Source organism: Pseudomonas sp. LBUM1656 (assembly GCF_059716065.1).
This window is the reverse complement of sequence record NZ_CP166800.1, coordinates 1,893,323-1,950,348: the sequence shown is the minus strand read 5'-3', so window position 1 is coordinate 1,950,348 and position 57,026 is coordinate 1,893,323. Positions and strand designations below refer to the sequence as shown.

Annotated in this window: 57 protein-coding genes and 4 tRNA genes (2 of these 61 running past the window's edge); 39 read left to right on the top strand and 22 right to left on the bottom strand. The window is 59.2% G+C overall.

What is annotated here, in order from left to right:
* Positions 1–615: the 5' portion of an MFS transporter gene (locus ACA072_RS08735; protein ID WP_497623990.1), read on the bottom strand. The gene continues 531 nt to the left of window position 1, outside the view; the window shows 615 of its 1,146 coding nt (coding positions 1–615); it begins with the start codon at positions 613–615; its stop codon lies off the left edge, out of view.
* 34 nt (positions 616–649) lie between these two features.
* Positions 650–1,741 (bottom strand): chorismate synthase, encoded by a 1,092-nt coding sequence (gene aroC / locus ACA072_RS08730; protein ID WP_497623989.1) that lies wholly within the window; start codon positions 1,739–1,741, stop codon positions 650–652.
* A 129-nt stretch (positions 1,742–1,870) separates the two neighbouring features.
* Here aroC and ACA072_RS08725 point away from each other — a divergent pair, with 129 nt between their 5' ends.
* On the top strand, positions 1,871–2,824 hold the full coding sequence (locus tag ACA072_RS08725) for an alpha/beta hydrolase (RefSeq protein ID WP_497623988.1): 954 nt from the start codon (positions 1,871–1,873) through the stop codon (positions 2,822–2,824).
* Between the two features lie 99 nt (positions 2,825–2,923).
* The gene (locus ACA072_RS08720) at positions 2,924–3,715 is read left to right on the top strand and encodes a hypothetical protein (protein ID WP_497623987.1); all 792 of its coding nucleotides are present in this window, start codon (positions 2,924–2,926) and stop codon (positions 3,713–3,715) included.
* A 140-nt stretch (positions 3,716–3,855) separates the two neighbouring features.
* Here ACA072_RS08720 and prmB read toward each other — a convergent pair whose 3' ends face one another.
* Positions 3,856–4,764 (bottom strand): 50S ribosomal protein L3 N(5)-glutamine methyltransferase, encoded by a 909-nt coding sequence (gene prmB, locus ACA072_RS08715; RefSeq protein WP_497623986.1) that lies wholly within the window; start codon positions 4,762–4,764, stop codon positions 3,856–3,858.
* Positions 4,765–5,002: 238 nt separating this feature from the next.
* Between prmB and ACA072_RS08710 the strand changes: the two genes are divergently transcribed.
* The 7 genes from ACA072_RS08710 (at position 5,003) to ACA072_RS08680 (ending at position 10,193) form a co-directional block, all read left to right on the top strand.
* The gene (locus ACA072_RS08710) at positions 5,003–5,593 is read left to right on the top strand and encodes a cysteine hydrolase family protein (RefSeq protein ID WP_497334793.1); all 591 of its coding nucleotides are present in this window, start codon (positions 5,003–5,005) and stop codon (positions 5,591–5,593) included.
* Between the two features lie 130 nt (positions 5,594–5,723).
* On the top strand, positions 5,724–6,044 hold the full coding sequence (locus tag ACA072_RS08705; protein ID WP_010456650.1) for a hypothetical protein: 321 nt from the start codon (positions 5,724–5,726) through the stop codon (positions 6,042–6,044).
* An 87-nt stretch (positions 6,045–6,131) separates the two neighbouring features.
* Positions 6,132–6,689 (top strand): Smr/MutS family protein, encoded by a 558-nt coding sequence (locus ACA072_RS08700; RefSeq protein WP_497623985.1) that lies wholly within the window; start codon positions 6,132–6,134, stop codon positions 6,687–6,689.
* A gap of 77 nt (positions 6,690–6,766) precedes the next feature.
* On the top strand, positions 6,767–7,312 hold the full coding sequence (folE, locus tag ACA072_RS08695; protein ID WP_003204506.1) for a GTP cyclohydrolase I FolE: 546 nt from the start codon (positions 6,767–6,769) through the stop codon (positions 7,310–7,312).
* Between the two features lie 101 nt (positions 7,313–7,413).
* On the top strand, positions 7,414–7,785 hold the full coding sequence (locus tag ACA072_RS08690; protein ID WP_497623984.1) for a glutathione S-transferase N-terminal domain-containing protein: 372 nt from the start codon (positions 7,414–7,416) through the stop codon (positions 7,783–7,785).
* 352 nt (positions 7,786–8,137) lie between these two features.
* On the top strand, positions 8,138–9,487 hold the full coding sequence (locus ACA072_RS08685; RefSeq protein ID WP_042932677.1) for an NCS2 family permease: 1,350 nt from the start codon (positions 8,138–8,140) through the stop codon (positions 9,485–9,487).
* Between the two features lie 79 nt (positions 9,488–9,566).
* Positions 9,567–10,193 carry a LysE family translocator gene (locus ACA072_RS08680; protein ID WP_497623983.1) on the top strand — a complete coding sequence of 209 codons (627 nt, stop codon included), beginning with the start codon at positions 9,567–9,569 and terminating at the stop codon, positions 10,191–10,193.
* A 190-nt stretch (positions 10,194–10,383) separates the two neighbouring features.
* On the opposite strand, the gene uraH is transcribed toward ACA072_RS08680, so the two are convergent.
* Complete coding sequence (gene uraH, locus ACA072_RS08675; RefSeq protein ID WP_010456673.1) at positions 10,384–10,737, bottom strand: hydroxyisourate hydrolase; 354 nt, start codon at positions 10,735–10,737, stop codon at positions 10,384–10,386.
* Positions 10,738–11,155: 418 nt separating this feature from the next.
* On the opposite strand from uraH, the gene puuE reads away from it, so the two are divergent.
* The 8 genes from puuE to ACA072_RS08635 all read left to right on the top strand — a co-directional run bounded on the left by puuE (position 11,156) and on the right by ACA072_RS08635 (position 19,316).
* Complete coding sequence (gene puuE, locus ACA072_RS08670; protein ID WP_497623982.1) at positions 11,156–12,082, top strand: allantoinase PuuE; 927 nt, start codon at positions 11,156–11,158, stop codon at positions 12,080–12,082.
* Positions 12,079–12,594 (top strand): 2-oxo-4-hydroxy-4-carboxy-5-ureidoimidazoline decarboxylase, encoded by a 516-nt coding sequence (gene uraD, locus ACA072_RS08665; RefSeq protein WP_497623981.1) that lies wholly within the window; start codon positions 12,079–12,081, stop codon positions 12,592–12,594. The genes puuE and uraD overlap by 4 nt, the downstream gene beginning before the upstream one ends.
* 89 nt (positions 12,595–12,683) lie before the next feature.
* Positions 12,684–13,679, top strand: a complete 996-nt coding sequence (alc, locus tag ACA072_RS08660; RefSeq protein ID WP_392890317.1) for an allantoicase — start codon at positions 12,684–12,686, stop codon at positions 13,677–13,679.
* A gap of 121 nt (positions 13,680–13,800) precedes the next feature.
* On the top strand, positions 13,801–14,304 hold the full coding sequence (locus ACA072_RS08655; protein ID WP_010456681.1) for an ureidoglycolate lyase: 504 nt from the start codon (positions 13,801–13,803) through the stop codon (positions 14,302–14,304).
* Positions 14,305–14,354: 50 nt separating this feature from the next.
* On the top strand, positions 14,355–15,659 hold the full coding sequence (locus tag ACA072_RS08650) for a urate hydroxylase PuuD (protein ID WP_497623980.1): 1,305 nt from the start codon (positions 14,355–14,357) through the stop codon (positions 15,657–15,659).
* A gap of 192 nt (positions 15,660–15,851) precedes the next feature.
* On the top strand, positions 15,852–17,210 hold the full coding sequence (locus ACA072_RS08645; RefSeq protein WP_497623979.1) for a nucleobase:cation symporter-2 family protein: 1,359 nt from the start codon (positions 15,852–15,854) through the stop codon (positions 17,208–17,210).
* A 159-nt stretch (positions 17,211–17,369) separates the two neighbouring features.
* Entirely contained in the window at positions 17,370–18,155 is a 786-nt protein-coding gene (locus ACA072_RS08640) for an outer membrane protein OmpK (protein ID WP_497623978.1), read from the top strand.
* Positions 18,156–18,530: 375 nt separating this feature from the next.
* Positions 18,531–19,316, top strand: coding sequence for an outer membrane protein OmpK (locus tag ACA072_RS08635; RefSeq protein ID WP_497623977.1), 786 nt, complete (start codon positions 18,531–18,533; stop codon positions 19,314–19,316).
* A 116-nt stretch (positions 19,317–19,432) separates the two neighbouring features.
* On the opposite strand, the gene ACA072_RS08630 is transcribed toward ACA072_RS08635, so the two are convergent.
* Both ACA072_RS08630 and ACA072_RS08625 read right to left on the bottom strand, forming a co-directional pair.
* A complete protein-coding gene (locus ACA072_RS08630; protein ID WP_497623976.1) occupies positions 19,433–20,605 on the bottom strand; it encodes a patatin-like phospholipase family protein in 1,173 nt (390 codons plus the stop codon).
* A gap of 35 nt (positions 20,606–20,640) precedes the next feature.
* Positions 20,641–21,573, bottom strand: coding sequence for a lipid A biosynthesis lauroyl acyltransferase (locus ACA072_RS08625; protein ID WP_497623975.1), 933 nt, complete (start codon positions 21,571–21,573; stop codon positions 20,641–20,643).
* A gap of 118 nt (positions 21,574–21,691) precedes the next feature.
* On the opposite strand from ACA072_RS08625, the gene minC reads away from it, so the two are divergent.
* From minC to ACA072_RS08585, 8 genes are all read left to right on the top strand, one after another.
* Positions 21,692–22,429, top strand: coding sequence for a septum site-determining protein MinC (minC, locus tag ACA072_RS08620; RefSeq protein WP_438660726.1), 738 nt, complete (start codon positions 21,692–21,694; stop codon positions 22,427–22,429).
* 191 nt (positions 22,430–22,620) lie between these two features.
* Positions 22,621–23,433, top strand: a complete 813-nt coding sequence (minD, locus tag ACA072_RS08615) for a septum site-determining protein MinD (RefSeq protein WP_219095579.1) — start codon at positions 22,621–22,623, stop codon at positions 23,431–23,433.
* Positions 23,433–23,687 carry a cell division topological specificity factor MinE gene (minE, locus tag ACA072_RS08610; protein ID WP_007898843.1) on the top strand — a complete coding sequence of 85 codons (255 nt, stop codon included), beginning with the start codon at positions 23,433–23,435 and terminating at the stop codon, positions 23,685–23,687. The genes minD and minE overlap by 1 nt, the downstream gene beginning before the upstream one ends.
* Positions 23,688–23,777: 90 nt before the next feature.
* Positions 23,778–24,413 (top strand): RluA family pseudouridine synthase, encoded by a 636-nt coding sequence (locus tag ACA072_RS08605; protein ID WP_028941050.1) that lies wholly within the window; start codon positions 23,778–23,780, stop codon positions 24,411–24,413.
* 50 nt (positions 24,414–24,463) lie between these two features.
* Complete coding sequence (locus ACA072_RS08600) at positions 24,464–25,570, top strand: hypothetical protein (protein WP_497623974.1); 1,107 nt, start codon at positions 24,464–24,466, stop codon at positions 25,568–25,570.
* A 76-nt stretch (positions 25,571–25,646) separates the two neighbouring features.
* Entirely contained in the window at positions 25,647–26,936 is a 1,290-nt protein-coding gene (locus ACA072_RS08595) for a M18 family aminopeptidase (protein WP_497316603.1), read from the top strand.
* Positions 26,937–27,133: 197 nt separating this feature from the next.
* Positions 27,134–27,310: a hypothetical protein gene (locus ACA072_RS08590; RefSeq protein ID WP_165557498.1), complete on the top strand. Its 177-nt coding sequence runs from the start codon at positions 27,134–27,136 to the stop codon at positions 27,308–27,310.
* Between the two features lie 78 nt (positions 27,311–27,388).
* Positions 27,389–29,557 carry a mechanosensitive ion channel family protein gene (locus ACA072_RS08585; protein WP_497623973.1) on the top strand — a complete coding sequence of 723 codons (2,169 nt, stop codon included), beginning with the start codon at positions 27,389–27,391 and terminating at the stop codon, positions 29,555–29,557.
* A gap of 53 nt (positions 29,558–29,610) precedes the next feature.
* Here the strand turns inward: ACA072_RS08585 and ACA072_RS08580 are convergent, their stop codons facing one another.
* On the bottom strand, positions 29,611–30,324 hold the full coding sequence (locus ACA072_RS08580; protein WP_010456716.1) for a UTRA domain-containing protein: 714 nt from the start codon (positions 30,322–30,324) through the stop codon (positions 29,611–29,613).
* 350 nt (positions 30,325–30,674) lie between these two features.
* Here ACA072_RS08580 and ACA072_RS08575 point away from each other — a divergent pair, with 350 nt between their 5' ends.
* From ACA072_RS08575 to ACA072_RS08550, 6 genes are all read left to right on the top strand, one after another.
* On the top strand, positions 30,675–31,739 hold the full coding sequence (locus ACA072_RS08575; protein ID WP_497623971.1) for an ABC transporter substrate-binding protein: 1,065 nt from the start codon (positions 30,675–30,677) through the stop codon (positions 31,737–31,739).
* A gap of 180 nt (positions 31,740–31,919) precedes the next feature.
* Positions 31,920–32,726 (top strand): alkaline phosphatase family protein, encoded by an 807-nt coding sequence (locus tag ACA072_RS08570; protein WP_497623970.1) that lies wholly within the window; start codon positions 31,920–31,922, stop codon positions 32,724–32,726.
* 5 nt (positions 32,727–32,731) lie between these two features.
* Complete coding sequence (locus tag ACA072_RS08565; protein ID WP_497624958.1) at positions 32,732–33,568, top strand: ABC transporter permease; 837 nt, start codon at positions 32,732–32,734, stop codon at positions 33,566–33,568.
* Positions 33,555–34,355 (top strand): ABC transporter permease, encoded by an 801-nt coding sequence (locus tag ACA072_RS08560; protein WP_497623969.1) that lies wholly within the window; start codon positions 33,555–33,557, stop codon positions 34,353–34,355. The genes ACA072_RS08565 and ACA072_RS08560 overlap by 14 nt, the downstream gene beginning before the upstream one ends.
* Positions 34,352–35,341: an ABC transporter ATP-binding protein gene (locus ACA072_RS08555; protein ID WP_497623968.1), complete on the top strand. Its 990-nt coding sequence runs from the start codon at positions 34,352–34,354 to the stop codon at positions 35,339–35,341. The genes ACA072_RS08560 and ACA072_RS08555 overlap by 4 nt, the downstream gene beginning before the upstream one ends.
* 34 nt (positions 35,342–35,375) lie before the next feature.
* Positions 35,376–36,029 carry an HAD family hydrolase gene (locus ACA072_RS08550; RefSeq protein ID WP_497623967.1) on the top strand — a complete coding sequence of 218 codons (654 nt, stop codon included), beginning with the start codon at positions 35,376–35,378 and terminating at the stop codon, positions 36,027–36,029.
* A 122-nt stretch (positions 36,030–36,151) separates the two neighbouring features.
* Here ACA072_RS08550 and ACA072_RS08545 read toward each other — a convergent pair whose 3' ends face one another.
* Complete coding sequence (locus ACA072_RS08545) at positions 36,152–37,114, bottom strand: zinc-binding dehydrogenase (protein WP_497623966.1); 963 nt, start codon at positions 37,112–37,114, stop codon at positions 36,152–36,154.
* A gap of 139 nt (positions 37,115–37,253) precedes the next feature.
* Between ACA072_RS08545 and ACA072_RS08540 the strand changes: the two genes are divergently transcribed.
* The 3 genes from ACA072_RS08540 (at position 37,254) to ACA072_RS08530 (ending at position 42,601) form a co-directional block, all read left to right on the top strand.
* Positions 37,254–39,335, top strand: coding sequence for a carboxy terminal-processing peptidase (locus ACA072_RS08540; RefSeq protein WP_497623965.1), 2,082 nt, complete (start codon positions 37,254–37,256; stop codon positions 39,333–39,335).
* A gap of 134 nt (positions 39,336–39,469) precedes the next feature.
* Complete coding sequence (locus tag ACA072_RS08535) at positions 39,470–41,260, top strand: bifunctional diguanylate cyclase/phosphodiesterase (RefSeq protein ID WP_497623964.1); 1,791 nt, start codon at positions 39,470–39,472, stop codon at positions 41,258–41,260.
* Positions 41,261–41,422: 162 nt separating this feature from the next.
* Positions 41,423–42,601, top strand: coding sequence for an integrase core domain-containing protein (locus tag ACA072_RS08530; protein ID WP_497623963.1), 1,179 nt, complete (start codon positions 41,423–41,425; stop codon positions 42,599–42,601).
* 59 nt (positions 42,602–42,660) lie between these two features.
* On the opposite strand, the gene ACA072_RS08525 is transcribed toward ACA072_RS08530, so the two are convergent.
* The 6 genes from ACA072_RS08525 to bamJ form a co-directional block, all read right to left on the bottom strand.
* Positions 42,661–42,996 (bottom strand): hypothetical protein, encoded by a 336-nt coding sequence (locus tag ACA072_RS08525; RefSeq protein WP_497623962.1) that lies wholly within the window; start codon positions 42,994–42,996, stop codon positions 42,661–42,663.
* A gap of 486 nt (positions 42,997–43,482) precedes the next feature.
* Positions 43,483–43,890, bottom strand: coding sequence for an SEL1-like repeat protein (locus tag ACA072_RS08520; RefSeq protein ID WP_497623961.1), 408 nt, complete (start codon positions 43,888–43,890; stop codon positions 43,483–43,485).
* Entirely contained in the window at positions 43,891–44,262 is a 372-nt protein-coding gene (locus tag ACA072_RS08515; protein WP_003223109.1) for a hypothetical protein, read from the bottom strand.
* A complete protein-coding gene (locus ACA072_RS08510) occupies positions 44,259–44,600 on the bottom strand; it encodes a helix-turn-helix domain-containing protein (RefSeq protein ID WP_497623960.1) in 342 nt (113 codons plus the stop codon). The genes ACA072_RS08515 and ACA072_RS08510 overlap by 4 nt, the downstream gene beginning before the upstream one ends.
* Positions 44,601–44,714: 114 nt before the next feature.
* Positions 44,715–45,170 (bottom strand): YkvA family protein, encoded by a 456-nt coding sequence (locus ACA072_RS08505; protein ID WP_497623959.1) that lies wholly within the window; start codon positions 45,168–45,170, stop codon positions 44,715–44,717.
* Positions 45,171–45,463: 293 nt separating this feature from the next.
* A complete protein-coding gene (bamJ, locus tag ACA072_RS08500; protein WP_497623958.1) occupies positions 45,464–46,177 on the bottom strand; it encodes a BamJ family beta-barrel-assembly machinery protein in 714 nt (237 codons plus the stop codon).
* A 268-nt stretch (positions 46,178–46,445) separates the two neighbouring features.
* Between bamJ and ACA072_RS08495 the strand changes: the two genes are divergently transcribed.
* Both ACA072_RS08495 and ACA072_RS08490 read left to right on the top strand, forming a co-directional pair.
* Positions 46,446–48,257 carry a di-heme-cytochrome C peroxidase gene (locus ACA072_RS08495; protein WP_497623957.1) on the top strand — a complete coding sequence of 604 codons (1,812 nt, stop codon included), beginning with the start codon at positions 46,446–46,448 and terminating at the stop codon, positions 48,255–48,257.
* A complete protein-coding gene (locus ACA072_RS08490) occupies positions 48,254–49,387 on the top strand; it encodes a catalase family protein (RefSeq protein ID WP_497623956.1) in 1,134 nt (377 codons plus the stop codon). The genes ACA072_RS08495 and ACA072_RS08490 overlap by 4 nt, the downstream gene beginning before the upstream one ends.
* A gap of 292 nt (positions 49,388–49,679) precedes the next feature.
* On the opposite strand, the gene ACA072_RS08485 is transcribed toward ACA072_RS08490, so the two are convergent.
* The 4 genes from ACA072_RS08485 to ACA072_RS08470 all read right to left on the bottom strand — a co-directional run bounded on the left by ACA072_RS08485 (position 49,680) and on the right by ACA072_RS08470 (position 50,221).
* Positions 49,680–49,756: transfer RNA gene (locus tag ACA072_RS08485), tRNA-Asp, on the bottom strand.
* A 19-nt stretch (positions 49,757–49,775) separates the two neighbouring features.
* Positions 49,776–49,851, bottom strand: a tRNA-Val gene (locus ACA072_RS08480).
* Positions 49,852–50,050: 199 nt separating this feature from the next.
* A tRNA-Asp gene (locus ACA072_RS08475) sits at positions 50,051–50,127 on the bottom strand.
* 18 nt (positions 50,128–50,145) lie between these two features.
* Positions 50,146–50,221: transfer RNA gene (locus ACA072_RS08470), tRNA-Val, on the bottom strand.
* Positions 50,222–50,381: 160 nt separating this feature from the next.
* Here ACA072_RS08470 and rdgC point away from each other — a divergent pair.
* The 3 genes from rdgC (at position 50,382) to sugE (ending at position 52,879) form a co-directional block, all read left to right on the top strand.
* Positions 50,382–51,302 (top strand): recombination-associated protein RdgC, encoded by a 921-nt coding sequence (gene rdgC / locus ACA072_RS08465; protein ID WP_497623955.1) that lies wholly within the window; start codon positions 50,382–50,384, stop codon positions 51,300–51,302.
* Between the two features lie 177 nt (positions 51,303–51,479).
* Complete coding sequence (locus ACA072_RS08460) at positions 51,480–52,445, top strand: bile acid:sodium symporter family protein (protein ID WP_497623954.1); 966 nt, start codon at positions 51,480–51,482, stop codon at positions 52,443–52,445.
* A 119-nt stretch (positions 52,446–52,564) separates the two neighbouring features.
* Positions 52,565–52,879, top strand: a complete 315-nt coding sequence (gene sugE, locus ACA072_RS08455; RefSeq protein WP_027922462.1) for a quaternary ammonium compound efflux SMR transporter SugE — start codon at positions 52,565–52,567, stop codon at positions 52,877–52,879.
* Between the two features lie 115 nt (positions 52,880–52,994).
* Here the strand turns inward: sugE and ACA072_RS08450 are convergent, their stop codons facing one another.
* From ACA072_RS08450 to ACA072_RS08435, 4 genes are all read right to left on the bottom strand, one after another.
* Positions 52,995–54,869, bottom strand: a complete 1,875-nt coding sequence (locus ACA072_RS08450; RefSeq protein ID WP_497623953.1) for an MFS transporter — start codon at positions 54,867–54,869, stop codon at positions 52,995–52,997.
* A gap of 99 nt (positions 54,870–54,968) precedes the next feature.
* Positions 54,969–56,120 carry a TDT family transporter gene (locus ACA072_RS08445; protein ID WP_497623952.1) on the bottom strand — a complete coding sequence of 384 codons (1,152 nt, stop codon included), beginning with the start codon at positions 56,118–56,120 and terminating at the stop codon, positions 54,969–54,971.
* A 106-nt stretch (positions 56,121–56,226) separates the two neighbouring features.
* Positions 56,227–56,538 (bottom strand): cupin domain-containing protein, encoded by a 312-nt coding sequence (locus ACA072_RS08440; RefSeq protein WP_497623951.1) that lies wholly within the window; start codon positions 56,536–56,538, stop codon positions 56,227–56,229.
* A gap of 42 nt (positions 56,539–56,580) precedes the next feature.
* Positions 56,581–57,026: the 3' end of an MFS transporter gene (locus ACA072_RS08435; RefSeq protein WP_497623950.1), read on the bottom strand. 748 nt of this gene lie beyond the right edge of the window; 446 of the gene's 1,194 nt are visible here — the last part of the coding sequence; its start codon lies beyond the right edge, outside the window — the gene reads right to left on this strand; its stop codon occupies positions 56,581–56,583.

Sequence of the window (57,026 nt, the reverse complement as noted above, 5' to 3'; positions counted from 1 at the left end):
AAACGCCAACACACCGGGATTGCGCAATTGCCTGAGAAACCCGTCTCCGGCAATTCGCTCGCCCTGGACCGGTTGCGCATTGGGCACCCACAGGCTGCTGACGACAATGCCGGCCATGATCAGCACCAGCGCCACCGGATAGATGTCGAGGCTCAGCCATTCGAACATCCGGCCAAGCGCGACCACGGTGATGATGAATCCAATAGAGCCCCAGAGGCGGATTTGGCTGTAACGCGACGTCTGCCCTTTCAAATGCGCCAGGGTAATGACTTCGAACTGCGGCAACACCGCGTGCCAGAAGAACGCGTGCAAAGCCATGACCATCGCCAGCCAGGCGTAGGTCTTGCTGACGAAAATCAGCGAGAACGTCAGCAGCGTGCAGACGGCGCCGAAGCGCACGATGGCCAGGCGGCGGCCGGTATAGTCACCGAGCCAGCCCCAGATGTTCGGCGCCACGCAGCGCATCAGCATCGGGATCGCCACCAGCTCGCCGATGCGCGCGCTGGAAAAGCCCAGGTGATCGAAGTACAGCGCCAGAAACGGCGCTGTCGAACCGAGCAAGGCGAAATAGAACAGATAGAAACTGGAAAGCCGCCAGTACGGGAGCGCCGCCAACGTCCTCAGACCTTGGCGGCTGTGTGATCAGCCATTAAAGCTGACCCAGCACCGGCGTGCTCACGCGCACGTCGGCATTTTGCCCACGATGACGCAGCAGGTGATCCATCAGCACGATGGCCATCATCGCTTCAGCGATCGGCGTGGCGCGAATGCCGACGCACGGGTCATGACGGCCCTTGGTGACGACGTCCACCGGGTTGCCGTGGATGTCGATGGAGCGGCCCGGCGTGGTGATGCTCGACGTCGGCTTCAACGCCAGATGCGCAACGATCGGCTGACCGGACGAAATCCCGCCGAGAATGCCGCCGGCGTTGTTGCTGAGGAAGCCTTCCGGGGTCATTTCGTCGCGGTGTTCGGTGCCGCGCTGGGCGACGCTGGCGAAACCGGAGCCGATTTCCACGCCCTTGACCGCGTTGATGCTCATCAGCGCATGGGCCAGTTCAGCGTCGAGGCGGTCGAAGATCGGCTCGCCGAGGCCGGGCATCACGCCTTCGGCGACGACGGTGATCTTCGCGCCGACCGAATCCTGATCACGGCGCAACTGGTCCATATAGGCTTCCAGCTCCGGCACCTTGTCCGGGTCAGGGCTGAAGAACGCATTCTCTTCCACCGAATCCCAGGTCTTGAACGGGATTTCGATCGGGCCGAGCTGGCTCATGTAGCCGCGAATGACAATGCCCTGGGTCGCCAGGTATTTCTTGGCAATCGCGCCCGCCGCCACGCGCATGGCGGTTTCACGAGCGGAGCTGCGTCCGCCACCGCGGTAATCGCGCTCGCCGTATTTATGGTGGTAGGTGTAGTCGGCGTGGGCCGGGCGGAACAGATCCTTGATCGCCGAGTAGTCCTTGGACTTCTGGTCGGTGTTGCGGATCAACAGGCCAATGGAGCAACCGGTGGTGCGACCTTCGAACACGCCGCTGAGGATTTCGACTTCATCGGCTTCCTGGCGCTGCGTGGTGTGGCGGCTGGTGCCGGGTTTGCGCCGGTCCAGGTCACGCTGCAAATCCTCAAGGGAGATCTCCAGCCCAGGCGGGCAGCCGTCGACAATGGCGACCAACGCCGGACCATGGCTCTCGCCCGCGGTGGTGACAGTGAACAGCTTGCCGTAGGTATTGCCGGACATGCAGGACGCTCCGTGAAATGAACCTGAATACGTAATGCGCGCCAGTATACGCAGGCTACCCAAGTAGTTCATCCTCGAACCTTATGGGTGCCCGCGAGTCCAACCGGCACCTTTGTGAATGATGGCGTGATGATGCTGCGAGTTCTAGCCTTGAGCCTTACCCTGTTTACCGGCTTTGCCCAGGCCACTGTCCTGCAACGCCCGATCACTTTAGACACCGGCACCGGCGAGCTTTTCGGCTCGCTGTTGCTGCCGAAATCAGAGACCCCTGTGCCGGTTGTCCTGATCATTTCCGGCTCCGGCCCTACGGATCGTGACGGAAACAACCCCGACGGCGGACGTAACGACAGCCTCAAGCGCCTGGCCTGGGTGCTGGCCAAACACAACATCGCCAGCGTGCGTTATGACAAGCGCGGCGTGGCGGCAAGCCTCGCGGCGACGCCGGACGAGCGCAATCTGTCGGTAGAAGCCTATGTGTCCGACGCGGAGGCCTGGGGCCGCAAGCTCAAAACCGATCCACGCTTCGGCCAGTTGATTCTGCTGGGCCACAGCGAAGGCGCCTTGATCGCCAGCCTCGCGGCGCCCAGCGTCGATGCCGCCGCGGTCATCTCCATGTCCGGCAGCGCCCGGCCGATCGATGAGGTGTTGCGTCAACAATTGAGCAATCGCCTGCCACCGCCGCTGATGCTGCGCAGCAATGAATTAATCGACAGCCTCAAGGCCGGCCACACCGACGACAACGTGCCACCGCAATTGCAGGTGATTTTCCGCCCTAGCGTGCAGCCATATTTGATCTCGCTGTTCCGCCAGGATCCGGCAGCGGCGTTCGCCAAATTGAAGATGCCGGCGCTGATCATCCAGGGCAGCAACGATATCCAGGTCGGTGTCGGTGACGCCCGGATGCTCAAGGCCGCCAAACCGGACGCCGAACTGGCGCTGATCGAAGGCATGAACCACGTCATGCGCATCGTCCCCAACGACGTAAAACGGCAAATGGCCTCTTACAAGGATCCGCAATTGCCGCTGGCCGCCGAACTTGGCGCGCGAATCCTCGGGTTTATTGACGGACTTCGCGCCAGTTAAGAGGGTTTTACCCTCCAGTCCTGAAAAAAACGGCCGATAAGCCTTTGTCGCCAGCGCTATGACTGGCGACAAGCAGAGCTTGGACAGGATCTCGCCGTTATGACTGATACCCAGACTTCACCCGACACGACTGCTGAAAAAGACGCACCGCCAGCGGTCGAGCTGCCGTGGGCGGATGTCCACGTCGAGCACCACAAGATGCTCCGTCTGGCGCCGCTGCAAACCGATCGCAATACCGGTGGGCGGCCACTGCGCTTTGTCGAATTCGGTTACGCCGACCGCAACAGCAAGGAACACAGCCTGATGCGCATGAGCATCAAGTTGCCTGGCCAGCGCGTGCGCAAAGAGCAGAACCACCTGGACGTGTGGGTCAATCACACCACCAAACGGGTGCATTTCGAGCCCGAAAGCGGTTTGCAAATTGAACCGATGAACCGGGGCATCGGCCGGTTCATGGCCGCCCAAGGCATCACTTGGGCGAAAAAGCGCTGGCCCGGTTACACCGTCGACGGCACCGATCTGAACAATAAAGATGCGTTAAACGAAGACACCCGCCTGCGCCGCGATCACTTTCTGAAGGTGCATGGTTTTGAGGTGGTCTACGCCGACGCCCAGCATTTGAAAGGCAGCGTCAAAGAAGTAAAGGTCGAAGACCTGGTGGGTGACTGGAACACCGAAAAGCTGCAACTGGTGGAAATCCTTGAAGCCGCGCAGATGCTTCAGCAGGCCGAGCAGAATCTGGCCGAGCAGGAAGTGAAGCTGAAGAAGCATGAAGAAAAGGTCAGCAAGTACAAGCGTGAAGACGCCGGGCTGCGCTTCACCATTACGTGCCTGGTGGCGTTTGCGGTGTTTCAGGCGGGGTTGTTGATCTGGATTGCTACGCACCGTTGATGGCTGATCGTTCCCACGTCGAGGCGTCGAACCGTCTGCGTGGGAATGCAGCCCGGGACGCTCCGCGTCCCCAAGAGCGGACGCAGAGCGTCCATTGAGGCATTCCCACGCAGAGCGTGGGAACGATCAAGCTAATTCAGTCAGACGCGGGAAGCGAACAGTGCCTGATGATCGCGGCACTGCTCCGCGCTCAGCATGAACACACCATGCCCGCCGCGCTCGAAATCGAGCCAGGCGAAGTCGACTTCCGGGTACAGCGCCTCGACGTGAACCTGGCTGTTACCCACCTCAACAATCAGCAAGCCCTTCTCGGTCAAATGATCCGCCGCTTCGGCGAGCATCCGTCGCACCAGGTTCAAACCATCATCACCGCAGGCCAGGCCCAGTTCAGGTTCGTGCTGATATTCGTCCGGCATGTCGGCGAAATCTTCCGCATCGACGTAAGGCGGGTTCGACACGATCAGGTCGAAACGCTGGCCCGGCAAGCCATCAAATCCATCACCCTGCACGGTGTAGACCCGTTCATCGACGCCATGGCGTTCGATGTTCTGGTTGGCCACTTCCAGCGCTTCGAACGACAGGTCCGCCAGTACCACTTCGGCGTTCTGGAACTCGTAGGCACAGGCGATACCGATGCAACCGGACCCGGTGCACAGGTCGAGAATCCGCGCAGGTTCGGCGCCCAGCCATGGCTCGAAACGTTTTTCGATCAACTCGCCAATCGGTGAACGCGGGATCAGCACGCGCTCGTCAACGATGAACGACATGCCGCAAAACCACGCTTCGCCCAACAGGTAAGCGGTTGGAATGCGTTCTTCGATACGACGCTTGAGCAGGCGCTGCAGGTTGACCAACTCGTCCTCTTCCAGATTGCAGTCGAGGTAGCTGTCGGCAATTTCCCATGGCAAGTGCAAGGCACCCAACACCAACTGACGGGCTTCGTCCCAGGCGTTGTCGGTCCCATGGCCGAAAAACAGATCCTCCCCATGGAAGCGGCTGACGGCCCAACGGATATGGTCACGCAGGGTACGAAGGCGGGAAGTGATCACGGGGGCAAACTCCAGAAAAAACGACTGGCGATTCTAACAGCCAAAACGCGCCACGACGACGCGGGAAAACAGCGGATCAGATGTAGGACACATCCATTTTTGCTGTTGGCTATTGAACAAAACCTGCATCTTGACAAGGCTGCACGCCAGCAACGACGGCGCCTACGATAGTAGCGATTCACAGAACCGCTCAGCCAGAGGACAATGTCGCAAAAGCCCCACTCCAAGGAGCCCCAGAATGTCCGTTCCAAAAACGATGTTTCAACTCAGCGGCCGCGGTTACGCAGCAGCCAATCTGGGTCATGCGACCCTTGTCATCATCGATGCCCAGAAAGAATACCTCAGCGGCCCGCTGGCCCTGAGCGGCATGGATGCTGCCGTCGCGAACATCAAGCAACTGGTGGCCGCTGCCCGTGCAGCCGGTCGTCCGATCGTGCATGTGCGTCATCTCGGCACCGTCGGCGGGCTGTTCGATCCACAGGGCGAGCGCGGTGAGTTCATCCCGGGCCTGGAGCCACAGGCGGACGAAACCATTATCGGCAAACTGCTGCCGAGTGCGTTTCACGGCACCGAATTGCTGGAACGTTTGCAGAACCTGGGCTCCCTTGACCTGATCGTATGCGGCTTCATGAGTCACTCCAGCGTCAGCACCACCGTGCGTGCGGCGAAGAACCTGGGCTTTCGCTGCACCCTGGTTGAAGACGCCTGCGCGACTCGCGATTTGCCCTACAAGGGTGGCGTACTGACGGCCGAACACGTTCAACAGACCGAAATGGCGATCATGGCGGACAACTTCGCCACCCTCGCGCTGACTCACGAACTGATCTGATCGGCCTGGAAGAGCGGTCAATACCGCCGCTCATCCGCAAAAGCCTCTCATTTGCTGCAATTGACTTAGCCTCAGGAACAACCCGGACAACTCCCGGTCGAAGGGCCGATACCCATTGAGGAAGGTCGGAATGAAGTTATCCGATGGTTTTGATGCACGCCGCTTGCGGCCCAAGGGCCAACGCAATTGGCGTTTTCGATTCGGCGCAGCCTTTGCTGCCTTGCTGGCGACGTGCGGTGTGTTGCTGGCAATGGCCGGTGCCGCCAGCCTGCTCGGCCGCCCCCCGGCCCTGGGCGAGTTGAATGCCAGCCCGCTGGGTTCGGCGATCATTCTGGCGGTTGGCCTGTTCGTGCTTTATATCGGTGTGTGGTTGTGGCGTCGCTGCCGTCGCCGTTCGCGCCAGTCGCGAGAGCTGAACATGTCCCCGCACCTGATGAAAAAACACGATTGAATTAAAGGCCCGGCATTTTGGCGGGCCTCAATTGTTATGGATAGCGCCTCGACTTGGGTAAACTGGCCGCCCTTCGCGGAGGCTGACATGCAAGACGACGATTTTTCCCTGTTCAAAAGTGCGATCCACGGCGTCAAGCCGATCAAGCACGATCGCGCCGAAACCGGCAAACCCAAGGCCGACCGCGCGCAAATCGCCAAGCTGCGCCAAGCCGCGACCGTTCGCACCGATGCCACCACCGTTGATGGTCTGTCCGATCAGTTCGTCATCGACGTCGGTCCGGAAGACGAGTTGATGTGGGCCCGTGACGGCGTTCAGGAAAGCCAGATGCGCAAGCTCAAGATCGGACAGATTCCGTTCGAAGGCAGCCTCGACCTGCATGGCATGACCGTTGAAAAAGCCCGGGAAACCCTCTGGGCGTTTCTGGCCGAAGCGACCAAATTCGAAATCCGCTGCGTACGCGTCACCCATGGCAAGGCGGTGCGTCTGGACGGCAAGCGGCCGATGATCAAAAGCCACGTCAATACGTGGTTGCGTCAGCATTCCCAGGTACTCGGCTTCACCTCGTGCCAACCGAAACACGGCGGCGCCGGCGCGGTTTATGTGATGCTCAAACGGACCATGATGGAAGGTCGTGACGAGTAAAGCTGTCGCTTCACGCTTGCAGCGCCGTGTTTGCCACCGTACCCTTGCCCTTTGCGAAAATCCCCACAGGTAGTTTCATGTCCCTGGAACAGAATTACACCGCGATTCTCGGCCAATTGGGCGAGGACGTTTCCCGCGAGGGCCTGCTCGACACGCCAAAGCGTGCCGCCAAAGCCATGCAGTACCTTTGCCGCGGCTATGAACAGACACTGGAAGAAGTCACCAACGGTGCCTTGTTCAGCTCCGATAACAGCGAAATGGTGTTGGTAAAGGACATCGAGCTCTACTCGTTGTGCGAACACCACCTGCTGCCGTTTATCGGCAAGGCGCACGTCGCGTACATCCCGAGCGGCAAAGTGTTGGGACTGTCGAAAGTCGCGCGGATTGTCGATATGTACGCTCGCCGCCTGCAGATCCAGGAAAACCTCAGCCGCCAGATCGCCGATGCGGTCCAGCAAGTCACCGGCGCCCTGGGCGTTGCGGTGGTGATCGAGGCCAAGCACATGTGCATGATGATGCGCGGTGTGGAGAAACAGAATTCGTCGATGATCACGTCGGTGATGCTGGGTGAGTTCCGCGAAAACGCGGCAACTCGCAGCGAGTTTCTCAGCCTGATCAAGTAATTCGTTACACGAAGAAAACCGGCATTCATCGCCGGTTTTTTTTCGCCTGTGAAAAATCAGGTAAGCTGCGCGCCTTCCGTTCGCCCTGTGAGGCTTATTCCGTGTTCGTAAAAGCGCTTCGTGTCGGCCTTGGCCAACTGATCATCTTCATCGACTTCATCACCCGCCCAAGCAAGAAGCAGCGCCCCGCCGCCGCTCAGGCTCAGGTTGAAACGGCCGCCAAGGACCTGACACTGTATCAGTTCCAAGCCTGCCCGTTCTGCGTGAAAACCCGCCGCACCCTGCGTCGCCTGAATGTGCCGGTGGCGTTGCGCGATGCGAAGAACAACGAACAGGATCGCCAGACCCTGCTGGAACAAGGCGGCAAGATCAAGGTTCCGTGCCTGCGCATTGAAGAGAATGGGCAGACCACCTGGATGTATGAGTCCAAGGTGATTATTGATTATCTGGATAAGCGGTTTGCTGCTGCCTGATGGTTTTGTGGTGGTTTGACTGACGCCATCTCGGGCAAGCCCGCGATGAGGACCGCACCACCACTGCAAATCCCGACTAGAAAAAACCGGCCTATCGCCGGTTTTTTTTCGCCCGCATACCGGCGATAGCGCCCTCGCGAAAGCATCTCTCTCGGCGATATATCCCTATTGCCAAACTTTTCGTCTACAAAATCAAAAACATTATTTGCTTTATTTGTATACAAAAGCATAATCCACTTCGTGCGAGTTTCTGACCAGCCGGTCAACAAATCGCAAGTGCCTCAAAGGGCCGCTGCCACCCTCATGGGTCCGGCCCTGGAAATAAAAATAAAACTCTTGAGGAGTATTCGCTGTGGAAAGCCGCAAATCCGAAGCCCCGACGCTGGAACTCTCGCCGCCATTACGCAATGGCTTGCTTGAGCGCATCTTCAAACTCAGCTTGCATGGCACCACGGTGAAGACCGAGCTGATTGCCGGTCTGACAACCTTCATCACCATGGCCTACATCATCTTCGTCAACCCTAACATCATGGCTGACGCCGGGATCGATCACGGTGCCGCGTTTGTCGCAACCTGCATCGCTGCCGCGTTGGGTTGCCTGTTGATGGGCCTTTACGCCAACTGGCCGGTCGGCCTCGCGCCGGGCATGGGTCTGAACGCGTTCTTCACCTACACCGTGGTCGGCACCATGGGCTACAACTGGGAAACCGCCCTTGGCGCGGTGTTCGTTTCCGGTGTGTTGTTCATGTTCCTGACTTTTTCGCGGATTCGCGAATGGCTGCTCAATAGCATTCCTGTGAGCTTGCGTTACGCCATGGGCGCCGGCGTGGGTCTGTTTCTGGGATTGATCGGTTTAAAAACCGCCGGCATCGTCGTCGATAGCCCGGCCACCCTGATCAAACTCGGCTCCCTGCGCGAGCCCGGCCCGCTGCTGGCTGCCATCTGCTTCTTGATGATCGCCGTACTCAGCTACCACAAAGTTTTCGGTGCGATTCTCATCAGCATCATCACCGTGACCCTCGCGGGTTGGGGCCTGGGCCTCGTCCACTACGAAGGCATCATGTCTGCCCCGCCAAGCCTGGCCCCGACCTGGATGGCCATGAACGTCGCCGGCGTGTTCAACGTCAGCATGATCAGCGTGGTGCTGGCCTTCCTCTTTGTGCACATGTTCGACACCGCCGGCACCCTGATGGGCGTCGCCCAGCGCGCCAACCTGGTGAACGCTGACGGGCGGATCGAGAACCTTTCACGCGCCATGAAAGCCGACAGTGCTTCCAGCGTGTTTGGTGCGGTGGTGGGTGTCCCTCCCGTCACCAGTTATGTGGAAAGTGCCGCGGGTGTTGCGGCGGGTGGTCGGACTGGTCTTACCGCCGTGACCGTAGGTGTGCTATTTATTGCGGCAATGTTTTTCGCTCCGCTGGCTGGCATGATTCCCGCTTACGCCACCGCCGGTGCGCTGATTTATGTGGCGATGTTGATGATGGGCGGCATGGCGCACATCGAGTGGGACGAAGCGACCGACAGCATTCCGGCGATCGTCACCGCGATCATGATGCCGCTGACCTTCTCGGTCGCCGATGGCATCGCGCTGGGCTTTATCACTTACGTGGTGCTGAAGGCTTTTACCGGTAAGCACAAGGAAATTTCCGTCAGTTTGTGGGTGCTGTGCGCGATCTTCATCGCCAAGTTCATTTTCTTGTAAGCCGTCTACGTTTCAAAAACAGTGTTTCAAAACAGCCTCACCCCGTCGGGTGGGGCTTTTGCACAAATGGAGGAAAGTGATGAGTCTGGAAACCTGGCTGCTGTTCAGCGGCGCTGCGCTGGTGGTGATCCTGATCCCGGGGCCCCTGTCTTTGCTGATGATCAGCAACAGTCTGAATTACGGTTTACGCCGTTCTTACCCGGCGTTCCTGGGTGGCGTGATTGCCTCGATCTGCTTGCTCAGTGCCTCGGCACTGGGACTGGGCGCCCTCCTTCTCGCATCGGAACAGTTGTTCAGTGCATTGAAAATCATCGGCGCGCTCTACCTGTTCTACCTCGCCTGGCAGAGCTGGCAGCAATCGCGACTGCCATCGGTAGGCGCCGAAGTGCCCCAAGCGGCGCCGGTGCCGCGCTTTCGTGCATTGTTTGGGCGTGCGTTCGTGTTAGGCGCGAGCAATCCGAAAGACATTCTTTTCTTCGCTGCTTTCCTGCCGCAGTTCCTCAGTGCCGAGCAACCCTTCCTGCCGCAGTTGCTGGTGATGATTGCCACCTGGACCGTGTTGGATCTGCTGTGCAAGTTGGCTTATGGGATGGGTGCGCATGGTGCGGCTCGGTATCTGCGCAGCGGCAAGGGGCAGAGTTGGTTCAATCGGGTGAGTGCCGGACTGTTCAGTGGTGCCGGTGCGGCTTCATTGCTAAGCCGCTAAAGTCAGCAGGCTAGCTCCCACATTGGAGTTGCGGCGTTCACCCCCCCCCTGTGGGAGCTAGCCTGCTAGCGATTACGTCTGCACGGACGCCACATTTCACCAGGCAAAAAAAGCCCGCAGTGTGAGCGGGCGAAAGACCAAAGAAGCTATATGCGCAGTCGCTTCCAGGTTGAGGCAGCTGCTTGGGGGATCAGCTGCCGCGGTACGTGGAATAGCTGTACGGCGAAATCAGCAACGGTACATGGTAGTGATCCTGTTCCGCAGAGATGCCGAACCGCAGCACCACCACGTCCAGGAATGCCGGCTCCGGCAACTGAACGCCACGGGCGCGGTAGTAATCGCCCGCATGAAACTGAACCTGATAGACCCCGGAACGGTAGTCATCGCCTTGCAGCAACGGTGCATCGACACGGCCATCGCTGTTGGTGATCGCGCTGGCGACCAATTCCAGCTGCGAGCCTTCAACGCGGTACAGCTCGACCTTGATCGAGCTGCCCGGGCAACCGTGTGCAGCGTCCAAAACGTGTGTTGTCAAACGTCCCATTGATTCTGCGCGCCTGCTGCGTGGAGCAGTCAGACCTCGCGCCTCCCGAAGTCAGTTGAAAAGGAGACCGCACCGATTCGGAGCACGAAACGCTGCGGCGAGCGATTGATTAAGACACTTTTCAAAAAAATTGTACACAATAAAAACGACATTTTTCCAGCAAGCACCGCCATTCAAGGATTCCCGGCGAATCTGACGCCAAACCATACGCTCAGCGGACCTTCCATCCATTAGCTGACCAACCAGGCAGGTTTCTTGCAATGACATGACCAGATGACAGCTCATCAAAAATGCAAAAATTCAGGCTTACAAAGTGGATATAAAGTTGTATACAATCAACCCATCGCTGTGACGCCAGCCTGTCATCTCACCGCCAGGCCGCCACGCAACCTGTCAACGAATAAGAAGGAAGACTGCAGTGAGCGCTGACTACCCACGCGACCTGATCGGTTACGGCAGTAACCCTCCTCACCCACACTGGCCGGGCAATGCCCGCATCGCTCTGTCCTTCGTGCTCAATTACGAAGAAGGCGGCGAGCGCAATATCCTGCACGGCGATAAAGAATCCGAAGCCTTCCTCTCCGAAATGGTCTCGGCGCAGCCGCTGCAAGGCGCGCGCAACATGAGCATGGAATCCCTTTACGAGTATGGCAGCCGTGCCGGCGTCTGGCGGATTCTGAAGCTGTTCAAGGAATTCGACATTCCGCTGACCATCTTCGCCGTAGCCATGGCTGCCCAGCGCCACCCGGACGTGATCCGCGCGATGGTCGATGCCGGCCACGAGATCTGCAGCCACGGCTATCGCTGGATCGACTACCAGTACATGGACGAAGCGCAGGAACGCGAGCACATGCTCGAAGCGATCCGCATCCTCACCGAAATCACCGGCGAACGCCCACTGGGCTGGTACACCGGCCGCACCGGCCCGAACACTCGCCGCCTGGTGATGGAAGAAGGCGGTTTCCTCTACGATTGCGACACCTACGACGACGACCTGCCCTACTGGGAACCGAACAACCCGACCGGCAAGCCACACCTGGTGATCCCGTACACGCTGGACACCAACGACATGCGCTTCACCCAGGTCCAGGGTTTCAACAAAGGCGACGATTTCTTTGAATACCTGAAAGACGCGTTCGATGTGCTGTACGCCGAAGGCGCGGAAGCACCGAAGATGCTGTCGATCGGCCTGCACTGCCGCCTGATCGGCCGTCCGGCGCGTCTGGCCTCGCTCAAGCGCTTTATCGAATACGCTAAAAGTCATGAACAGGTGTGGTTCAGCCGTCGCGTCGACATCGCTCGCCACTGGCACGAAACCCACCCGTATCAAGGGGCTGCCCAATGAGCACCTTTCAAACTGTCAAACCATCGACCCTGAGCCGCGACGCTTTCGTCCAGGCCTTCGCCGACATCTACGAACATTCGCCATGGGTGGCCGAAAAGGCCTTCGACCTGGGCCAGGACGCGTCGATCGACGAGATCGAAACCCTGCACCAGCGCATGAGCGACATCCTGTTGAGCGCCGATCAGCAAAGCCAACTGGCACTGATCAACGCTCACCCGGACCTGGCCGGCAAAGCCGCCGTCCAGGGCCAGCTGACCGAAGCCAGCACTAATGAACAGGCTGGCGCCGGTATTCACCAATGCACGGCCGAAGAGTTTTCTCGCTTCACCGAGCTGAACGACGCCTACAAAGCCAAGTTCAGGTTTCCCTTCATCATGGCGGTAAAAGGCAGCAACCGGCATCAGATCCTCGCGGCGTTCGAAACGCGCATTCACAATTCGGCGGATACCGAATTCAAATGCGCGCTGGCGGAGATCAACAAGATCGCCTTGTTCCGTTTACTGACCCTATAGCGAGCCTTGCCCGAGTGTTCTTAAACGCGAAAGAGCACCCAGGGCACTGCAAGCATCCCAAGCCAACTTATTAAAGGCAGACAAGAAGAATGAAAGCTTACGCCGTACCTTTCGAGAAGTTCGTCAACCTGGCCGACGCCCGCCTGGGCACCAAAATCATCTCGGTCACCGATGACTGGTTCGCTGATGCCAACCGCCTGTTCCAGCCCACCCCGGCTGTGTGGAAGGAGGGTGTGTTCGATGACAACGGCAAGTGGATGGACGGCTGGGAGTCGCGCCGCAAGCGCTTCGAAGGCTACGACAGCGCCGTGATCCGCCTGGGCGTACCGGGTTCGATCAAAGGCGTGGACATCGACACTTCATTCTTCACCGGCAATTTCCCGCCGTCGGCCTCTCTGGAAGCGTGCTTCCTGGCCTCGGGCGAGCCGGACGAAAACACCCAGTGGACTGAAGTGCTGTCCGCCGTCGAGCTGCAAGGCAACAGTCACCACTACCACGAAATCAGCAACGACCAGTCGTTCAGCCACTTGCGCTTCAACATCTATCCGGATGGTGGCGTGGCCCGTCTGCGTGTGTACGGTATTCCGTTCCGTGACTGGTCCGCTGTCGGCGACAACGAACAGGTCGACCTGGCTGCAGCCCTCAACGGTGGCCGCGCCCTCGCCTGCTCCGACGAACACTTCGGCCGCATGAGCAACATCCTCAACCCGGGCCGTGGCATCAACATGGGCGACGGCTGGGAAACTGCACGTCGTCGTACACCGGGCAATGACTGGGTGATCGTGGCGCTGGGCCATGCCGGCGAGATCGAGAAAGTCATCGTCGACACCCTGCACTTCAAGGGCAACTACCCGGACACCTGCTCGATCCAGGGCGCTTTCGTGAAGGGCGGTACCGACAGCCAGATCGAAACCCAATCGCTGTTCTGGCGCGAATTGCTGCCGGCGCAGAAACTGGAAATGCACGCCGAACACACCTTCGCCGAGCAGATCAAGGCACTGGGCCCGATCACCCACATCCGCCTGAACGTGTTCCCGGATGGTGGTGTGAGCCGCCTGCGCGTCCTTGGCAAGGTCGCTAAGTAAGCGCCGAACCCAATCGCCAGCAGGCTGGCTCCCACAGGGGAACGCATTCCAAAGGTGGGAGCTAGCCTGCTAGCGATAGCAAAAGAACAAACAACACAGAACTCAAGGTAAGAAGACCAGCATGCGCACATTGACGATTGAACCGCTGACCAAAGAAGCCTTCGCCCCTTTCGGTGACGTGATCGAAACCGACGGCAGCGATCACTTCATGATCAACAACGGTTCGACCATGCGCTTTCACAAACTGGCGACGGTGCAAACCGCCACGCCAGAGGACAACGCAATCATCAGCATTTTCCGCGCCGACGCGCAGGACATGCCGCTGACCGTCAGCATGCTGGAGCGTCACCCGCTGGGCAGCCAGGCTTTCATTCCGCTGCTCGGCAACCCCTTTCTGATCGTGGTCGCGCCACTTGGCGATGAACCTGTATCAGGCTTGGTCCGCGCCTTCGTCACCAACGGCAGGCAGGGCATTAATTACCATCGCGGCGTTTGGCACCACCCGGTGCTGACGATCGAAAAGCGGGATGACTTCCTGGTGGTTGATCGCAGTGGCACAGGCAATAACTGCGATGAGCATTTTTTCAAAGAGGATGAGCGTTTGATCCTTGCCCCCCACCAATAAGAGAAGGTCCGATCACTCGACAACAGAGTGACGGGCGAGAGGTAAAGACTGTGGAAGCACATCTGTTGGAATGGCTGAACCTGAGCGTGCGCTGGGTTCACATGATTACTGGCGTGGCCTGGATCGGTGCGTCGTTCTATTTCGTCTGGCTGGAAAACAACCTCAATCGGGTCAACCCGAAAAGCGGTCTGGCGGGCGATCTGTGGGCGATCCACGGCGGCGGTATCTATCACCTGGAAAAATACAAACTGGCTCCACCGACCATGCCGGACAACCTGCACTGGTTCAAGTGGGAAGCCTACTTCACCTGGCTGTCGGGGATCGCGCTGCTGTGCGTGGTGTTCTACTCCAACCCGACGTTATACCTGTTGGCACCGGGCAGCAGCCTGACCGGCCCTGAAGGGGTCGCACTGGGCATCGCTTCGTTGTTCGTCGGCTGGTTCGTCTACTCCTTCCTATGCGACTCGGCCCTGGGTAAACGCCCTGCCCTGCTCGGCTTCATCCTGTTCGTGCTGATCATTGGCGCCGCCTACGGCTTCAGCAAAGTGTTCAGCGGTCGTGGTGCGTACCTGCACGTCGGCGCGATCATCGGCACCATCATGGTCGGCAACGTGTTCCGCATCATCATGCCGGCGCAGCGCGCACTGGTGGCGGCGATTGCCGAGAACCGCACGCCGGATCCGGCACTGCCGGCCAAAGGCTTGCTGCGTTCGCGTCACAACAACTACTTCACCTTGCCGGTGCTGTTCATCATGATCAGCAACCATTTCCCGAGCACCTACGGCAGCCAATACAACTGGCTGATCCTGGCCGGGATCGCGGTGCTGGCGGTGTTGGTGCGTCACTACTTCAACACCCGTCACGACAGCCACAAATATGCCTGGACCCTGCCCGTGGCAGCGGTGGGCATGATTTGCCTGGCCTATGTGTCCGGTCCGAAGCCGATGTCCAGCGCGCCTGAAGTCGCCAACGCTCCAGCGAAGATCGAATACCAGCCTCTGCCGGAAACAGCAGTGGGCGGTGGTTTGAAACCGGCTGAAGCAAAACCTGCACAAGCACCTGCCGCCGCCCCGGCGCAAGCGTCCAATGCAGGTCCTGGTTTTGACAAGGTGCACAACGTGATCCAGGAACGCTGCACGGTCTGCCATTCGGCCAAACCGACCAGCCCGCTGTTCAGCGCGGCACCGGCCGGTGTGATGTTCGACACCCCCGAGCAGATCCGCCAGAACGCCGCGCGGATCCAGGCGCAAGCCGTCACCAGCCAGATCATGCCACTGGGCAACATCACCCAGATGACTCAGCAGGAACGTGACCTGATCGGTGCGTGGATTGTTCAGGGAGCTCCGACCAATTAAGTAGCTAAAAGCATCGCGAGCAAGCCCGCTCCCACAGGTACAAGCAATTCCCTGTGGGAGCGGGCTTGCTCGCGAAAGCGTCGGGTCAGTCAACAGTGATGTTGAAACGAATGGCCTCTTCGCGAGCAAGCCCGCTCCCACAGGGTGACGTGCTGCAAAAAATCACAAGAATAAAAAGATCCGAGGTGTTGCATGTCCGAGCTATCCGAAGCGCGCATCCCCGACGCACCCGCTATTCAGCGTTTGCCCCTTTTGCAACTGATCCTGGTGGGTCTGCAACACGTTCTGCTGATGTACGGCGGAGCCATCGCGGTGCCGCTGATCATCGGGCAGGCCGCCGGCCTGAGTCGTGAAGAAATCGCCTTCCTGATCAACGCCGACCTGCTGGTGGCCGGGATCGCCACCATCGTGCAATCGCTGGGCATCGGCCCGATGGGCATCCGCATGCCGGTGATGATGGGCGCCAGTTTTGCCGCCGTCGGCAGCATGGTCGCCATGGCCGGCATGCCGGGCATCGGTCTGCAAGGGATCTTCGGCGCGACCATCGCCGCCGGTTTCTTCGGCATGATCATCGCGCCGTTCATGTCTAAAGTCGTACGCTTCTTCCCGCCGCTGGTGACTGGCACGGTCATCACCTCGATCGGTTTGTCGCTGTTCCCCGTGGCCGTCAACTGGGCGGGCGGCGGTGCTGGCGCCACGCAATTCGGTTCGCCGATTTACCTGGCCATCGCCGCGCTGGTGCTGGCCACCATTCTGCTGGTCCATCGCTTCATGCGCGGATTCTGGGTCAATATTTCCGTGCTGATCGGCATGTGCCTGGGCTACGTGATTTGCGGGCTGATCGGCATGGTCGACCTTAGCGGCATGGCGGATGCGCCATGGCTGCAGATCGTCACTCCGCTGCATTTCGGCATGCCCAAATTTGAACTGGCACCGATCCTCTCCATGTGTCTGGTGGTGGTGATTATCTTCGTCGAGTCCACCGGGATGTTCCTCGCGCTGGGCAAAATTACCGGCCAGGAAGTCTGCCCACGCATGCTGCGTCGCGGCTTGCTGTGTGATGCCGGCGCTTCGTTCTTCGCCGGTTTCTTCAACACCTTCACCCACTCTTCGTTCGCGCAGAACATCGGCCTGGTGCAGATGACCGGCGTGCGTTGCCGCTCGGTGACCATCGTTGCCGGCGGTTTGCTGGTGGTGCTCAGTCTGTTGCCGAAAGCGGCGTTCCTGGTGGCGTCGATTCCGCCGGCAGTACTGGGCGGCGCGGCGATTGCGATGTTCGGCATGGTCGCCGCGACCGGGATCAAGATTCTCCAGGAAGCCGACATCGGTGACCGTCGCAATCAGTTGCTGGTGGCGGTGAGCATCGGCATGGGGCTGATCCCGGTGGTGCGTCCGGAGTTCTTCGCACACCTGCCGTTGTGGATGAGTCCGATCACCCACAGCGGCATTGCAATGGCGACGTTGAGTGCGCTGTCGCTGAACCTGCTGTTCAACATTCTTGGCGGCCGCGAACGCGCGGCGATCAACGACTGCCCTGCCCACCCGCACTAACAGGTAAAGACACAACCCCCTGTGGGAGCGGGCTTGCTCGCGAAAGCGGTTTGCCAGTCAACATTGATGTTGGATGTGACGACCTCTTCGCGAGCAAGCCCGCTCCCACAGGTCAGGGATACCTGCGCCTTGAAAAATAAAAACAAGAGGGAGCAACAGATGATTCGGACTCAGACAACCCTGCTGTTGGGCAGTGGCCTGTTGGCTGCCAGCCAGGCCATGGCCGGCGATTTACTGCTGTGGCAGACCAACAGCCTGAGCTATTTGTACGGCAAGGATTTCGCGGTCAACCCGTCGATCCAGCAGACGATAACCTTTGAGCACGCCGACCGCTGGAAGTACGGCGACAACTTCCTGTTCGTCGACAGCACTTACTACAACGGCGAGAAAGACCGGAACAAAGGCGTTCACGCCTATTACGGCGAGTTCAATCCGCGCCTCTCCTTCGGCAAAATCCTCGACCGCCGTTTCGAATTCGGCCCGATCAAGGACGTGTTGCTGGCCATGACCTACGAGAATGGCGAAGACGACACCGAGGCCTATCTGATCGGCCCCGGTTTCGACCTCGCGGTGCCAGGCTTCAACTTTTTCACCTTGAACTTCTACTATCGCCAGACCGAAGGCTCGCGTCCCGGCGACGATGTCTGGCAGATCACACCGGCGTGGTCCTACACCCTGCCATTAGGCAACTCGAGTTTGTTGATCGACGGCTACATCGACTGGGTCGTGGATAACGACCAGAACTCACAGGGCACCTACCACGCCAACCTGCACTTCAACCCGCAGATAAAGTACGACCTGGGCAAAGCCATGGGCTGGCGGGAGAAACAGGTGTACGTCGGCGTCGAGTACAGCTATTGGAAAGACAAGTACGGCATTGAAAACAACGGCAACTTCGACACCAATGAAAACACCACCAGCCTGCTGGTAAAGGTGCACTTTTAAGATGGCCCGCAACCGTGCTCCAAACCTGTCGTCGGTGCGCTGTTGCGGGGCACTTGAGACCCGGCCAAGGAGTCAGTATTCTCCGCGGCCGCCTGAATCCGCTTTAAAAAAAAGCCCGGATTTAATTCCTGACCAGAAAGCCAACTTATCCCGGCTCTGGACGGTACCAAGGCACTCCACCCCCCCTCTCAATCGACTGCTCTTGAGCAGCCGAGCGGGAGTTTTTTTGCTTTTTGAAAGCCTTGGCGCAGCTCTTGCTAACAGCATTAAAGCTGACCGAATGGATGATTTATTACCGCTACAGAAAAAGGCGCCACACCAGAGCGTCGACCTTAGAAAAATAACGTGGAACCACTACTTTTTGGGAGCAACCGAATGAAACGTATGTGCACCAGCCTGATGCTCGCGGGATCGCTGCTTGCCGGGGGCCAGGCCATGGCCGGCGACTTGCTGCAATGGCAGAACAACAGCCTGACTTACTTGTATGGCAAGGACTTTCAGGTCAACCCGCGCATTCAGCAGACCGTGACTTTCGAACACGCCGATGGCTGGAAATACGGTGACAACTTCTTCTTCATCGACAAGATCTTCTACAACGGCAAGGAAGACGCCTTCGCCGGTGAGAACACTTACTACGGCGAGTTCAGCCCACGCTTGTCGTTCGGCAAGATCTTCGACCAGAAACTCGAATTCGGCCCGATCAAAGACGTGCTGCTGGCCATGACGTATGAGTTCGGTGAAGACGATACCGAGTCCTACCTGATCGGTCCTGGTTTCGACCTGGCAATTCCAGGGTTCGACTACTTCCAGCTGAACTTCTACAACCGTCACACCGAAGGCGACCGTCCGGGTGATGATATCTGGCAGATCACACCGGCATGGTCCTACACCATTCCCGTTGGCGATTCGAACATCCTGATCGACGGTTTCATGGACTGGGTGGTCGACAACGACGTCAACAAAAAGGGCGAATATCACGCCAACCTGCACTTCAATCCGCAGGTCAAATACGACCTGGGCAAGGCACTGAACCTGGGCGAAAAGCAGTTGTACGTCGGCGTCGAGTATGACTACTGGAAAAACAAGTACGGCATCGAGGACAGCCAGGGTTTCAAGACTGATCAGAGCGTGACCAGCTTCCTGGTCAAGGTTCACTTCTGATTCGGCGGCGTCTGTAAGGACGCCATCGCTAGCAGGCTAGCTCCCACAGTTGATCTGAGTGACACTGAAGATCCACTGTGGGAGCTAGCCTGCTAGCGATAGCAACACCGCCGATCTCAAGCGGAAACCACAGACTCCTCCAACCCAAGAAACCGGCACAACTCCTCGCGCTTGGCCAACGCATCCCGCCGCCCCAGATCAATCAATTCGCTGCAATACCCCGCCTCGAACAACAGATAACTCAGCACCCCCGCCCCACTCGTCTTGGTCGCCCCCGGCCCGCGCAGAAACAGGCGCAACGCCGCCGGCAATTCCTGCCGATGTCGCGCCGCAATCTCATCGATCGGCTGGCTCGGCGAAATCACCAACACCTCCACCGGCGCCACACCCAACGCACGGGTCGGCGTGCCATTGGGTAGCAAGTGACTGAACTGATTCAGACGCTGCAGTAACTCGATGTCACTTTCCAGGCTGTCAATGAACGTACTGTTGAGCATGTGCCCGCCGATCTGCGCCAGGGTCGGTTGCTGACCGGTGTAGGCGCGTTGCAGTGGCTGTTCCGGGTCAACGCCGCGCGGGTTGCCGCTGACACCCACCACCAGCACGCGGCTGGCGCCCAGGTGCAGGGCCGGGCTGATCGGTGCCGATTGGCGCACCGCGCCGTCGCCAAAATACTCTTCGCCGATTTTCACCGGCGCGAACAACAACGGAATCGCCGAGCTGGCCAGCAAGTGATCGACGGTCAATTGCGTGGGGACGCCAATCCGCCGATGGCGCAACCACGCATCGATGGTGCCGCCGCCCTGGTAGAACGTAACCGCCTGCCCGGACTCATAACCGAATGCCGTGACCGCCACCGCCTGTAACTGTTTCTGGGCGATAGACTCAGCGATGCCGTTCATGTGCAGTTTTTCGTCGAGCAAACCGCGCAGCGGCGAACTGTTGAGCAAGGCCACCGGCACCTGAGCACCGATGCCGAGCAAGCTGTGGCTGACGAAGCGGCTGGCCTGATGGATCACGCCCGGCCAGTCGCTGCGTAGAACCAAATGACTGCGAAAGCCTTGCCAGAAAGCGGTTAGACGTTCGATGGCGCCGCGAAAATCCATGGCCCCACTGGCGAGGCTGACCGCGTTGATCGCCCCGGCCGAGGTGCCGACGATCACCGGAAACGGATTGTCTGCGCCCACCGGCAACAACTCGGCAATCGCCGCCAGCACGCCCACCTGATACGCCGCCCGAGCCCCGCCGCCGGAAAGAATCAACCCTGTAACCGGTTCAGCAGAACTCATCGCAACACTCCATGGTGCTTAAAGGGATGGGTGACTCAGGCGCGTTTCTTGTACAACTTCGGCTCGCCCGGTGGACGGCTCTTGAAGCGACGATGGGCCCAGAGGTATTGCTCTGGACATTCGCGCAAGGCGCCTTCGACCCACTGATTGATGCGGATGCAATCGGCCTCTTCGGTCTCGCCGGGGAACCCTTCAAGCGGCGCATGGATCATCAACCGATAGCCGCTGCCGTCCGCCAGACGCTCCTGGGTGAAGGGCACCACCAGCGCCTTGCCCAGCCGCGCAAACTTGCTGGTGGCCGTGACCGTCGCCGCCTGAATGCCGAACAGCGGCACAAAAATGCTCTGCTTGGCGCCGTAGTCCTGATCCGGTGCGTACCAGATCGCCCGACCGGCCCGCAGCAGTTTGAGCATGCCGCGCACGTCGTCGCGTTCCACGGCCAGCGAATCGAGGTTGTGCCGTTCGCGGCCCTGGCGCTGGATGTAGTCGAACAACGGATTCTTGTGCTCGCGGTACATGCCGTCGATGGTGTGCTGCTGCCCCAACAGCGCCGCGCCGATTTCCAGCGTGGTGAAATGCACCGCCATCAGGATTACGCCCTTGCCTTCGCGCTGGGCCTTTTTCAGATGCTCCAGGCCTTCGACATGGGCCAGCTTCGCCAGACGCTCACGCGACCACCACCAGCTCATGGCCATTTCAAAGAAGGCGATGCCAGTGGAGGCGAAGTTTTCCTTGAGCAGGCGCTTGCGCTCGGCAGCGGTTTTTTCAGGGAAACACAGCTCAAGATTGCGCTTGGCAATGCGCCGTCGGTCGCCGGCCAGCCGATACATTAGTGCACCGAGCAGGCGACCGATAAACAGCAACGCCGGATATGGCAACTGAATAATCAGCCACAACAGCCCCAAGCCACACCACAGCGGCCAGAAACGCGGCATAAGAAATGTTTTTCGAAAACGCGGGCGATCCATTAAAGGTTCCGGAAAGACAATGGCCGCGCATTCTACATCGTTCGACCCGGCTTGCGGCTTGCGGGCGTTCTCGTTATAAGTCTCGGCACTTTTAGTGACAAGCCGTTGTATGCCGACCATGAGCCAAACCGAACCGCAAGACCAGGATCCCGTGTTCCAGTTGAAGGGCAGCATGCTCGCCATTACGGTGCTGGAGCTGGCGCGCAACGACCTCGAGAACCTTGATCGGCAACTGGCCGCCAAGGTCGCCCAGGCGCCTAACTTCTTCAGCAACGCGCCGTTGGTGCTGGCCCTGGACAAACTTCCGGCCAGTGAAGGCGCCGTTGATCTGCCGGGCCTGATGCGCGTGTGCCGCCAGCATGGCCTGCGCACCCTGGCGATCCGTGCCAGCCGCATCGAAGACATCGCCGCTGCCATCGCGGTCGATTTGCCGGTGCTGCCGCCGTCCGGTGCCCGTGAGCGTCCTCTTGATCCGCTCGAAGGCGTCGTCAAGAAAAAGCCGGAAAAACCGCCTGAACCGACCATCAAACCGACGAAAATCATCACGTCGCCCGTACGGGGTGGCCAGCAGATTTATGCCCAGGGCTGTGATCTGGTGGTGATCTCCTCGGTAAGCCCGGGTGCGGAACTTCTCGCCGATGGGAACATCCATGTATACGGTCCGATGCGCGGTCGCGTGTTGGCCGGGGTCAAAGGCGACACGAAAGCCAGGATTTTCTGTCAGCAGATGAGCGCTGAACTGGTCTCCATCGCCGGCCACTACAAAGTTTCCGAAGATCTGCGCCGTGACCCTTTGTGGGGTGCGGGCGTGCAAGTCAGCCTGTCAGGCGACGTGTTGAACATCATTCGGCTTTAACGGATACTGCCGCATTTTCCAAGCATCTCTAAAACGTAGCGAAAACGGCTCAAACGAAGTAGGAAAAAGGCCAAACGCAGTGTTTATCGCTGTTCTGGACCGGATTCCAGCCAAGGCTGTCCGACTGCAGTAGTTTTTCAAGAGATGTTTTTCAGGGGCTAAAAGTCCTTTTTCCTTAGGGGTGAAACACCTTGGCCAAGATTCTAGTGGTTACATCCGGCAAGGGTGGTGTGGGTAAGACCACCACCAGCGCCGCTATCGGTACCGGCCTCGCACTGCGCGGCCACAAAACAGTGATCGTCGACTTCGACGTCGGTTTGCGTAACCTCGACCTGATCATGGGTTGCGAGCGCCGCGTGGTGTATGACTTCGTCAACGTTGTGAACGGTGAAGCCAACCTGCAACAAGCACTGATCAAAGACAAACGCCTGGAAAACCTCTACGTCCTGGCCGCCAGTCAGACCCGCGACAAAGACGCGCTGACTGTGGAAGGCGTGGAAAAAGTCCTGATGGCGTTGAAAGAAGACTTCGAATACGTGGTCTGCGACTCCCCGGCCGGCATCGAGAAAGGCGCCCACCTGGCCATGTACTTCGCTGATGAAGCGATCATCGTGACCAACCCGGAAGTGTCCTCGGTACGTGACTCGGACCGCATGCTGGGCCTGCTGGCCAGCAAATCCCGTCGCGCCGAAAACGGCGAAGACCCGATCAAGGAACACCTGCTGCTGACCCGCTACAACCCGCAGCGTGTCAGTGATGGCGAAATGCTGGGCGTCGAAGACGTCAAGGAAATCCTGGCGGTCGCCCTGTTGGGTGTCATCCCGGAATCCCAGGCGGTACTCAAGGCTTCCAACTCGGGCGTGCCCGTGATTCTCGACGACCAGAGCGACGCCGGTCAGGCGTACAGCGATGCGGTCGATCGTCTGCTGGGCAAAACCGTGGAGCATCGTTTTCTCGATGTGACGAAGAAGGGCTTCTTCGAGCGCCTGTTTGGAGGTAGATAATGAATCTTTTTGACTTCTTTCGTGCCAGCAAAAAGGTCAGCACCGCGTCGGTAGCGAAAGAGCGTCTACAGATCATCGTGGCGCATGAACGCGGCCAGCGCAGTACGCCGGATTACTTGCCAGCCTTGCAAAAGGAACTGGTGGAAGTGATCCGCAAGTACGTCAATATCGGGTCCGACGACGTGCACGTCGCACTGGAAAACCAGGGCAGCTGCTCGATTCTGGAACTCAATATCACCCTGCCGGATCGCTAGTCGATCCAGCGGGAGCCACGGCGGCGCAGGCCCCTTCTGTCACTGGAAGGGGCCTGAGTCGCCGTTGGCGTTTGTTACGAGGCTGTTTTAATGCCGTTGTCCAACATCCGCATCATCCATCAGGACGCCGCCGTACTGGTGGTGGATAAACCGACCCTGCTGCTCTCAGTCCCTGGCCGGGCCGATGACAACAAGGACTGCCTGATCACCCGCCTGCAAGAAAACGGCTACCCGGAAGCGCGAATCGTCCATCGCCTGGATTGGGAAACGTCCGGCATCATTCTGTTGGCCCGTGACCCGGACACTCATCGCGAGTTGTCCCGGCAATTTCACGACCGTGAAACCGAAAAAGCCTACACCGCCCTGTGCTGGGGACAACCGGAACTGGACAGCGGCAGCATCGACCTGCCCTTGCGCTACGATCCGCCGACCAAGCCGCGCCACGTGGTGGACCACGAGTTCGGCAAACACGCCCTGACCTTCTGGCGAGTGCTGGAACGCTGTGGCGACTGGTGCCGCGTCGAACTGACGCCGATCACCGGCCGTTCCCACCAACTGCGCGTACACATGCTTTCCATCGGCCACCCGCTATTGGGTGACGGGCTCTATGCCCACGAACAAGCCCTGGCCGCCTGGCCACGCCTGTGCCTGCACGCCAGCATGCTCAGCTTCACCCATCCGCAATCCGGTGAACGCTTGCGCTTCGAATGCCCGGCACCGTTTTAAGCACTGCCTGACACGCAGTCGCCTGCTTTAGCAAAAGGATCCCCATCCCGATGAGTTTTACCGATTCCCTGGCAACACCCGTCAAGAAAACCCGTCACCAATTGCTGTACCTGATCTACGGCAACCAGGACGTTTACCGGCGCGAAGCCAAATTCAGTATTTTGACCGCGCTGTCCCATGCGAAGAACGGCAAGCTCCCGAGCATCAGAATCCTCACGGATCGTCCTCAGGACTACGCCGGCTGGCCGGTCGAAACGATCACGCTGACCCAGGAAACCCTGACCCTGTGGCAAGGCGAAAACGGCTATCACCATCGCCGCAAGGCCTGCGCGATGGCCGCCGGCCTCACGCTTGCGGAAAAAACCCTGTTCGTCGATACCGACACGCTGTTCACCAGCGATCCGAACCTGATCTTCAATCAGATCCAGCCTCAGCACTACTTGATGGATCGCTTCGAGTACGACTGGCAGGATGTGTGTGAACGCCCCGAATACGTGAAGCTCGGCGGTTGCCTGCACGCTCACGGCATCTCCGCGGACAACGGTTTCAAGCTGTACAACAGCGGATTGTGTGGCGTGACCGACCGCGACGCCGCGTTGTTCGAAGCGTCGATCAAACTCATCGATGAATGGACCCGCGACGGCTTCGATATCCACACCATCGAGCAGATCGCCCTGTCGTTCGCAATGCGCGACAAACCGGTGTATGAAGCGAAAAAATACATCTATCACTACTTTGCGGAAAAACGATTTTTCCATGCGATGCAGGCGTATTTCTTCTCTCAGCATGGCGAGCAGTTCAGCCAGCAGTTGGTCGAATTGTGCCGGGACGTGCCGCGGGTCAAACCCTTCCCTTCGGCCTGGCAGCGCTTGAAAATCAAATGGAAGCTGCGCAACCAGAGTGGCGCCCTGCGAAAGGTCGGCCGCGATCTGCTTTACGGCAGCGCAGCGCCCGATCACCCGTACTACACGGCCTGCCGCCACGAATGGTGGGAATGTGCCTCACGGGAGATCCTTCGTTGGGACCAGGCTCAACAGAAAAAGCTGCTGGAGACTCATCAGAACGGCTGGCCCCGGCAACTGCCCAAGCCTGAAAAGCCTGAAGATGAGCGGATCATCATGAAATACCTGAAAAAGCGGGTAGCGGCTGCCAGCTGACGTGACCGGTTCACGTCATGCCCAAAGGCCCCAGCCAATACGTTAAACTCCCGCCCACTGCTGTCTGGAGCTTCTTATGCGCGAAGAGTTGAACCAAGGCCTGATCGACTTCCTCAAGGCCTCCCCTACCCCGTTTCATGCCACTGCCAGCCTTGTTCAGCGTCTGGAAGCGGCGGGTTTTGTGCGCCTCGACGAGCGCGAGCCCTGGACTACCGAAGCCAACGGTCGTTACTACGTCACCCGTAACGACTCATCCATTGTTGCGGTCAAGATGGGTCGCCATTCGCCGTTGCATGGCGGTATTCGCCTGGTCGGTGCCCACACCGACAGCCCTTGCCTGCGGGTCAAGCCCCAGCCGGAACTGCAGCGCCAGGGTTTCTGGCAACTGGGCGTCGAAGTCTACGGCGGTGCGCTGCTGGCACCGTGGTTCGACCGCGACTTGTCCCTGGCCGGCCGCGTGACGTTCCGCCGCGACGGCAAGGTCGAGAGCCAGCTGATCGACTTCAAGGCGCCGATCGCCACCATCCCGAACCTGGCGATCCACCTCAATCGTGAAGCCAACATGGGCTGGGCCATCAACGCGCAGACCGAACTGCCGCCGATCCTCGCGCAATTTGCCGGCGACGAGCGCGTGGATTTCCGTGCAGTGCTCACCAATCAGCTGGCGCTCGAACATGGCTTGAATGCCGACGTGGTGCTCGATTACGAGCTGAGCTTCTACGACACCCAAAGCGCTGCGATCATCGGCCTGCATGGCGATTTCATCGCCGGCGCGCGCCTGGACAATCTGCTGTCGTGCTATGCCGGCCTGCAAGCCTTGCTGACCGCTGAAACCGACGAAACCTGCGTGCTGGTGTGCAACGACCACGAAGAAGTCGGTTCTTGCTCGGCCTGCGGCGCCGATGGCCCGATGCTTGAGCAAACCTTGCGTCGCCTGCTGCCAGAAGGTGACGAATTCGTGCGCACCATTCAGAAGTCCCTGCTGGTCTCGGCTGACAACGCTCACGGCGTGCACCCCAACTATGCGGAAAAGCACGACGCCAACCACGGCCCGAAACTCAACGCCGGCCCGGTGATCAAGGTCAACAGCAACCAGCGCTATGCCACCAACAGCGAAACCGCCGGGTTCTTCCGCCATCTGTGCATGGCCGAAGAAGTGCCGGTGCAAAGCTTCGTGGTGCGCAGCGACATGGGCTGCGGCTCGACCATCGGCCCGATCACCGCCAGCCACCTGGGCGTGCGCACCGTGGACATCGGCCTGCCGACATTCGCCATGCACTCGATCCGTGAACTGTGCGGCAGCCATGACCTGGCCCACCTGGTCAAAGTGCTGAGCGCGTTCTACGCCTGCCAGGAACTGCCGTAACCCTGGTCGCTGCGTAGGGGTTGTGTAGCAGCCCTGTCGGAGCTGTCGAGTGAAACGAGGCTGCGATCTTTTGTTGCTTTTAACAGATCAAAGTCAAAAGATCGCAGCCTCGTTTCACTCGACAGCTCCTACAAGGTTCTACACAACGCCCGCCAGCTCCTACACTTTAAATATCCCCTCCGACAAGGCAGTCGCCCATGATCTCGATGTCTGCATTCCACGCCATGCTGATCCCCATTCTTGCCGGGATGATCCTGCTGGCAATCGGCTTCAATTTTCGCGACAAAAACGCCGGCGTGTTCGCCATGTGGATCGGCATGCTGACGATCCTCGCCACCGTGGTGTTCAAGATCCTCGCCAAACTCAACGAATAAATCCTCCCCCTTGGCTCGCATTGATTTTGACGGGCTCGTACACTCGGCCGATCTGTTCATCCCAAGGTTGACCGCCTAGTGTTCGCTCGTCTTTTCGCCCTGCCGTGTTTCTTCCTTGTCTGCCTGATGACGCTGCTGCCGATGGCGCCTGCCCAGGCGGTCGGTTTGCCGGGGCTGCTCGGCAGTTCGGCAAAAACCCAGCCTGAGGCGCAGGAACCGCTGGGGCAGTCGCTGGATGAGGTCATCAAGTCGCTGGAGAACGATCAGCAGCGCAGCAAACTGCTGGCGGATCTGAAGAAGCTGCGCGACGTCACCAAAAAGGCCCAGCCGACCGCTGAACAAGGCGTGCTCGGCCTGATCGGCGGGACGCTGGCCACCTTCGAAAAGCAGTTCTCCGGGGCCGGCAGTCCGCTCACACGCTGGTCCGAGGAGTTTGATCTGGCCAAGGACGAGCTCGCGGCGCTGATGCTGCCAGCGAGCGAGTGGCTGCCGATCATTTTTGCCTTCGCGATGATTCTGATGGTCTGGAGCCTGTTGGCCGCGGCGCTGATCTGGATCGGTCACCGTGTGCGCATGCGTTTCGGCCTGACCGAAGAACTGCCGCAACACCCCAAGGCCCTCGACATGTTGCGCTTCGCCCTGCGCAAACTCGGGCCGTGGCTGATTGCCTTGGTCATCACGGTCTACATGAGCTACGCCCTGCCCTCGTCACTGGGCAAAAGCCTGGCCATGGTGCTGGCCTATGCGCTGGTGGTCGGCACCTGTTTCTCGGCGATCTGCGTGATCGCATTTTCCTTGCTCGACGGCCCACATCGCCACCGCGCCTTGTACATCCTGCGCCATCAAGCCTTTCGGCCGTTGTGGCTGATCGGCAGTTTCGCCGCGTTCGGTGAAGCGCTGAGCGATCCGCGCCTGGTCGCCAGCCTCGGCAGTCACCTGGCTCACACCGCCGCCACCGTCGCCAACGTGCTGGCGGCGCTGTCCACCGGGTTGTTCATCCTGCGCTTCCGCCGGCCGATCGCCCACCTGATCCGCAACCAGCCGTTGTCCCGACGCCTGACGCGCCGTGCGCTCAGCGACACCATCGATATTCTCGGCACCTTCTGGTACGTGCCGGCCCTGGTGTTGGTGGCCATCTCGCTGTTCGCCACGTTCGTCTCGGCCGGCGACACCAGCACCGCTCTGCGCCAGGCGCTGATCTGCACGGTGTTGCTGGTGTTGTGCATGGTCATCAACGGCCTGGTGCGGCGCCATTCGCTGAAACCGCAACGGGGTGTGAAGCGACATGCGCTGTATTCGGAACGCCTGAAAAGTTTCTTCTACACCCTCGCCCATCTCGTGGTCTGGCTGGTCTTCATCGAACTGGGCCTGCGAGTCTGGGGCATGTCGCTGATCGCCTTCACTGAAGGCGAAGGCCATGAAGTCAGCGTCAAACTGTTCAGCCTCGCCGGCACGCTGATTTTTGCCTGGCTGATCTGGATCCTCAGCGACACCGCAGTGCACCACGCCCTCACCCGCTCGCGCAAAGGCCTGGCCAACGCCCGTGCGCAGACGATGATGCCGCTGATCCGCAACGTGCTGTTCGTGGCGATTTTCATCATTGCGCTGATCGTCGCGCTGGCGAATATGGGCATGAACGTCACGCCACTGTTGGCCGGTGCCGGGGTGATCGGCCTGGCCATCGGTTTCGGTGCGCAGTCGCTGGTGGCGGACTTGATCACAGGCCTGTTCATCATCATCGAAGACTCCCTGGCCATCGACGACTACGTGGATGTCGGCGGCCACCTGGGCACCGTTGAAGGCCTGACCATCCGCACCGTTCGCCTGCGGGACATCGATGGCATCGTGCATACCATTCCGTTCAGCGAAATCAAAAGCATCAAGAACTACTCCCGGGAATTCGGCTACGCGATCTTCCGGGTGGCGGTGCCCGCCAGCATGGACATCGACGAGGCGATCAAACTGATGCGCGAAGTCGGCCAGAAAATGCGTACCGACCCGCTGCAACGGCGCAACATCTGGTCGCCGCTGGAGATCCAGGGTGTAGAGAGTTTCGAGTCGGGCAACGCGATTCTTCGGGCGCGGTTCAAGACTGCGCCGATCAAACAGTGGGAAGTTTCACGGGCGTTCAACTTGTCGCTGAAGCGACATCTGGATGAGGCAGGGATGGATCTGGCGACGCCGCGGATGAGTGTGCAGGTGATTACGGCCGGTGGTGGGCCGCAGAAGGATGTGTCCGCTACTTGATTGACAGGGTGGCTGTCAGGGCCCCTTCGCGGTTATACAGACAAACCACCCAGTCAGACCACATCCACCCCGACATGAATCGCATCATGCCGCCAAAACTCCAGATCACAATCGATCAACCGCTCATGCTGATCGTAATTGACCCGGGCAATCCGCAACCCCGGGCTCCCCACCGACACCCGTAACGCTGCCGCCGCATCTACCGACAACGCCGTCGGCACGATCTCGAAACGCACCCGGCCGTAGTGCAAGTCGTAATGCCGGGCGTACAGCTCGGTGATCGACTGATTCAGATCGAAATCGAGAATCCCCGGGAAATACTGCGGATTCAGGTAGTGCTCCACGTACAGCACCAACCGCTCATCAATGCGCCGCGCCCGGCAGATCTGGATCACGCTGGACAACGCCGGCAACTGCAACCACGCGCACACCGCGGCCGACGCCGGTTGCAACCGCGCCGAGATCACCTCGGTCGACGGCACCCGTCCCTGAGCGCTGACCATGGCGTGAAAGTGACTGCGCTGCATCAGGTTGTAAGCCAGACGCGGTGGCGACACGAACCAGCCACGGCGTTCCTCCCGATAGATCTGCCCTTGGGCTTCCAGTTGCAACAATGCTTCACGCACGGTAATGCGCGTGGTACCGAACAACTCACTGAGCTTGCGCTCCGCCGGCAGTTTGCTCCCGGGCGCCAACAGGCCATGGTCGAGCTGTTCTTGCAGAACCTGCCCGATGGCTGTCACCGCTTTGGTGGTCTCGATGCGCATCAACGTTACCTATCTGGACTAGACCAGCACTGTTTCGGGGCAGAACCGTGTTTCAAAACCGGCTCCTTCAACTCCCTGCAAGCCTAGGCACTGCTTGTGACTGACAGATGACAAAGCCGCCGAACGGTTGCGCCAGACACCTGCAAATTCACGGCCAAGTCCTTTTGTATCAGCCCTTTAGCCATGGTCTACGCTTACTCGCAAGCCTGAGCGTTACCGTTTGAAAAATGTAGGCCGACCGATCGTCGACATCAAAATGTCATCAGCGGCGCCTAAATTGGCTCAGGTATTGCTGACCTAGACCAACACAACCGCAATCGCAGCGTTGAAAACGCCCAAAGGAGCTTCGGATGAAAAAGCTTTTCCTGGCATCACTGTTAGGCTCGACCATTGCCATGTGCAGCGCCGCCATGGCCGCTGATGATTTGAAAACCCTGGAAGCCGCTGCGAAAGCGGAAGGCGCGGTCAATAGCGTCGGCATGCCCGATGACTGGGCCAACTGGAAAGGCACCTGGGAAGACCTGGCAAAGACGTATGGCCTGAAACACATCGACACCGACATGAGCTCGGCGCAGGAAATCGCCAAGTTTGCCGCCGAGAAAGACAACGCCAGCGCCGACATCGGCGACGTCGGCGCAGCGTTCGGCCCGATTGCGGTCAAACAAGGCGTGGTGCAACCCTACAAGCCAAGCACCTGGGACCAGGTCCCGGACTGGGCCAAAGACAAGGACGGCAACTGGGCGCTGGCGTACACCGGCACCATCGCGTTCATCATCAACAAGAAGCTGCTGCACGGCTCCGAAGCTCCGACCAAGTGGGCTGACCTGAAAACCGGCAAATACAAGGTTTCCATCGGTGACGTGAGCACCGCCGCCCAGGCCGCCAACGGTGTACTGGCCGCGGCACTGGCCAACGGTGGCGACGAGAAAAACCTGCAGCCAGCGCTGTTGCTGTTCGCAGACATCGCCAAACAGGGCCGCCTGTCCATGGCCAACCCGACCATCGCCACGATGGAAAAGGGTGAAATTGAAGTCGGCGTGGTCTGGGACTTCAACGGTCTGAGCTACAAAGCCAAGATGGCCAACCCGGATGACTACGTGGTGCTGATTCCATCCGATGGCTCGGTGATTTCCGGCTACACCACCATCATCAACAAATACGCGAAGAACCCGAACGCCGCCAAGCTGACCCGCGAATACATCTTCAGCGATGCCGGCCAGATCAACCTGGCGAAAGGCAACGCCCGTCCGATCCGTGCCGAGCACATCAAACTGCCGGCTGACGTCCAGGCCAAGCTGCTGCCGAACGAGCAGTACAAAAAGGTCACGCCGATCAAAGACGCGGATGCGTGGGAAAAGACTTCCAAGGCTTTGCCGCAGAAGTGGAACGAAGAAGTCCTCGTCGAAATGAAATAACCCTGCAAATCCCCACATTGGAGATCCACTGGAGATCCAATGTGGGAGCGAGCCTGCTCGCGATAGCGGACTTACATTCAGCACATATGTTGACTGACACGCCGCCATCGCGAGCAGGCTCGCTCCCACAGGGGGATTGGTTGCGTACCTGAATCATCTGTTTTGCGGAGTTCTGCCCCTATGAAGCACAACGTCATCCTTGTCGTGCTCGACGGCCTCAACTTTGAGGTCGCGCGCCACGCCATGGGGCACCTGCAGGCTTACGTCGGCGCAGGACGCGCGGCACTCTACAAACTGGAGTGCGAACTGCCGGCCCTGTCCCGACCGCTTTACGAATGCATCCTCACCGGCGTCCCGCCGATCGAGAGCGGCATCGTCCACAACAACGTCTCGCGCCTGTCCAACCAGCGCAGCATTTATCACTACGCCACGGATGCAGGGCTGACGACTGCCGCCGCGGCCTATCACTGGGTCAGCGAGTTGTATAACCGCTCGCCGTTCGTGGCCGCCCGGGATCGTCACACCGACGACCCGAAACTGCCGATCCAGCACGGGCACTTCTACTGGAGCGATCACTACCCGGATGCGCACCTGTTCGCCGACGCCGAAAACCTGCGCCTGCGCCACGCGCCGAACTTCTTATTGATCCACCCCATGAACATCGACGACGCCGGGCACAAGCACGGCCTCGACACCCCGCAATACCGCAACAGCGCCCGCTCGGCAGACATCATCCTCGCCGACTACCTGCACACCTGGCTCGACGCCGGTTATCAGGTGTTGGTGACCGCCGACCACGGCATGAACAACGACCGCTCCCACAACGGCCTGCTGCCGGAAGAACGCGAAGTGCCGCTGTTTGTCCTCGGTGATGCTTTCAGCTTCAACCCCGGCGCGGCGCCAAAACAGACGGAAATCTGCGGCACTGTCTGCGAACTGCTGGGCGTGGCCCACGACAAACCTGTCTGCCGGGAGCTGCTCAAGTGAACTCCATGACCCGTGGCAAGTGGCTGGCAGCGTTGTGCCTGGTGCCTTTCGCCTTGTTCTTTATCGTGTTCGAGATCGCCCCGCTGGTGTGGGTGATGATCAACAGCCTGCAATCGGAAGAGTTCGGCTGGGGCGTGGCCAACTTCACCAGGATCTTCAATTCGAAGTTTTACTTGCAGGCGATCCAGTACAGCCTCGAGATCAGTTTCTGGTCCAGCGTATTCGGCATCATTATCGCGGTGCTCGGCGCCTATTCCCTGCGCCGGGTCGACTCGAAGTTGCGTAACTTCGTGAATGCTTTCGCCAACATGACCAGCAACTTCGCCGGCGTACCGTTGGCCTTCGCGTTCATCATCCTGCTGGGCTTCAACGGCAGCTTCACCATCATGCTCAAACAGGCAGGGATCATTCAGGACTTCAACCTGTACTCGAAAACCGGGCTGATCATTCTCTACACCTACTTCCAGATTCCATTGGGCGTGCTGCTGCTCTACCCGGCTTTCGATGCCCTGCGCGAAGACTGGCGTGAGTCCGCCGAACTGCTCGGCGCCAACGGCTGGCAGTTCTGGCGGCACATCGGTCTGCCGGTGCTGACCCCTGCGTTGTTGGGCACTTTCGTGATCCTGCTGGCCAACGCCCTGGGCGCCTACGCCACGGTCTACGCGCTGACCACCGGCAACTTCAACGTGCTGCCGATCCGCATCGCGGCAATGGTCTCCGGCGACATTTCCCTTGATCCGAACCTGGCCAGCGCCCTGGCCGTGGTGCTCGTGGCGTTGATGACCCTGGTGACCATCGTGCATCAGCTGCTGCTGAAGAGGAGCTACCATGTCTCGCGCTGAACTGGGCCCCGTCGGTGTTTATCACCGCGTCGTGGTGTATGTGCTGTTCGCCATTCTGTTGCTGCCGCTGGCCGGGACGCTAATCTACTCGATCTCCAGCAGTTGGTCGGCGACGATTCTGCCCAGCGGTTTTACCTTCAAGTGGTACATCCAGCTGTGGAGCGATCCGCGTTTCCTGCATGCCTTCGGGCAGTCGCTGCTGGTCTGCGTCGGCGCGTTGATTCTGTCGGTGGTGCTGATTCTGCCGCTGCTGTTCGTGGTGCATTACCACTTCCCCAGACTTGATGCGCTGATGAACATCCTGATCCTGCTGCCCTTCGCGGTGCCACCGGTAGTGTCTTCGGTGGGGCTGTTGCAGCTCTACGGTTCCGGGCCGTTTGCGATGGTCGGGACGCCGTGGATTCTGATTGGCTGCTACTTCACCATCGCGCTGCCGTTCATGTACCGGGCGATCACCAACAACCTGCAAGCGATCAACCTGCGCGACCTGATGGACGCCGCGCAATTGCTCGGCGCCAGCACCTGGCAAGCGGCCTTCCTCGTGGTGTTGCCGAACCTGCGCAAGGGCTTGATGGTGGCGTTGCTGCTGTCGTTCTCGTTCCTGTTCGGTGAATTCGTGTTCGCCAACATCCTCGTTGGCACCCGCTACGAAACACTGCAGGTCTACCTCAACAACATGCGTAACAGCAGCGGCCACTTCACCAGTGCGCTGGTGATCTCCTACTTCTTCTTTGTGCTGGTTCTGACCTGGGCGGCCAATATCTTGAACAAGGACAAAAGCGAATGAGCTATGTCAGCGTCCAACACCTGCAAAAAAGCTATGCCGGCACCGCGGTATTCAGCGACATCAACTGCGAAATCCAGAAGGGCGAGTTCGTCACCCTGCTCGGCCCGTCCGGTTGCGGTAAATCCACGCTGTTGCGTTGCATCGCCGGCCTGACATCGGTGGATGGCGGCAAGATTCTGCTCGATGGTGTCGACATCGTGCCGTTGAGCCCGCAGAAACGCGGGATCGGCATGGTCTTCCAGAGCTACGCACTGTTTCCGAACATGACCGTGGAGCAGAACGTCGCCTTCGGTTTGCGCATGCAGAAGGTCAACGCCGACGACAGCCAGAAGCGCGTCGCCGAAGTGCTGGGACTGGTGGAGCTGAAGGACTTCGCCGCGCGATATCCGCACCAACTGTCGGGCGGCCAGTGCCAGCGCGTGGCCCTCGCCCGCTCATTGGTGACGCGGCCACGGCTGTTGTTGCTGGATGAACCGCTGTCGGCCCTCGATGCGCGGATTCGCAAGCACCTGCGCGAACAGATCCGTCAGATCCAGCGCGAACTGGGCCTGACCACGATCTTCGTCACACACGATCAGGAAGAAGCGCTGACCATGTCTGACCGGATTTTCCTGATGAATCAGGGAAAGATCGTACAGAGCGGCGACGCCGAAACCCTCTACACCGCGCCAGTGGATGTGTTTGCCGCAGGTTTTATCGGCAACTACAACCTGCTGGACGCCGACAGCGCCTCGAAACTGATGCAACGGCCGATCAACCATCGCATTGCCATTCGCCCGGAAGCCATCGAACTGAGCCTCAATGGCGAGCTCGACGCACAAATCCGCAGCCACAGCTTGCTGGGCAACGTGATTCGTTATCGGGTCGAAGCCCGGGGCGTGGAATTGGTGGTGGATGTGCTGAACCGCTCGGCGGCCGATCTGCATCCCGATGGTCAGCGCCTGGCACTTTCCATCGATCCGACGGCCCTGTGTGAGGTAGCCTGATGCCTTTGTTGATGTCGAAGAGAGAACTGCACTGATGGCCCTGGCAATTTTTGATCTGGACGAAACCCTGATCCACGGCGACTGCGCCACCCTCTGGAGCGAGCAAATGGGCCGCCTGGGCTGGGTCGATCCCGAGTCGTTCATGCGCAAGAACAACGAACTGATGGACGCTTATAGCCACGGCAAGTTGCGGATGGAAGAGTACATGGAGTTCAGCCTGGAGCCGATGATCGGGCGCACGCCGGAAGAGGTCGACCATCTCGTCGGGCCTTGGGTAGAAGACTATATCGAGCCAATCATTTTCAGTGACGCCACCAAAGCGATTGCAGCCCACCGCAAGGCCGGTGACCGGATCCTGGTGATCTCGGCGTCGGGCACGCACCTGGTCAGGCCGATTGCCGATCGTCTGGGGATCGACGAGATTCTCGGTATCGAACTGGAAGTCGCGCACGGGGTATATAGCGGCCACACCGTTGGAACGCTGACGTACCGCGAAGGCAAGATCGTTCGGTTGCTGGAATGGCTGGATGCGGAAGAGGAAAACCTGGAAGGCGCAAGTTTCTATTCCGACTCGCGCAACGATTTACCGCTGCTGTTGAAGGTGGATTTCCCACACGTGGTAAACCCGGATCCGGTACTGCTTGAGCATGCCGAAAAGGCCGGCTGGCCGATCCACCTCTGGAAGTAACACAACACCCATGTGGGAGCGGGCTTGCTCGCGAAGGCGGCGTATCAGTCAACGAATATGTTGAATGCAAGTCCGCTTTCGCGAGCAAGCACGCTCCCACAAGGACGGTGTTTAGCCTGGGATCAAACCAGGCTTTCGTCGATTATCAGCACCAACTTCCCCGCCACCTTGTTACTCGCCAACTCCGCAAACGCCGCTTCCGCATCCTTGATCGCAAAGGTCTTCGCCAACTGCGGACTCAACCGCCCTTCGGCAAACAGCGGCCACACATGCTGGCTCAAATCACTGAACAAATCCGCCTTGAACTGCTCATCGCGACTGCGCAAGGTCGATCCCAGCAATTGCACGCGTTTGGCCAGCACTTGCGCGAGATCCAGCTTCGCTTCACGACCGCCCATCAAACCGATCAGCACCCAACGGCCATCCTGTGCCAGCATTTTCAGGTTCAGCGCGGCATAGTTGCCGCCGACCGGGTCGAGAATCACATCGAACGGCCCCAGATCACGCAAACTCTCCAGGTCGCCCGTGCGCACCACCCCACCCTGCGCACCCAGTGCTTCGCAATACGCCAGACGCTCGGCGGAACCGACGCTGACCCAGCACGGGTTGCCAAAGGCCTTGCACAGCTGAATGGCAGCTGAACCGATTCCACTTGCTCCGGCGTGCAGGAGAACTTTCTCACCCGGTTTGAGCGCAGCGAGTTGAAACAAATTCAGCCAAACGGTCGCGTACACTTCTGGCAATGCCGCCGCCTCGGCCAGGGACAAACCTTCGGGAACCGGCAGCACATGCCGTCCGTCGACAACCACCTCCTCGGCCATCCCGCCCCCGGCCAGCAAGGCGCAGACCCGATCGCCAACCTGCCAGGACGAGCCCGCTCCGACCTCGCTGATGACCCCCGAACACTCAAGACCCAGTACCTGACTGGCTCCCGGCGGTGGCGGATAAAGCCCTGCTTTCTGTAACAAATCGGCGCGATTGAGGCCCGCTGCCGCCACTCGAATCCGAACTTGTCCTACATCGCATGTAGGACCGGGCTCTTCAACCCACTCCACTTGACCTTCCACGCCTTGCAATGCTTTCACAGTGCCTCCATAGTGAGTCTGGACTGAGCCCGTAGCTGTAGCGCCGGGCTTTCTTGCATTATGCGACCGGCCCCTGTGGAACCGGCGACTTCAAAGACGGCCTAATATGCGTGATCAATTGTCCCCGCGTCGAATCAGCATGAAGCATTTTTTACCCAGCACCGCCCTAGCCCTATTCATTGGTATCGGCCTGTTGCCGATGTCGAGCAGCACATTCGCAGCCAATAGCTGGGACAAGCTTCAGCCTGATCGTGACGAAGTGATCGCCAGCCTGAACGTCGTCGAATTGCTCAAGCGCCATCACTACAGCAAGCCGCCGCTCGATGACGCGCGCTCCGTGATTATCTATGACAGCTACCTCAAGCTGCTGGATCCGTCGCGCAGCTACTTCATGGCCAGCGACATTGCCGAATTCGACAAGTGGAAAACCCAGTTCGACGACTTCCTCAAAAGCGGCGACCTGAACGCCGGGTTCACCATCTACAAGCGCTACCTGGACCGCGTCAAAGCGCGTCTGGACTTTGCCCTTGCCGAGCTGAACAAAGGCGTCGACAAAATCGACTTCACCACCAAGGAAACCTTGCTGGTCGATCGCAAGGACGCCCCTTGGCTCAAGTCCACCGCGGAACTCGACGACCTGTGGCGCAAACGCGTCAAGGACGAAGTCTTGCGACAGAAGATCGCGGGCAAGGACTCCAAGCAGATTCAGGAAACCTTGACCAAGCGCTACAAGAACCAATTGGCGCGTCTGGACCAGACCCGTGCGGAAGACATCTTCCAGGCGTACATCAACACCTTCGCCATGTCCTACGACCCGCACACCAACTATCTGTCGCCGGATAACGCGGAGAACTTCGACATCAACATGAGCCTGTCCCTCGAGGGCATCGGCGCCGTGTTGCAGAGCGATAACGACCAGGTAAAAATCGTGCGTCTGGTGCCTGCCGGCCCGGCCGACAAGACCAAACAGGTTGCACCGGCGGACAAGATCATCGGCGTTGCCCAAGGCAACAAAGAGATGGTCGACGTGGTCGGCTGGCGCCTGGACGAAGTGGTCAAGCTGATCCGTGGCCCGAAAGGCACCGTGGTGCGCCTGGAAGTGATTCCGGCCAACAATGCGCCAAACGACCAGACCAGCAAGATCGTGCCGATCACCCGTGAAGCGGTGAAGCTTGAAGACCAGGCCGTGAAGAAGTCGGTCCTCAACCTGAAACAGGATGGCAAGGACTACAAGCTCGGCGTCATCGAGATCCCGGCCTTCTACCTCGACTTCAAGGCGTTCCGTGCGGGCGATCCGGATTACAAGAGCACCACGCGCGACGTCAAGAAACTGCTGACCGAGTTGCAGAAAGAAAAAGTCGACGGCGTCGTCATCGACCTTCGCAACAACGGCGGCGGCTCCTTGCAGGAAGCCACCGAGCTGACCAGCCTGTTCATCGACAAAGGTCCGACCGTGCTGGTGCGTAATGCCGACGGCCGGGTCGATGTGCTGGAAGATGAAAACCCGGGTGCATTCTACAAAGGCCCGATGGCGTTGCTGGTCAACCGCTTGTCCGCCTCGGCTTCGGAGATTTTTGCCGGCGCCATGCAGGACTACCACCGCGCGCTGATCATCGGCGGCCAGACCTTCGGCAAAGGTACGGTGCAGACCATTCAGCCGCTGAACCATGGCGAACTGAAACTGACCCTGGCCAAGTTCTACCGGGTCTCCGGCCAGAGCACCCAGCATCAGGGCGTACTGCCTGACATCGATTACCCGTCGATCATCGACACCAAGGAAATCGGCGAAAGCGCCCTGCCGGAAGCCATGCCGTGGGACACCATCCGCGCGGCCATCAAGCCGGCGGTCGACCCGTTCAAACCGTACATCACGCAGCTCAAGTCCGAGCATGACGTGCGCTCGGCCAAGGACGCAGAGTTCGTGTTCATCCGCGACAAACTGGCCTTGGCGCAGAAGCTGATGGCGGAAAAAACCGTCAGCCTCAATGAAGCTGATCGTCGTGCGCAACACGCCGATATCGAATCCAAGCAACTGGTCATGGAAAACCTCCGTCGCAAGGCCAAGGGCGAAGAGCCGCTCAAAGAGCTGAAGAAAGAAGACGAAGACGCGATTGCGGCCGAGCCAGACAAGACCAAGCCAGAAGATGATGCCTATTTGAGCGAGACCGGGCGGATTCTGCTGGACTACTTGAAACTCAACACCGCAGTAGCCAAGCATTAAGATGATGGCAAATTAATGCTGACGCTCTCCGGAGCGTCATCATACAGTCATCATTCTGTCGTGAAATAAAGGACTGGGACCGCCTCTTGAACAGAGAGCTGCTCCCAGTCCTTTTTTTATCGCCAGAGATTGCCATGACCACGACAGAACAGCTGAGTGCCTTGAGTTCAATACTGACTCAAAGCGGTTTGCACAGCCTGTTCCAGCCGATCATTTCCCTCTCCGAGCGACGCATTGTCGGCTACGAAGCCCTGACCCGCGGCCCCTCGAACAGCCCGCTGCACTCCCCCATCGCGTTGTTTGCCGTTGCCCGTCAAGCCGGTCGCTTGAACGAGCTGGAGATTGCCTGCCGTGAAAGCGCTTGCCGACGTTTCAACGAACAGCAACTGCCCGGCAAACTGTTCCTTAACGTCTCTCCGGAATCGCTGCTGGAAGCCGCCCACCAACCGGGGCGCACCCTGCAATTGCTGCAGGACTTCGGCATACCGCCGAGCCAGGTGGTGATCGAACTCACCGAACAGACCCCGACCGACGATTTCCAGTTACTGCAAAACGCCCTGCATCACTACCGAGCGATGGGGTTTTCCATTGCGCTGGATGATCTGGGCGCGGGTTACTCGAGTTTGCGGTTGTGGTCCGAGCTGCGTCCGGACTACGTGAAGATCGACCGGCATTTCATCGATGGCATTCATCAGGACGCCCTCAAGCGTGAGTTCGTCGGCTCGATCCTGCAAATCGCCAAGGCCTCGCGGGCGAAGGTGATTGCCGAAGGTATCGAGCTACCGGAAGAGCTCGCGGTGTTGACCGAGATGGGCGTCGATCTGGTGCAAGGCTATCTGCTGTGTCGGCCTCAAGAGCATCCTCCGCGCGATGCGCGATCCTTGATGCCCAAACAAGACAGCACCGCCGTGGCGCTGAATGACGAAGGCAGCGACCTCAGCGCCTTGCTCAACGACCAACCGGCCGTGCACCGGGATACACCGACAGCCACGGTGCTGGAAGCCTTTCGCCGCCAGGCCAACCTGAACTCACTGGCGGTACTCGACGAGCAAGGCCATCCTTGCGGCATCGTCCATCGGCATTCGCTCTCGGACGCACTGCTAAAGCCCTTTGCGACCGACCTGTTTGCCCGCAAGCCCATCAGCCGCTTGATGAACGACGACTTCCTCGCCGTGGAGATGAGCCAGTCGCTGCAACAGGTCAGCCGCTTGATCACCAGTCGTGCGCGGCAGCGCATTGAAGAAGATTTCATCATCACCCTCAACGGCGGTTATCTGGGATTGGGCCGGGTAATCGATGTGCTCAAGCTGATTACCGAACTGAAAATCCAGCAAGCCCGCTACGCCAACCCGCTGACCCTGTTGCCGGGCAACGTGCCCATCCAGCAATGCCTGACGCGGCTGTTGCAACAGGAACGGGAATCGGTGATCTGCTACGTCGACATCGACAGTTTCAAACCCTTCAACGACATCTACGGCTACGGCCGTGGGGACGAAGTCCTGCTGTGCCTGGCGCAATGTCTTAACGATCGCGTCGACCCGTCCCGCGACTTCGTCGGCCATATCGGCGGTGATGATTTCCTGCTGGTGCTCGGCCCGGAAGACTGGCGCAAACGTTTGAATCAGCTGCTGGACGACTTCCAGAGCCAGTGCCGACGCTTCTACCGCAGCGAACACCTGGAAGCCGGCTGCTTTATCGCGCCGAATCGCCAGGGCGTGCGCCAGGAGTTTCCATTGCTGTCATTGTCGATTGGCGTGGTGCATTTGCATCCACAGGCCTGTGGACAACTCGATGCGAGCCAGTTGGCGGAGATGGCTTCGCAGGCCAAGCATCACGCGAAGAATGTGCCGGGGTATAGCGTGCATGTGATTGATAGTCTGGTGGTGCCGGTGCAGAACGAGGAATTGCTCATAGGGCAGCGGTGATTGAACGGACGCCTTCGCGGTGTAGAAACGGATACATCCTTTACAAACGACACAAAACCCTGTGGGAGCGGGCTTGCCCGGGTAGAAACCGGAGACATCCTTTACGTTTTAAACCGGAGACATCGTTTACAGGTATGAAATACGGTCAGGAGGTGCCTGACCATGCCCTGGAATCGAGAGTCCCCAATGGATCAGAGAGTGAAACTCGTAGGCGACTGGATGTCCGGCGCCTACTCCAAATGTGAGCTGGCACGGCATTACGGTGTCAGCCGGCCCACTTTGGACAAGTGGTTGGCTCGCTATGCTGAATGTGGCATCGACGGGCTCAAAGAGCTGTCCAGACGTCCGCACCACAGCCCCCATCAAATCAGTGAGCATGTCCTTGAGTTGTTGATCGCTTATAAGCGCGAGCATCCGAGTTGGGGGCCTGAGAAGTTGGTTCACAATCTAAAAAAAGCGCACGCAGAGCTGTCTTGGCCGGCGCTGAGCACCGCTGGCGAATGGCTCAAGCGTGCAGGTCTGGTGCAAAAGCGACGATTCCTTAATCGCCCACCGACGGGCCCTATTCCGTTACGCGAAGCCACGGAGCCCAATCAAACATGGGCGGCGGATTTCAAAGGCGACTTCGCCCTGCAATCAGGTCAGCGCTGCTTTCCCTTGACGATCTCCGATCATGTCAGCCGATTCCTGTTGCTTTGTCGGGCGCAAAGCAGTGTGGCTGGGGCGCGTGAAGGATTTGACTGGGCCTTTCGAGAGTATGGGTTGCCCAATGTCATTCGCACGGATAACGGCTCACCCTTTGCCTCGACCGGCGTGTCGCGCATCTCCAGTTTGGCGGCCTGGTTCATACGCTTGGGCATCTATCCTGAGCGTATCCAGCCCGGACGTCCTGACCAGAATGGCCGCCATGAACGAATGCACCGAACCCTCAAGGCTGCGCTGCTTAAGACACCTGAACATAACTTGGTACAGCAGCAGTTGGCGTTTGAACGGATTCGCCACGAATACAACTACGAGCGCCCTCACAAGGCACTGGCAATGAAGGTTCCAGCGGATGTTTACGTGCCATCCAGCCGCCTCTACGACGGACATGTGCCGGAGGTGAATTACCCTTCACAGTTGCTGGTCAGGAAAGTCCGGCAAAACGGCTCAATGAAGTGGAAAGGCAGAATGGTATTTGTCAGCGAATCGCTGGTGGGTGAGGCACTGGGGCTGAAGGAGGTGGAAGATGAAGTCTGGGAAGTGTATTTGTGCGATTACCTTTTAGGTCGTTTGAAAAGCGGTGAAAACCGCCTTTCAAACTCACAAAAACGTAAAGGATGTCCCCGGTCTCGATTGTAAAGGATGTATCCGTTTCTACACCGCGAAGAGGCCAGACCAGACAACCAAAATCTCTGAATTCAATCCGCTGCTGACTGCGCGCCCAACCGCCGCCCAACCACATCCAGCACATCCAGCACATCACAGCCATCGCGCAACGGAATTGCACAGAGCAACGCGAAGTCGCTGAGAATCATGGAATCGCACTCAATCGAACCGCGCATGGAGAGGTTCTCCAGCACTTGGGTAACCGCCCGGATTCGGTAGCGGGCAGCGTCGGTCAAAATATCTAGCGGTGCGTGGGTGTCGACGAACAGAGTTGGCATGTCGCTGCAATTACTGGTCAGCGCCATGAAGCGGTTTTCGGGATGAGGAATTGGCGGGGTGTATGGCGGATCCGGAGTTAGTGTTTTCATAAATTTAATTCCTAACGTATGGATTGGAACCGCCAGTAATCACTTCCACGCGATAGGTGGCGGCTGAACGCGGGTGTGGAAGACCGAGACGTTAGGCACTCGGCGCACTCGAAAGCGCCCCGCGCACAGCCACCATAAAACACAGACGAAAAAACGCCGAACTGGTGGCGCTTGACGCGCCTAACGATAGAAGGGCTTCCACGCCCTGTCACTGAATTTGCAGTGACCGCCAAAAGACTATCGATGAGACACGTCACGCACCAGTTCATGAAAGCCGCCACAACTCGAAGGAAATCTCCGATGGGTTTACACGGCTTTAAACGCGCAGCACTTTGCGGGTGATCAACGAAGAAAGAAGTCAGCAACGGACGATGTTGGCGTAGGGCAATTCTCTAAAGCCCCCGCCACTAATAATCGAAACGCCAAAAACGCAAACGTGGCGGAGGTTTCCCTCACGCCACGTTCATTTGTCGAACAGCTTTGTATCTATTTCGCTGAATCGCGAGACGCCAGCTCTTTCAGTTTCATCTCAGCCAACGGATGCCCCGCCTTCGCCGCCATGTCCCAGAATCTCGCCGCTTCAGCTGGATCCGGCGCCTTGCTCGGCGTCCCCGCCAAACTGATCACCCCCACCTGATACGCCGCTTTGCCATCCCCCGCCAACGCCGCCAGGCGCAGCAATCGAACGCCTTCCTCACGCGCCCCAAGGCCGACGCCGCGGAAAGTCAGGATGTGGCCATAGAAGCTTTGCGCGCCGACGTCACCCAGGTTGGCCATGCGCGCGAACTGGCCTTCGAGCCAGCTCCAGCCACGGGGTTGGCGCACGAACCACGACCAGTGAAACAACCGGCGGGCCAGCCAGTAACCGGCCCGTGCCTTGAGTTTCAAAAACACTCAGGCCTCCGCCGATTCCGGGTACTCGTATTCGAACACCCGCACCACTTCCGAGGCGTGCCACGAAGCGGCAGCCACACCGTCGGACGGCCCGGAGAAACGCCCCAGACGCTCGACGCATTCGAAAAAACCGGTGCGAGGCAGGCGGCTGGCGCCCTGGCTGATCACCAGGGAACTGCGCAGCGGCTGCTCGGCCTTGGCGTCCAGCGCAGCCAGATGTTCCAACGCAGCGGTGAGGGTTTGCATGGCCGGCGTGGGCAACTGCAAACGCTCCAGCAAGGCTCGATAAGTCAGCAGATGGCGCTGGCGGCGGGCCTGATCCAGCTCACCGAGCAACCCGTCCCAATGTTGACGACTGATGCGTACGCTCACGATTCATCCCTCCACCCTGGCACCGTCAGTTCCCAGGCCAGGCTGCGGCGAATCGCAGCGTCGGGTAGACGCTCGCCACTTTCGATCAGGGCCAGATAAGACGGGCTGATGCCTACCGTGCGGGCCAGCGCCTCAATGGCGATGCCCTTCCCTTCGCGCAAACTGCGTAGTTGATCCAGCCCCGGAAGAATCTGGTCTGGTGCTGTTGCTTGACGCACCGGCTTATCGGGTGCCGGTTGTTCGTTGATGCCTGCTGCTTTCAGTAGAGCCTGATACTGAGCCCACGGCAAAACCGCATATTCGGGCTCGCCTTCGCGTGTGATTATCTGAATATCCATGACTTCCCCGTAGGACAACGACACTTAGCGAGTCGGCACTTTTCCCTAGAAGTGTAATCCTAACAGCGGCCACGGTCGCGGGGGGCATGAATATAAGGACGATCCTCAATCAAATCAGGTTTTTTTCGGGCCCTGAAGCTGAAGTTGCTCAGGGGTATCAGGGAGACGCTCGACCACCACCAGCTTCTCCGGCAACTGGCGCTTGCGCCAGGCACGGAAGGCATTGAGTTCGTCGTCGAGGACTTTCATCAACCAGGCCAGCACGGCGATGTCATCGAGCATGCCGAACACCGGGATGAAGTCCGGAATCGCGTCCACCGGGCTCAGGAAGTACATCAGGCCGGCCACCACCGAGATCAGCGCCTTCGGGCTGATGGCGCGGTACTCGCCACGCCAGTAGGCCAGGCACAGGGCCTGCAACAGGCGAAAATCGTCCTTGAGCTTGCCCAGGCGGTTGCCTTGACTGGCGCCTTTGCTGGCGACAGCGAACAGCAGGGTCGGCAGGCGTCCACGGGCGAGCAGGCGTCCGGCAAGTGGCAGGAAACGAGCGAAACTCCAAGGTGTTTTCATGATTCCTCCCGCTGAAATGTTATCCACACAAATTGTGGATAACCTTGTGAACAGAGCTATATTTCACGGCTGAAAGGCCCGTTTCATAAGGGCTCAACTCAGATCGGGCGTTTTTTACTCACATAAAAAAACCCAAGATTTCATTGACTTGGCGCGCCGGCGCGGCTAGCACGACGTCCTCAATGGCTATGACTGCAACGTACAGCGTCCGTTCGCTTTGTTTACCCTTGCTGAACGCCAGATGCAACAACGCCCCGCATAAAGCGAGGCGTTGTTTTTAAAGCAGACGCTGATTACTTGGCGGCGTCTTCTTTTGCTGGATCCTTGATCGCCAGCAGTTCCAGGTCGAATACCAGCACCGAGTTGGCTGGAATCGCCGGGCTTGGGCTTTGAGCGCCGTAGGCCAGCTCGCTAGGGATGTACAGCTTGTACTTCTCGCCAACGTGCATCAGTTGCAGGCCTTCGACCCAACCCGGAATCACACCGCTGACCGGCAGATCGATCGGGCTGCCACGCTCGACGGAGCTGTCAAAGGTAGTGCCGTTGGTCAGCTTGCCGGTGTAGTGAACGGTCACTACGTCGGTCGGCTTAGGCTGTGCGCCATCAGCTTTCTTGACCACTTCGTATTGCAGGCCCGAAGCAGTGGTGGTGACACCGGCTTTCTTGGCGTTTTCTTCGAGGAATTTCTTGCCGGCGGATGCCGACTCTTCGCTCATTTTGGCCATACGCTCTTCAGCACGCTTCTGCAGTGCTGCGAAGGCTTCAACCAGCTCGTCATCCTTCAGCTTCTGTTCTTTCTTGCCGACGGCATCTTCGATGCCTTGAGCTACGGCTTTGGAGTCCAGGTCATCCATGCCTTCCTGAGCCAGGCTCTTGCCCATGTTCAGGCCAATCCCGTAGGAAGCTTTTTGCGCCGGGGTTTTCAGCTCTACGCTGGTCTGCGAATCACAACCCGCAAGTACCAGGCTAACCAGGGCCACCGCCGCCGCCAACCGATGCTGTTTCATGCTATTTCCTTGTTCATGCGCCTAAAGGGCAATCGAGTAAAGCCGCGAGCTTATCAGGCGGCCACGACCAATGGCTACCGGCATGAGAGCAGGAAACTTCTGATAAGTTCAGGTGTTTTAACGCATTTCGGGATTGGAAGGATGAAGCTTCTGTCATCTTGGGCCCATAGAGACGGAACCGGATCCCACAGCATCTGGCGTAATGGCCACTTGCCGCACCTTAGCCACTGAGGCATAAGAGAGCTACAAATCGACAAGGATGTTTATCTTGCGCCTCTTATTCCGCCTGCTGGAGTTGTTTGCTGTGCTGTTGGGACTGGGCCTGGCCGTGGTGCTGTACTACGTCGCCAACCCGAAGCTGCCGACCTGGTCTCCTGCACAACAGGTGCATTACCTGGAACAGTGGAGCGCCGCCGACCGCCAGGCTTACTACTTCACCCCCCAGGGCACTCAGGTCAAAGGCTTGCGCTACGACTGGTTCAAGGAACTCGAACTGCCCTTCTCGGAACAACTATTTGCCGCCCCCGAGTACCTGGCACGCTTTGGCTTTCTGATCGACCGCGACCAGAAGGACACACCGACCAACAACCCCGGCAACTTGCCCGTGGGTTTTGCCCGCCATCAAAACCCCGGCAGCCAGGGAGAATTCCTCGACATCACCTGCGCCGCCTGCCACACCGGTGAATTGCGTTTCAATGGCCAGGCCGTGCGCATCGATGGAGGTTCGGCGCAGCATGTCTTGCCTTCCAGTGTTCCTACACTGCGCGGCGGCAGTTTCGGACAAGCACTGGTCGCCAGTCTGGCCTCGACGTACTACAACCCGTGGAAATTCGAACGCTTCGCCCGCAACGTGCTCGGTGAGAACTACGACACCCGCCGCGAACAACTGCGCAAAGACTTCAAAACCTCGCTTGATACCTTCGTAAAGGTGGCCTGGAACGACACCCATCGCGGGCTCTACCCGACCGAGGAAGGCCCCGGCCGTACCGACGCCTTCGGGCGCATCGCCAACGCCAGCTTCGGCGACGCGATTTCAGCCGATAATTACCGCGTGGCGAATGCCCCGGTGGACTACCCGCAATTGTGGGACATGTGGACCTTTGACTGGGTGCAATGGAACGGTTCGGCGCAACAGCCGATGGCCCGCAACATCGGCGAGGCGCTTGGGGTCGGCGCCACCCTGAGTTTCTTCGACGCCAACGGCCAACCGCTCAAAGGTGAAGAGCGCTATCCGTCGAGTGTCCGCTTGCGCGACCTGCACCAGATCGAACAAACCCTGCAACGGCTCAAACCTCCCGCCTGGCCGGAAGACGTTCTTGGCGCTGTCGACAAGCCCCTGGCCGCCAAAGGTCGCGAATTGTTCAGCGAAAACTGCGCCGGTTGCCACGTGCCTCGGTCGGTCCAGACCAACGGACGCTGGGTGCAACACCTGAAAATGCTGCCGGTGGACTACATCGGCACAGACCCGGGCGCCGCCAATAACATCGCCGACCATCGCTTCGACCTCAGCGCCTTGCAATGGGACCCGGCAGAGCTGGCGAAACTGGATGTGCAGTTGCAGCCGCCGCCCGACGAACCGCTGGATATGAGCAAACTCTCGTCAGCCAAAGGCCTGGCCTATGTCACCGCGTTCGTAGGAAACCGCGCTTACCGCGAGGCGAAAATTTCCGAGGCCGAGCGCCCGGACATGGATGGCTTCGGCCTGCCGATTGGCGTGCGTGAATTGCGCGCCTACAAGGCCCGCCCATTGGCCGGCGTGTGGGCGACGGCTCCGTTCCTGCACAACGGCTCGGTGCCGAGCCTCTATCAACTGCTCTCGCCTCAGGATGAACGCGCCACGACCTTCTACAAAGGCACGTTCGAGTACGACCCCAGGCACCTGGGCTATCGCATCGAAGTCTTCACCAATGGCTTCAAGTTCGACACGCGGATCACCGGCAATCACAACAGCGGCCACGAATTCCGGGCAGGCAAGCGCGGTAGCGGCGTCATCGGTCGCCTGCTGCAACCGGAGGAACGCTGGGCCTTGCTGGAGTACCTGAAAGTGCTGGGCGGCCCGTTGGAGGCACATTTGCCATGAGCAGACTGTGGAGGTGGTTTGGCGTCTTTCTCGGCAAAACCCTGTTGGGGTTGCTGGGCCTGGGATTACTCGGTTGGGCGCTGGCCACGGCGTGGTTTGCCTGGCAGCACCGTGGACCGGTCTCGGCGGAAGAACTGATCCCGAACGGCGAAGCGGCGATGACGCAGGACATCATCCAGACGGCCGTGCGCATCGTCGATCAGCACCGTGAAAGCACCCGCTACTTGCGCGATGCGCATGCCAAGGCGCATGGCTGCGTGAAGGCCGAAGTTCAGGTGCTACCGGATCTGGCAACTGAGCTGCGTCAGGGTGTGTTCAGCGAACCTGGCAAAACCTGGAACGCGACGATGCGGCTTTCCAACGGCAATGCCTATCCGCAATTCGACAGTATCCGCGATGCCCGGGGCATGGCGATCAAGTTGCTCGATGTGCCCGGCAAACAACTGCTCGCCGATCAACCAAGCCGTGGGGAACAGGACTTTGTAATGTTCAGCCACCCGAACTTCTTCGTCAGCGATGTCGCCGAATACCGTCAGAATGTGGCCGCCCAGGCGGATGGCAAGAAGCTGATGGCGTTTTTCCCGGGTTGGGATCCGCGCACGTGGCAGGTTCGTCATCTGTTTATTGCCTTGGCGACACTCTCTCCCGCCCCGGAAAGCCCGACGCAGACGACGTACTTTTCGGTTTCGCCCTACACGTTTGGTGACGCCAACGCGAAGTTTCGGGTGACGCCGGATCCCGACAATTGCCCGGCCTACACGCTGCCGGCGCAGAACCAGAAGCTGCCGAATTTTTTACGCAATGCGCTGAACCAGCAATTGTCGACGGATCGTGTGCCCGCGTGCTTTGTCTTGCAGATCCAACGGCAGGATCCGGGCAAATATATGCCGATCGAGGACACCAGTATTGAATGGAAGGAAAAGGATGCGCCGTTCGAAACCGTGGCCCGGATCAAACTGCCCGCCCAGGACTTCGATACGCCGGCGCTGAACGTTCAATGCGACAACCAGTCGTTCAATCCGTGGTTCGGGCTTGAAGCCCATCGACCGATTGGTGGCATCAACCGTCTGCGCAAAGCGGTGTATGAAGCGGTCAGCGATTACCGCCACAGCCGCAACGCCGAGCAATAGGCAAGGCGAAAACGAAAAAGCGACCCGAACAGATAAATGCTGGTCAGGTGCGGAACCTGTGGGAGCGGGCTTGCTCGCGAAAGCGGTGTGTCAGGCAACATCAATGTTGACTGTCCCGTCGTCTTCGCGAGCAAGCCCGCTCCCACATTGGATGGCGCTCAACTGACATTACTCGAACAGGTCGCTATTTCAGTGGACCCACTACAAAGCCAAATTCCAGACAGCAAAAAGCCCGCATTAAGCGGGCTTTCTGTGTGGTGACCTGGCGTTCAGCGTTCCAGGTGACCGAATATGGCGCAGCGGACGGGACTCGAACCCGCGACCCCCGGCGTGACAGGCCGGTATTCTAACCGACTGAACTACCGCTGCGCGTAGCGTTGAAAGTAAGTGGTGGGTGATGACGGGATCGAACCGCCGACATTCTGCTTGTAAGGCAGACGCTCTCCCAGCTGAGCTAATCACCCTTTACCTTCGTTGCGGGGCGCATTGTGCCACAGATTTTCATAAAGTGTTGATTTAATTGAATAATTTTTCAAAAAAATCTGAAAACCGCTGAAACGACACGACCTGCAGGAACAACGTACAAACTTTGGGCAGAAAAAAACCCGCGTTAGCGGGCTTTTCCGTGGTGACCTGGCGTTCAGCGTTCCAGATTACCGAATATGGCGCAGCGGACGGGACTCGAACCCGCGACCCCCGGCGTGACAGGCCGGTATTCTAACCGACTGAACTACCGCTGCGCGTAACACTAAAGCGAATGGTGGGTGATGACGGGATCGAACCGCCGACATTCTGCTTGTAAGGCAGACGCTCTCCCAGCTGAGCTAATCACCCTTCACTTTCGGTGTGGCGCGCATTCTACGGAGCGACCCCACCTCTGGCAAGCACTTTTTTAAATAATTTTTGCAGGCCTTCCAAAGGCTTAGAGAAGGGTTGGCCTATGGCTTCGCTAAGAGAATAATGCCCCCCTTTGTATAAAGGAGAGACTCGCCCCATGTGGTTCAAAAACCTGCTTATCTATCGCCTGACCCAAGATCTGCCTTTTGATGCCGAGGCGTTGGAAACTGCACTGGCCACCAAACTGGCGCGTCCATGTGCAAGCCAGGAGTTGACCACCTACGGTTTCGTCGCGCCGTTCGGCAAAGGCGAAGATGCCCCCCTGGTGCACGTCAGCGGCGACTTCTTGCTGATCTCCGCGCGTAAGGAAGAACGCATCTTGCCGGGCAGCGTCGTGCGTGACGCCGTGAAGGAAAAGGTCGAAGAGATCGAATCCGAACAAATGCGCAAGGTCTACAAAAAGGAACGCGACCAGATCAAGGATGAAATCATCCAGGCGTTCCTGCCGCGTGCCTTTATCCGTCGTTCGTCGACCTTCGCCGCCATTGCGCCGAAGCAAGGCCTGATCCTGGTCAACTCGGCCAGCCCGAAACGTGCCGAAGACTTGCTGTCCACCTTGCGTGAAGTTGTCGGCACACTGCCGGTACGTCCACTGACCGTTAAAATGTCGCCGACCGCGACCATGACTGAATGGGTCACCACCCAGAAAGCCGCGGATGACTTCTTTGTGCTGGACGAGTGCGAGCTGCGCGACACCCACGAAGATGGCGGCATCGTGCGTTGCAAGCGTCAGGACTTGACCAGCGAAGAGATTCAACTGCACTTGAGCACCGGCAAAGTGGTGACTCAACTGTCGCTGGCCTGGCAAGACAAGCTGTCTTTCGTCCTCGACGACAAGATGGTGGTCAAGCGCCTGAAGTTCGAAGACCTGCTGCAAGACCAGGCGGAACAGGACGGCGGCGAAGAAGCCCTCGGCCAGCTGGACGCCAGCTTCACCCTGATGATGCTGACCTTCGGCGATTTCCTGCCGGCATTGGTTGAAGCGTTGGGCGGTGAAGAGCTTCCGCAAGGGATCTGAAAACAACCGGCTCCTCCTGAAGGAGCCGGATCAAATGTGGGAGCGGGCTTGCTCGCGAAAGCGTCAGAACATTCAACATCAATGTTGACTGTCAGTCCGTCTTCGCGAGCAAGTCGAATCGTCGCACCGCCACTCCCACATTGGTTTTTGTGGGTTAATTAAAATAAGGATCAGGCCATGCGCGCCCTCGCTGCATTGAGTCGTTTTGTCGGCAACACCTTCGCTTACTGGGTGCTGATCTTCGCCGTCGTGGCGTTTCTGCAGCCGACGTGGTTCATCGGCCTGAAAGGCGCGATCGTACCGCTGCTGGGCCTGGTGATGTTCGGCATGGGCCTGACCCTCAAACTCGAAGACTTCGCCGAGGTCGCTCGCCATCCGTGGCGCGTGGCGTTGGGCGTGGTTGCACATTTCGTGATCATGCCCGGCGTGGCGTGGTTGCTCTGCCAGGCGTTTCACCTGCCGCCGGAAATCGCCGTCGGCGTGATTCTGGTCGGCTGCTGCCCAAGCGGCACCTCGTCGAACGTGATGACCTGGCTGGCGCGCGGTGACCTGGCGCTGTCGGTGGCCATCGCCGCCGTCACCACCCTCCTCGCTCCTCTGCTGACGCCGGCGCTGATCTGGCTACTGGCCTCTGCGTGGCTGCCGGTGTCATTCATGGAGCTGTTCTGGTCGATCCTGCAAGTGGTGCTGTTGCCGATCGTGCTCGGCGTCGTTGCACAGCGCCTGTTAGGCGATCGGGTTCGCCATGCGGTGGAGGTATTGCCGCTGATTTCGGTGGTGAGCATCGTGATCATCGTCACCGCTGTGGTGGCCGCCAGTCAGGCGAAGATTGCCGAGTCCGGCCTGCTGATCATGGCCGTGGTGATGCTGCACAACAGCTTCGGTTATCTGCTGGGTTACTTCACCGGGCGCCTGTTCAAGTTGCCACTGGCCCAGCGCAAATCCCTGGCGCTGGAAGTCGGCATGCAGAACTCCGGTTTGGGCGCCGCGCTGGCCAGTGCGCACTTCTCGCCACTGGCGGCGGTGCCTAGCGCGTTGTTCAGCGTCTGGCACAACATTTCCGGGGCGTTGCTCTCGACGTACTTCCGTCGCATGAGCGAAAAAGAAGACCGGGAAACCGTGGCCCAGCAAGCGGCCGAGTAACTCGAAAACTTGATCCCCGGGTTAATGATGGGCACTCTATGGCGCAACGCGAGGACGACCTCGCGGCTCGATCGAGTCATGAATCTGGGGACGACCCCGTCAATCGATGGAGGTCTTTCATGTCCTGGATCATTCTGTTTTTCGCCGGCCTGTTCGAAGTCGGCTGGGCCGTTGGCCTGAAGTACACCGACGGCTTTAGCCGCCCTCTCCCTACCGCACTGACCGTTGCTGCCATGGCCATCAGCCTTGGCTTGCTGGGCCTTGCCATGAAGGAATTGCCGCTGGGCACGGCCTATGCGATCTGGACGGGCGTGGGTGCCGTGGGTACCGTCATCGCCGGGATCATTCTGTTTGGTGAATCCATGGCGCTGTTCAGGCTGGCCAGTGTGGCGTTGATTATTGCCGGGTTGGTTGGGCTCAAGGTCAGCGCTTAGGCCACTGGCCCCTTCGCGAGCAAGCCCGCTCCCACACTTGATCGAGTTCTTCCTGAAAGAGTGCAACCAAGTGTGGGAGCGGGCTTGCTCGCGAAGAGGCCCTTAAAGCCACCGTCTATCTGACTGTCCCACGCAAATCCCCGACCATTGCCTGCAACGCCGCCGGCTCCGCCGCCTCAACAGCCACCGCCTGCCCCGCCACCAACGTCACCCGCGACCACAAACGACGAAACAACCCCTTGCCCGGATCGCGGCTGAAGAAGCTCCCCCACAACCCTTGCAGCGCCAGCGGAATCACCGGCACCGGTGTCTCTTCGAGAATCCGCACCAGCCCGCCCTTGAACTCGCTCATCTCCCCGTCAGCGGTCAACTTGCCTTCCGGGAAGATGCACACCAGCTCACCGTCCTTCAGATATTGGGCAATCCGCGTGAAGGCCTTTTCGTAAATCTGAATGTCTTCCTGGCGACCCGCGATCGGAATCGTCCCGGCTGTGCGAAAGATAAAGTTCAGCACCGGCAGGTTGTAGATTTTGTAATACATGACAAAGCGAATCGGCCGACGCACTGCACCGCCAATCAGCAACGCATCGACGAACGACACATGGTTGCAGACCAGCAACGCCGCGCCTTCATCCGGGATCAGATCGAGGTTGCGATGCTCCACGCGGTACATGGAATGGCTGAGCAGCCAGATCATGAAGCGCATGGTGAATTCCGGGACGATGCTGAAGATGTAGGCGTTTACGCCGATGTTGAGCAGCGACACCACCAGAAACAGTTGCGGGATCGACAGCTCGACCATGCTCAGCAGGACGATCGAGACAATCGCCGACACCACCATAAACAGTGCGTTGAGAATGTTGTTGGCGGCAATCACCCGCGCCCGCTCGTTCTCGGGGGTGCGCGACTGAATCAGCGCATACAGCGGCACAATGTAGAAACCACCGAAAATCCCCAGCCCCAGAATATCGATCAGCACCAGCCAGGTGTGGCCAAACCCGAGGATTTCGATCCAGCCATGGCCAGCAACGCTGTCTGGAATACCGCCGGAACGCCACCACAACAGCAAGCCGAACACCGTCAGCCCGAACGAGCCGAACGGCACCAGGCCGATCTCGACTTTGCGTCCGGAGAGTTTCTCGCAGAGCATTGAGCCGAGGGCGATACCCACCGAGAACACCGTCAGGATCAGCGTCACCACGGTCTCGTCGCCGTGCATCCACTCCTTGGCATAGGCCGGGATCTGCGTCAGGTAAATCGCCCCGACAAACCAGAACCACGAGTTACCGACGATGGAACGCGACACCGCAGGCGTTTGCCCCAGGCCCAGTTTCAAGGTGGCCCAGGATTGGCTGAAGATGTTCCAGTTCAGACGCATTTGCGGCGATGAGGCCGCCGCCCGGGGAATGCTGCGACTGGCCAGGTAGCCGAGCACCGCGATACCAATGATCGCAATGGAGACGATGGGCGCGTAATGACTGGACGACATCATGATCCCGGCGCCGATGGTCCCGGCGAGGATCGCCAGGAACGTGCCCATTTCCACCAGCCCGTTGCCGCCGACCAGCTCTTCTTCGCGCAGAGCCTGGGGCAGGATCGAGTATTTTACCGGCCCGAACAGCGCCGAGTGGGTGCCCATGGCGAACAGCGCCACGAGCATCAGCGACAGGTGATCGAACAGGAAACCGACCGCGCCGACCGCCATGATGGCGATTTCCCCGAGCTTGATCAGCCGAATCAGCGCGTCCTTGGCGAACTTTTCCCCGAACTGGCCGGCCAGTGCCGAGAACAGAAAGAACGGCAGGATAAACAGCAACGCGCACAGGTTGACCCAGATCGAACGGTCACCCTCGATCGTCAACTTGTACAGAATGGCGAGGATCAACGACTGCTTGAAGATGTTGTCGTTGAACGCCCCGAGGGACTGCGTAATAAAGAATGGCAGGAAGCGCCGGGTGCGAAGCAAGGTGAACTGTGAGGGGTGGCTCATCTTCCATGTGTCCCTGAGATTGGGTAGAGAGTGGCTTGGCTAACTGTTATTGGAATGTCGAACGTCGATCCAGGCCACACATTACCTAATCTTTGCCGGTTATTTGTTTAATCCTGCGATGCAAGGTGAGACAAACAACTCGCCCCGCCACGCGCCCTGCACCGTGCGTTTGGAGACGATCAGCCACATCACCGCCAGCATCGCCACCAGCACGCCGCCAAAGACACTGAAAAATGCCAGGTTCAAGGTGCTGCCCAGTTTCAACGTCGTCAGAGAATAGACGCCCAGCGGGAAGGTGAAGCCCCACCAGCCCAGGTTGAACGGGATGCCGTCGCGCAGGTAACGCACGGTGATCAGCACCGCCATCAGCATCCACCAGAAACCGAAGCCCCACAGCGTAATCCCGGCCACCAGGCCCAGCCCTTCAGCAATTTCACCGATGCCCGGCAGACCGTTGGCCGCGAAGATGGCCGGCGCATCGGCGCCCAGCAGCAACATGCCCAAGGCCCCGGTGCCGATCGGCCCCAGCGCCAGCCAGCTGGAGGCGGCCATGTTTTCGTGAGGCAGTTTATGCAGCGCCATGCGCAGCAACAGGATCGTCAGAATGCTGAACGCCACCGGCAGGGAAAAGGCCCACAGCACGTAGCTGGTCGTCAGCACCACCAGCTGCGAATGGGCATCGGCCAGGTGCGGTGCCAGCAGACCACCACTGGCGGCAGCCACTTCCGCCGCGACCACCGGCAACAGCCAGACCGCTGTCATCTGGTCGATGCTGTGTTCCTGACGGGTGAACATCATGTAGGGAATCAGCACGCCGCAGGCCACAGACATGGCCACATCGAGCCACCACAGCACTTCGGCGACATGAATCACACCGTCGCCCCAACGCGGCAAGCCGAACACCAGGAAGCCGTTGATGATGGTCGCCAACCCCATGGGGATGGTGCCGAAAAACATCGAGACCGTGGAGTGGCCGAAAATCCTTCGTGCCTCATCGAAGAACAGCACCCAGCGTGCCGCGTACGCTGCGGTGAACAATACAAACAGACAGATATTGAGCAGCCACAGACCTTCGGCCACCGCGTGCAGACCGGGTACGGCGACGGGCAATTGCGCCAGCGCCAAGGCCAGCACGCCTGTGCCCATGGTCGCGGCGAACCAGTTGGGGGTGAATTGGCGAATGACTTCAAGCGGGTGCGGCAAATGGCTGAGCGGTTTGAAACCGAGAGTGGTGGTGTCGGGGCATGTCATGGTGAATTCCTCTTCCTCTTGTGAGGTGGAATTCATGGTAGATCTGAATCGAATATCTATATAACGGGTAATATCTCTAACTGTTATCTGTTTTACAGATATAGCATCAAGCGCTGCCCTCAGTCTCGACTACCAGGATTCTTGCAGCACCTAGCGGATGGGCGACGTGCTCGGTGCCGACCGACGCATAGAAAATATCGCCCACGTCCAACAGCGCCTCCTTTTCTACACCCTCCTCGCGATAGTGCATCCGCACTTGGCCATCGAGCACGACGAACACTTCCTGCCCGTCGTTGACGTGCCATTTATACGGCTGGTCGGTCCAGTGCAAACGGGTGGTGATGCCGTTCATGTTGGCGATGTCCAGGGCGCCCCAGGCACGGTCAGCGGTGAAGGATTTGCTGCGGATGATCTTCATCGGGCGTTCCGTCGAAATAAGGGGCGGTGCCAAGGCTAGCGGTCATCGAACATCCGCGCCACAGACTTTGACTGGCTGCTGACGCATCAATGCGAGCAGAGCGCCGAGCGACAGGACAATCAGCACCGCGCCATAGCCATCGGTGGTGGCCACCAGACCAACGGCCCGCGTCAGGTTCCCCGCCAGCAACGACGGCAGGCAGAACGCCAGGTAGCTGAGCACATAAAACGCCGACATCAATCCGGCCCGTTCGTGAGGCAGAGCCAGCGGCACGACGCTGCGCAACGCGCCGAGGAAGCTGGCGCCAAAACCGCATCCGGCCACCAGCGTCCCGATGAAAAACAGCGGCAGGCTGGCGCTGTGGACCGCCAATAAAATCAGCGCCACGCCCACGGGCAAAATGCTTGCGCCGACCCGCAGGACTTTGTCGGCCGGGCGGCTGCGCAAGGTGTAGATCATCAATGCGCCAGTGACGGTCAGCGCAGCCA

Bases quoted from the DNA above. Each gene is read 5' to 3' on its own strand.
- ACA072_RS08535 (WP_497623964.1), top strand. From the start codon at position 39,470: ATGACCACGACAGAACAGCTGAGTGCCTTGAGTTCAATACTGACTCAA.
- ACA072_RS08645 (WP_497623979.1), top strand. From the start codon at position 15,852: ATGTCCGAGCTATCCGAAGCGCGCATCCCCGACGCACCCGCTATTCAG.
- ACA072_RS08595 (WP_497316603.1), top strand. From the start codon at position 25,647: ATGCGCGAAGAGTTGAACCAAGGCCTGATCGACTTCCTCAAGGCCTCC.
- ACA072_RS08445 (WP_497623952.1), bottom strand. From the start codon at position 56,120: ATGACATGCCCCGACACCACCACTCTCGGTTTCAAACCGCTCAGCCAT.
- ACA072_RS08625 (WP_497623975.1), bottom strand. From the start codon at position 21,573: ATGGATCGCCCGCGTTTTCGAAAAACATTTCTTATGCCGCGTTTCTGG.
- ACA072_RS08635 (WP_497623977.1), top strand. From the start codon at position 18,531: ATGAAACGTATGTGCACCAGCCTGATGCTCGCGGGATCGCTGCTTGCC.
- ACA072_RS08580 (WP_010456716.1), bottom strand. From the start codon at position 30,324: ATGCGCATCGAGACCACCAAAGCGGTGACAGCCATCGGGCAGGTTCTG.
- ACA072_RS08440 (WP_497623951.1), bottom strand. From the start codon at position 56,538: ATGAAGATCATCCGCAGCAAATCCTTCACCGCTGACCGTGCCTGGGGC.
- ACA072_RS08525 (WP_497623962.1), bottom strand. From the start codon at position 42,996: ATGAAAACACTAACTCCGGATCCGCCATACACCCCGCCAATTCCTCAT.
- ACA072_RS08725 (WP_497623988.1), top strand. From the start codon at position 1,871: ATGATGCTGCGAGTTCTAGCCTTGAGCCTTACCCTGTTTACCGGCTTT.
- ACA072_RS08565 (WP_497624958.1), top strand. From the start codon at position 32,732: ATGACCCGTGGCAAGTGGCTGGCAGCGTTGTGCCTGGTGCCTTTCGCC.
- ACA072_RS08700 (WP_497623985.1), top strand. From the start codon at position 6,132: ATGCAAGACGACGATTTTTCCCTGTTCAAAAGTGCGATCCACGGCGTC.
- ACA072_RS08540 (WP_497623965.1), top strand. From the start codon at position 37,254: ATGAAGCATTTTTTACCCAGCACCGCCCTAGCCCTATTCATTGGTATC.
- ACA072_RS08550 (WP_497623967.1), top strand. From the start codon at position 35,376: ATGGCCCTGGCAATTTTTGATCTGGACGAAACCCTGATCCACGGCGAC.
- ACA072_RS08450 (WP_497623953.1), bottom strand. From the start codon at position 54,869: ATGAGCCACCCCTCACAGTTCACCTTGCTTCGCACCCGGCGCTTCCTG.
- rdgC (WP_497623955.1), top strand. From the start codon at position 50,382: ATGTGGTTCAAAAACCTGCTTATCTATCGCCTGACCCAAGATCTGCCT.
- ACA072_RS08680 (WP_497623983.1), top strand. From the start codon at position 9,567: ATGAGTCTGGAAACCTGGCTGCTGTTCAGCGGCGCTGCGCTGGTGGTG.
- ACA072_RS08640 (WP_497623978.1), top strand. From the start codon at position 17,370: ATGATTCGGACTCAGACAACCCTGCTGTTGGGCAGTGGCCTGTTGGCT.
- sugE (WP_027922462.1), top strand. From the start codon at position 52,565: ATGTCCTGGATCATTCTGTTTTTCGCCGGCCTGTTCGAAGTCGGCTGG.
- ACA072_RS08590 (WP_165557498.1), top strand. From the start codon at position 27,134: ATGATCTCGATGTCTGCATTCCACGCCATGCTGATCCCCATTCTTGCC.
- ACA072_RS08720 (WP_497623987.1), top strand. From the start codon at position 2,924: ATGACTGATACCCAGACTTCACCCGACACGACTGCTGAAAAAGACGCA.
- bamJ (WP_497623958.1), bottom strand. From the start codon at position 46,177: ATGAAACAGCATCGGTTGGCGGCGGCGGTGGCCCTGGTTAGCCTGGTA.
- ACA072_RS08710 (WP_497334793.1), top strand. From the start codon at position 5,003: ATGTCCGTTCCAAAAACGATGTTTCAACTCAGCGGCCGCGGTTACGCA.
- ACA072_RS08490 (WP_497623956.1), top strand. From the start codon at position 48,254: ATGAGCAGACTGTGGAGGTGGTTTGGCGTCTTTCTCGGCAAAACCCTG.
- ACA072_RS08570 (WP_497623970.1), top strand. From the start codon at position 31,920: ATGAAGCACAACGTCATCCTTGTCGTGCTCGACGGCCTCAACTTTGAG.
- ACA072_RS08555 (WP_497623968.1), top strand. From the start codon at position 34,352: ATGAGCTATGTCAGCGTCCAACACCTGCAAAAAAGCTATGCCGGCACC.
- ACA072_RS08705 (WP_010456650.1), top strand. From the start codon at position 5,724: ATGAAGTTATCCGATGGTTTTGATGCACGCCGCTTGCGGCCCAAGGGC.
- folE (WP_003204506.1), top strand. From the start codon at position 6,767: ATGTCCCTGGAACAGAATTACACCGCGATTCTCGGCCAATTGGGCGAG.
- minE (WP_007898843.1), top strand. From the start codon at position 23,433: ATGAATCTTTTTGACTTCTTTCGTGCCAGCAAAAAGGTCAGCACCGCG.
- ACA072_RS08510 (WP_497623960.1), bottom strand. From the start codon at position 44,600: ATGGATATTCAGATAATCACACGCGAAGGCGAGCCCGAATATGCGGTT.
- minC (WP_438660726.1), top strand. From the start codon at position 21,692: ATGAGCCAAACCGAACCGCAAGACCAGGATCCCGTGTTCCAGTTGAAG.
- ACA072_RS08605 (WP_028941050.1), top strand. From the start codon at position 23,778: ATGCCGTTGTCCAACATCCGCATCATCCATCAGGACGCCGCCGTACTG.
- ACA072_RS08530 (WP_497623963.1), top strand. From the start codon at position 41,423: ATGCCCTGGAATCGAGAGTCCCCAATGGATCAGAGAGTGAAACTCGTA.
- ACA072_RS08655 (WP_010456681.1), top strand. From the start codon at position 13,801: ATGCGCACATTGACGATTGAACCGCTGACCAAAGAAGCCTTCGCCCCT.
- ACA072_RS08460 (WP_497623954.1), top strand. From the start codon at position 51,480: ATGCGCGCCCTCGCTGCATTGAGTCGTTTTGTCGGCAACACCTTCGCT.
- ACA072_RS08630 (WP_497623976.1), bottom strand. From the start codon at position 20,605: ATGAGTTCTGCTGAACCGGTTACAGGGTTGATTCTTTCCGGCGGCGGG.
- aroC (WP_497623989.1), bottom strand. From the start codon at position 1,741: ATGTCCGGCAATACCTACGGCAAGCTGTTCACTGTCACCACCGCGGGC.
- uraH (WP_010456673.1), bottom strand. From the start codon at position 10,737: ATGGGACGTTTGACAACACACGTTTTGGACGCTGCACACGGTTGCCCG.
- alc (WP_392890317.1), top strand. From the start codon at position 12,684: ATGAAAGCTTACGCCGTACCTTTCGAGAAGTTCGTCAACCTGGCCGAC.
- ACA072_RS08560 (WP_497623969.1), top strand. From the start codon at position 33,555: ATGTCTCGCGCTGAACTGGGCCCCGTCGGTGTTTATCACCGCGTCGTG.
- ACA072_RS08575 (WP_497623971.1), top strand. From the start codon at position 30,675: ATGAAAAAGCTTTTCCTGGCATCACTGTTAGGCTCGACCATTGCCATG.
- ACA072_RS08600 (WP_497623974.1), top strand. From the start codon at position 24,464: ATGAGTTTTACCGATTCCCTGGCAACACCCGTCAAGAAAACCCGTCAC.
- ACA072_RS08505 (WP_497623959.1), bottom strand. From the start codon at position 45,170: ATGAAAACACCTTGGAGTTTCGCTCGTTTCCTGCCACTTGCCGGACGC.
- uraD (WP_497623981.1), top strand. From the start codon at position 12,079: ATGAGCACCTTTCAAACTGTCAAACCATCGACCCTGAGCCGCGACGCT.